A 56,619-nucleotide genomic window follows, 5' to 3' on the forward strand; every position below is an offset into this window, starting at 1 on the left:
CGGGGTCGCGAGTTCGAGTCTCGTTTCCCGCTCCAATTTCACAAAAACGCCGATCAGTGATGATCGGCGTTTTTGTTTGTGCGCGTTTTGTGGCGGCAATAAAAAAGGACCTTTTCACAGGTCCTTTTTTATTTTGAGCCCGGTCATCGGTGACTGGGCTCAGGCAGGGCTTTACAGCTTCGGCAATTGCCCGACACGCCCCATCATTTCCGTGACGATCTGCAGATCCAGCAGGAACTGATCGACGGTCTTGAATTCGCCATCGGTGTGGCCGGTGTATTTGGCTTCCGGTCGCGCCAGGCCGAATTGCACACCGTTCGGCAATTCGTGAACCGAAGTCGCGCCAGCGGAAGTACCGAATTCCGACTTCATGCCGAGGTTTTCGCTGGCCACCGCGAGCAGCGCCTTGACCCACTCACCTTCGGGATTGCGATACATCGGTTCGGCCACTGAGTAGTCGAACGCTACAGCGACATGAGTCTTCTTGCTCCAGGCGTCCAGTTTCTCAGCGATCTCAGCCTTGAGCTTTTCCGGGGATTTACCCTTCGGCACCCGCAGGTTCACCGCCAGTTTGAAGGCTTTGTCGTCCTCGCCGACATAGGTCAGCGAGGTGGTCAGTGGTCCCATGAACGAATCGGAGAAGCCCACGCCAAGTTTTTTGCCCAGATAATCCAGGCCCCAGTTGTCATCGGCATAACGTGCGGCATCGGTGAACTGGTTGTGCTTGAGCGCGACTTTGCCGTCCAGGCTGTTGATGAAGCTCAGCATCCGCGCGACCGGGTTGACGCCGGACTCTGGTTCGGAGGAGTGCGCAGAAACCCCCGTCACGGTCAGTTTGACGTTTTTGCCATCAACCTTTGCCGCGACTTCGAAGTCGCCGCCGTTGGCTTTGGCGTAGGCGTCGCCGGCTTTTTGCAGACTGGCGGCGAGCTTGGCAGGCTTGTCGGTTACCAGCGTGGCCACCGACGCGGACGGAATCTGGTTGGTCGCCTTGCCGCCGGTCATCGAAACGATTTCCGCGCCGTTGCCTTCGCCTTTGCGTTTGGCAAAGTTGGCCATGACGGTGCCGTAACCTTTTTCGGCGATCACTACCGGATAACCGCCGTCCAGCGCCATATTGTAGTTCGGCGTCGGGTTGCGCTCGAAGTAATAGGGAATGGCGTCGCCGCTGGTTTCTTCGGTGGTGTCGACCAGCAGCTTGAAGTTACGCGCCAGTGGCAGTTTCTCGTCCTTGATCACTTTCATGGCGTACAGCGCCACGACGATCGCATTCTTGTCATCCTCTGTGCCACGACCGTACATGCGATCGCCAATCAGCGTGACTTTGAACGGGTCGAGTTTGGTGCCATCTTTCAGCACCCAGTTTTCCGGCGTCACCGGCACCACATCGGCGTGGGCATGAATGCCAACGACTTCGTCGCCTTTGCCATCCAGAGAGATTTCGTAGACACGGTTATCGATGTTGCGGAATTTCAAACCGAAGGATTCGGCGAGTTTCTGGATCTCGCCGGCAATCTTGATGAATTCCGGGTTGTCGTGTTGCTCCACGCCGTCCTTGCGGAAGGTCGGGATCTCGACGAGTTGGCGCAGGGTTTCCAGCGCGGCCTTGCCATATTTCACGCGGGTATAAATGCCCAGCAGACGGTGAATTTCATTCTGCTGTTCGGCGTTCAGGGTCTTGTTGTCGAGGAAGGCGCTGATGGACGGGTTGAGATTATCCGTCTTGGCCAGGTCGCTTTTCGCCAGGCTGCCAAGGAAGCTGCGGAAGTCCGTCAGGTTCTTGCCGTCGAAGGATTTCAGGATCGCTGCGCTTTGCTCGGCAGTGATGTTGGCTTGTGCGGCGCTGGTAAACGCGGTGAGGCTGGCCATGACCAGAGTGGCAGCGGCCAGTTTTTTCAGGGAAAAGACCATGTAACAGGCATTCCTTTGCTAGAGATTGGGAAAATATGTCTGACGCTTGCGGCAGAAACATTTTGCAACCTACCACCATGAGCAGGTGAAGAGGGAGTCACAAACTTGATCTGTCGCACAGAAATGCAAAAGAGACGCACAAATGAAAAAGTCCCGGCGGGTGATGGCCGGGACTTTTTTGTGTGGGTTACATCGACAGCATCAGGCGGCCGGCAAATAGAATGAGGATGACGCCCATGCTGCGCTCGAACCAGTGTCCAAGGCGCATGAACAGCAGGCGTACTTTGTTGCTGGAGAAAAACAGCGCGACGATCACAAACCACAGCGCGTTGACGAAGCACATCCACAATCCGTAGAACGCCTGGATCTGCAGCGGTGTGCTGGCGCTGATGATCGTGGTGAAGATCGCCAGGAAGAACAGCGTGGCTTTGGGGTTGGTCGCGTTGGTCAGAAAACCGGTGCTGAATGCCTTGAACAGTGACTGTTCAACCAGCGGCTCATCGGCGGTTTTTTCACCTTCGACGCTGCTCTTCGGTTTGCTGCGGATCAGGCTGACGCCCAGATAGAGGATGTAAGCCCCACCGACCACTTTGGCCACAGTCAGCAGCCACGGCGTGGTGTGCATCAGGGCGCCGACGCCGAGCAGGGTATACAGCACATGCACGGAAATCCCCGCGCCGATGCCCAGCGCGGTGCAGATGCCGACGAGGCGACCGAAGCGCACGCTTTGACGGATGGTCACGGCGAAGTCCGGACCGGGCGCAACCACGGCGAGAAAGTGGATGGTGGCCAATGCGAGAAACTCGCCCAGGTAATTGGAAAACATGTCAGCTCCAGAAAGTCAGAGGGGAGGCATTGCCGCGATAGCCGACAAAGAACGACAGGCTCAAACGCGGATCCGCTACGCCCGGGGTTACCGAGTGCATGCGCCGCGAATTGAACATGATGAAATCGCCGGGCTGCGGTCGTACTTCGAGGGTGGGCGGCCCCAGTAGCGACGGCTCGATGCCGTAGCTGTCGCCACGCATTTCGTCGAATTGGTCCGGAGTGATGTCGTCTTCCCACATCTGCAGCGCGCCGCCTTCGGTGGGCATGTTCAGGTAGACGTTGCAGGCAAATTGCGCCTCGAGGCTGCGCGCCTGAAAACTGTCCGGGGCGTCCTTGGCGAAGATGTCGTGATGGGCAAGAAAGCACACGCCGGGTTTGACCACGCGCGACAAGCCGACATACATCTTGCGCCCGTAGAGGTTTTCCAGATGCGCGCCGGCGGGCCAGGACTCATCGAGCATGCAGCGCAGGGTGTCGATCGGCGAGGAGTAGGGCGCGCAGCGCTGGCGCAGTTCGGCGATGTTGCGGGTGGCGCGTTCGAAGTAATCCTCGATCAGCAGCGGCTGGTTTTCCGCCTCGTAAAAGGCCATGCCGATGCGGCCGATGCTCGGCGCGTTGATGTAGCCCTCAAAGCCCGGGGCGAGGATCTTGTCGCCGATTTCGATCGCCAGCGGCTCGGGCAGAAAGCGTTTGACGCGGATGGCGAGGACTTCTTCGTTGGCCAGTTTTTTTATGCACGTCTCATCGAGACGCTCGACGTCTAGCATCATTTGTTTTAGGTCCATCTATCGATAGTCAACGGAACCGGCGAATGCGGTTCCCCGGCGTCGGACGCTGCGCGATGGCAATGTCCGAAATGCTCAATCCACGCTGTAGTGGACGGAAAGCGTGCCCTTCTTCTGCGAAAGGGACGCGATCGTGACTGTGCCTAGATCCTTCAGGCTACGTACGTGGGTGCCACCGCAGCCATAGGCTGGCAGCTCACCGAAACTGATTTCCCGCGCGCCTTCGCGCAGCGAGGTCAGGCGCGGCAGATCATGTTCGATCCACTGCTCGATACCGGTTTGCACGGTTGGCGCATCGATTTCTTCAGCGCTATCGCCCGGCTTGAATTGCACCCGGCCTTCGTCCGGCCAGTGGTGCGCCTTGATCGGCATCCAGCCCATGGCCTGAATGAAATGACCGATCAGGTGCCCGGCCGAGTGCATGCGCGTATTGAAGCGGCGGCGCTCTTCATCGATACGGATGACGGTCATGCCCAGCGGCAGCGGGCGGTCGACGAAATGCACAATGCGCTCCGGTTCCTGCACCACGCGCGACACCCGGCTTTCACCGATCCAGCCGGTATCGCAAGGCTGACCGCCGCCCTGGGGGTGAAACAGGGTGGCGCGCAGCACTACGGCGAATTCGTTCTCGTGGGGTGTGCAGTCGAGGACTTCGACATTCGCCTTGAGGTCGTCACTGTGAAAAAACAGGCGAAGCGTCATATTCCATGCCCTGATCGAAGTTCTGTTTTTATTATATGAATCGTGCAATAACGTGATAATCCATTCGAACATCAAAGGACTTGTGCGTCGTGAGCATCAATCTTCCGCTGCCGCTGCTGGGTGAAATGGCGATTTTCGTCAAGGTTGTCGAGACCGGCAGCTTCTCCGAAGCGGCGCGGCAGATGGGTTCCTCACCCTCGGCGGTCAGTCGCAGTATTTCCCGATTGGAAAAGGCGTTGGCCACGCGCTTGCTGCAACGCACCACGCGCAAACTGCGCTTGAGCGATGGTGGTGAGGAGGTGTTCAAGCGTTGCCAGGAAATGGTCAGCGCGGCCAGGTCGGTGATGGAAATAAGCGGTCAGTTCACCCACGAAGCTGAAGGCTTGGTGCGGGTCAGCGTGCCGAAGGCGGTGGGGCGTTTTGTGATTCATCCGCACATGCCGGAGTTTCTGCGCCGCTATCCCAAGGTTGATGTGGAGTTGTTGCTGGAAGATCGTCAGGTCGATCTGATCGATGATCATGTCGATCTGGCGATTCGCATCACTGATCGTCCACCGGCCGGTCTGGTCGGGCGGCAGTTGCTGACCATCGATCATTTGCTTTGCGCCACGCCGCAATACCTGGCCGAACATGGCACGCCGACGCATCCTCATGATTTGCTCAATCACAGTTGTATTTATCTTGGCGAAACACCGAGCGATGCGCGCTGGAAATTCAAGAAGGGCAGCAAGGCGGTGACGGTCGGCGTGCGTGGGCGCTATGCCGCCAATCACACGGGTGTGCGCTTGGGGGCGGTGTTGCAGCACATCGGGATTGGCAGTCTGCCGTATTTCACGGCGCGTTATGCGTTGGAGCAGAAATTGATTGTGCAGGTGCTGCCGGACTGGACGTTTCTTGCCTCTTATCATGGTGGGTTGTGGTTGCTGCATTCGCCGACGCGTTATCTGCCACCGAAGTTGCGGGTGTTTATTGATTATCTGGTGGAGTGTTTGCAGAAGGAGCCGACGTTGGGTAGGCCCGGGAAATCTGCCGGTGGGAGCAATGCGGCTGTGGCGTATGAGCTGCCGGAGAGTGAGGGGTTGCTTTGAGGTTTTTTTGGTGGGACTTGGCGGCCTTTGGGCCGACCAGGCTCTGGTGGTTTGGGTGAATATCCGTTTCTGCGGTAACGGCTGCTTAGGGTTTCGCCCTTACGGCGACTTACTTTTTTACAAGCGCCTAAAAAAGTAAGCAAAAAACGCTAGCTCCTACGTTCGGCCCTCGCAGGCTCGGGTTCCTTCGCTGCGGGATCGATCCGGGCGCAGCGGCTACGGTTTGCTTCGCTGCACCTACACTCGCTGTGTACGACTGCGTCGTACGGTCGCTGCGCTCCCACGCCCGGATCAATCCCTCCGCTCAGCCTTCCGACGGCTTCGCTGCACCTACACTCGCTGTGTACGACTGCGTCGTACGGTCGCTGCGCTCCCACGCCCGGATCAATCCCTCCGCTCAGCCTTCCGACGTCGCCTGTGAATCAAGATCAAAAGCGGTACTCGAGCTTGCGCTCATTGTTTTGAGTGGTGAGGGGCGGGTGGTGTCTGGCTGTTTTTGTGGTGAATTCTCCCCTCACCCCAGCCCTCTCCCCGAGGAGAGGGAGCTGATTTGTGTGCTTTTCAAATCCTGAGTTCAACTCGGACTTTCACATCGACGTAACTCGCCCAAACACCTCGGTCAGTCCCCTCTCCCTCTGGGAGAGGGCTAGGGTGAGGGGGCTTTTGATCTTGAAAAAAAGGCCCGCATGGAATCACCAGTGCGGGCCTTTCATTATCGTTTGAAAAATCAGTGCTTGCTGTCCTGCGCCGACATGGCCAGCAGTTGTTTTTCCTGGTTCCAGTCGAACGGTTCGTCGTTCTGTTCGGCTTCGTAGCGGCGTTCTTCGAGGGCCTGGTAGAGGTCGATTTCTTCGTCGGAGAGGTAGTGCAGGCAGTCGCCGGCGAAGAACCACAGCAGGTCGCGTGGGATCAGGTGGGCGATTTGCGGGTAGCGGGTGATGACTTGGGTGAGGATGTCCTGGCCCAGGTATTGGCTTTCGATAGGGTCGATAGGCAGGGAGGCCAGCAGTTCGTCGAAGCGCTCGAGGAACAGGGCATGGCTTTCTTCGGGCACTTGTTCGGCCTCACCTACGGCGACCAGGATACTGCGCAGGTGGTCGAGCAACACGAGATGATCGGCAACGACGTTGGACACGAGATAAGTCCTCAAGAGCAAAACGGGCGCGGGAGTATAAAGCCCTCGCGCCGTTTTTTCACATAAACCGGGATCAGCGGACTTTGCCCTCTGCCTGGGTCAGTTCTTCTTTGGCGAAATCGTCGACGTCGATCACCTTGCGGCGGGCCGCTTCGGCGTCGCGCAGGCTTTGCGCTTCGACGGCTTGCAGCACGCCGGCTTCCAGCGCGGCATCGATGGCGTGTTCGCCGGCTGCCGGTTTGACCTGGCCGCTCTTCAGTGCGGTGTGCAGTTTCTTGTGGAGCGGTTGCGCGGCATTGAGCAGGTCGCTGGCGTGTTGCAGCGCGCCCACGGCATCGTCCGCCGATTGCGGGCGGTAGCAGCCGGCGAGCAGTTCTTCGAGAGCCGGATCGCCTTTGGCGCGACCGATGACCGCAGCGACTTCGGCACCAAGTTTGTCCGATGGGCCTTTGTGCCGGCGACCGAACGGGAAGACGATGACCCGCAGCAGGCAGCCGAAGACTTTGTTCGGAAAGTTGCTCAGCAGTTCATCCAGTGCGCGCTCCGACTGGCCGAGGCTTTCTTCCATGGCCCAGCGGAACAGCGGCTCCATGTACGCCGGCGAATCCATGTCGTGATAACGCTTGAGCGCCGCAGAGGCCAGATACAGGTTGCTCAGCACGTCGCCGAGGCGCGCCGACAGGCGTTCGCGGCGTTTCAGTTCGCCGCCCAGGAGCATCATGCTGAAGTCGGCGAGCATGGCAAATGCGGCGGCCTGGCGGTTGAGCGCGCGGAAGTAGCCTTGGCTGATCCTGTCACCCGGCGCATGTTCGAAATGGCCAAGGCCGAGGTTTAGCACCAGTGTGCTGGCCGCATTGCTGACGGCGAAACCGATGTGCTTGAGCAGCAGGCCATCGAATTCCTTGAGTGCCTGGTCTTTATCCTGGCGACCGGCCAAGGCCATTTCCTTGAGTACGAACGGATGGCAACGGATCGCGCCCTGACCGAAGATCATCAGGTTGCGCGACAGGATGTTCGCGCCTTCGACGGTGATGAAGATCGGCGCGCCGTTCCAGCTGCGGCCGAGGTAGTTGTTCGGCCCCATGATGATGGCTTTGCCGCCGTGCACATCCATGGCGTGGCTGATGCATTCGCGGCCGCGTTCGGTGAGGTGGTATTTGAGGATCGCCGACAGCACCGATGGTTTTTCACCCAGGTCCACCGCGTTGGCGGTGAGCATGCGGGCGGCGTCCATCATCCACGCGTTACCGCCGATGCGCGCCATGGCTTCCTGGATGCCCTCGAAAGCGGACAGCGGTACATTGAATTGCTCGCGAATCTGCGCGTATTGGCCAGTGACCAGACTGGTGAACTTGGCCGCACCGGTACCGACGGCTGGCAGCGAGATCGAACGCCCGACGGACAGGCAGTTCATCAGCATCATCCAGCCCTTGCCGAGCATTTCCTGACCACCGATGAGGTAGTCCAGAGGAATGAACACGTCCTTGCCGGAGTTCGGGCCGTTCATGAACGCGGCGCCCAGCGGCAGGTGCCGACGACCGATTTCCACACCTGCGGTATCGGTCGGGATCAGCGCCAGGCTGATGCCGAGGTCTTCTTCTTCACCGAGCAGGTGATCCGGGTCATAAGCCTTGAATGCCAGGCCAAGCAGGGTTGCTACCGGGCCGAGGGTGATGTAGCGCTTTTCCCAGTTCAGGCGCAGGCCGATGACTTCCTGTCCTTCCCACTGGCCTTTGCAGATGATCCCGGTGTCGGGCATCGCGCCGGCGTCGGAACCGGCCAGCGGGCCGGTGAGGGCGAAGCACGGAATATCGTCGCCACGGGCCAGGCGCGGCAGGTAGTGATTACGTTGTTCGTCGGTGCCGTAATGCAGCAGCAATTCGGCCGGGCCGAGGGAGTTCGGGACCATCACGGTAGAGGCGAGGTCACCGCTGCGCGTCGCCAGTTTCATTGCCACTTGTGAGTGAGCGTAGGCCGAGAAGCCTTTGCCGCCGTATTCCTTGGGAATGATCAGGGCGAAAAAGCCATGTTCCTTGATGTGCGTCCAGGCCTCGGGCGGCAGGTCCATGGACTGGCCGATCTGCCAGTCGCTGACCATTGCGCAGAGTTCTTCGGTCGGGCCGTCGATGAAGGCTTGTTCTTCTTCGCTCAGTTGCACTTTTGGATAGGACAGCAGTTTGTCCCAGTCCGGACGGCCGCTGAACAGCTCGCCGTCCCACCATACGGTGCCAGCATCGATCGCGTCGCGTTCGGTCTGCGACATGGGCGGCAGGGTTTTCTGGAACCAGTTGAACAGCGGCGCGGTGAAGTGCTTGCGGCGCAGGTCAGGCAGCAACAATGGCGCGGCGACCACCGCCAACAGGACCCAGAAGACAAACAGCAGCCAGCCCGGCGCGTGACTGAAAATCCCCATGGCGACGAGATAGGCCGCAACGATGCCCAACGCGGGCAGCGGGGCGATGCGTCGATGGGCGAGATACGCCACGCCGACGATCAAAACCAGTATCCACAACAACAGCATATTCAGTCCTCCGTGAACCAAGGCAAATCGACCCTCCAGAGCTTAGACGGCATCTGCAAACAAGGGTGGTCAGAGCATGGTGATTGAAATCGTGGGAAACCCCGGATGGTTTTCGTAGGTTCGGTGGGCAACACGTGTGGGAAATCGTTCGTTGCTGCGCAGCTTTGCTTTCAGGTTTGGCCGAAACGTCGTTATCTCTGTGCTCAGGCTGTCGCTAGACTCGTGGCTTACCCAGGAGATTGCCGTCATGCACGAGTATCTGAGCCCCGGCCGCTTCATCGATAGTGACCACCCGGCGGTGGTGGAGTTCGCCGAGCAGCATCGCGGCGCCAGTAACCATCCGCGTGAGCAGGCGATCAGTCTGTATTACGCCGTGCGTGAGGCGGTGCGCTACAACCCCTACACCTTCAGCCGTGATCCGCAAACCTTGCGCGGCAGTTACGCACTGGCGGCGGGGGAGAGTTATTGCGTGCCGAAAGCTACGCTGCTCGCCGGTTGTGCCCGGCATTGCGGGATCCCGGCGCGCATCGGTCTGGCCGATGTGCGCAATCATTTGTCGACGCCGCGTCTGCTCGAGTTGCTGAAAAGCGACGTGTTCGCCATGCATGGCTACACCGAGCTGTTTCTCGACGGCCGCTGGGTCAAGGCGACGCCGGCGTTCAACCAGCAACTGTGCGAGCTGTTCAACGTCGCAGCGCTGGAATTCGACGGGGTCAACGACAGCGTTTTCCACCCGTTCAACCGTGATGGCGCGCAGTTGATGGAATATCTGCTCGATCACGGCCAGTTCACCGATGTGCCGGAAACGTTCTTCTTCGAGCACCTGCAAAAGTGCTATCCGCATCTGTTCAGTGAGCAACTGCCGGTGCTGTTGGGCGACATGCAGACTGATTTGAGTCGCACCTGATCCGGCGTATGCTGGCCGTCCACTCAATTGCAAAGAGGCGGTCATGCTGAAGATCTGGGGACGGAAAAATTCATCGAACGTCAGAAAGCCTTTGTGGGCTGCCGAAGAGTTGGGCCTGGCTTACGAGGCCATCGATGCCGGCGGCGCGTTCGGTGTGGTCGATACGCCCGAGTACCGCGCGATGAACCCCAATGGCCGGGTGCCGGTGATCGAGGATGACGGTTTCGTGCTGTGGGAATCCAACGCCATCGTTCGCTATCTGCTGGCCAAACACGCCCCGGACAGCGCCTGGTATCCGGCGGATGCGCGAGCCCGCGCCACGGCGGACAAATGGATGGACTGGACCACTTCCAGTTTCGCCGGGCCGTTTCGCACGGTGTTCTGGGGTGTGCTGCGCACGCCTGCCGAGAAGCAGGACTGGAAGGCGATCAACGCCGCGATCAAGGAATGCGATGAACTGTTGAACATGGCCGACCACGCCTTGATCAGCCAGCCTTATCTCTCCGGCAATGACATCGGCATGGGCGACATCCCGTTGGGCAGCTTCATCTATGCCTGGTTCGAAATGCCCATCGAGCGCGCCCCGCAACCGCATCTGCAAGCCTGGTATGAACGTTTGAAGCAGCGTGTGGCCTATCAGAAAGCGGTCATGACCGCGTTGACTTGATAATTACTATCGACACACTTGACTGTACTTGTTCGGCGGCGGCAAGCACCATTGCGAACTTGCGCCGCGGTTGTTTCCCTCGCCGCCCGCCCTTATTTACTTCTTTCCTTCCTTCTTGGTGCGTAAATCCGATATGAGTTCCGCTCTGTCCATCCGGCAGCTAACCAAAACCTACGGCAACGGGTTCCAGGCCTTGAGTGGTATCGATCTGGACGTCGCCGAAGGTGATTTTTACGCCTTGCTCGGCCCCAACGGCGCCGGCAAATCCACAACCATCGGCATCCTCTCGACCCTGGTCAACAAGACCAGCGGCACCGTGAATATTTTCGGCCATGACCTGGACAAGAACCCGGCGGCGCTCAAGCGCTCGATCGGCGTGGTGCCGCAGGAATTCAACTTCAACCAGTTCGAAAAGACCTTCGACATCGTCGTGACCCAGGCCGGCTACTACGGCATTCCGGCGAAAGTCGCCAAGGAACGCGCCGAGCAGTACCTGACCCAGCTGGGGCTGTGGGACAAGCGTGATGTGCCATCGCGTTCGCTGTCCGGCGGCATGAAACGGCGTCTGATGATCGCCCGTGCACTGGTGCACGAACCGCGTCTGCTGATCCTCGATGAGCCGACTGCGGGCGTCGATATCGAACTGCGCCGTTCGATGTGGACCTTCCTCACCGAGCTGAATCAGAAGGGCATCACCATCATTCTGACCACGCATTATCTGGAAGAGGCCGAGCAGCTGTGCCGCAATATCGGCATCATCGACCACGGCACCATCGTCGAAAACACCAGCATGAAACAGTTGCTGGGCCAGTTGCACGTGGAAACCTTTTTGCTCGACCTGAAACACGACTTGCACGTTGCGCCGCAATTGCTCGGCTACCCGGCCCGATTGCTCGACGGCCACACCCTGGAAGTGCAGGTCGATAAATCCATGGGCATCACGGCGTTGTTCACCCAGTTGGCGCAGCAGAACATCGAAGTGCTGAGCCTGCGTAACAAAACCAATCGCCTCGAGGAGTTGTTCGTGTCCCTGGTGGAGAAAAATCTGTCGAAGGTGGCGGTATGAGTTCCGAGTTCGGTCCCAACCTCGTCGCCCTGCAAACCATCGTCTACCGCGAGGTCAAACGCTTCATGCGGATCTGGCCGCAGACGTTGCTGCCGCCGGCGATCACCATGGTTCTGTACTTCGTGATTTTCGGCAACCTGATCGGCCGACAGATCGGCGACATGGGTGGCTTCACCTACATGGAGTACATCGTGCCGGGTTTGATCATGATGTCAGTGATCACCAACTCCTACGGCAACGTGGTCTCAAGTTTCTTCGGCAGCAAGTTCCAGCGCTCGATCGAAGAGCTGATGGTCTCGCCGGTGTCACCGCACACGATCCTGATCGGCTTCACCATTGGTGGGGTATTGCGCGGTCTGGCGGTGGGTCTGATCGTGACGATCCTGTCGCTGTTCTTCACCCATCTGCAGGTGCATCACCTCGGCGTGACCATCCTTGTGGTGGTACTGACCGCGACGATCTTTTCGCTGCTGGGCTTTATCAACGCGGTGTTTGCGCGCAACTTCGATGATATTTCGATCATTCCGACCTTTGTGCTGACCCCGCTGACTTACCTTGGCGGCGTGTTCTACTCGATCACTTTGCTGCCACCGTTCTGGCAGACCGTGTCGCTGGCCAACCCGGTGCTGCACATGGTCAACGCCTTCCGCTACGGCATCCTTGGCGTCTCGGATATCCGCATCGGCATCGCCATTACCTTCATGCTGGTGGCGACCGTGGTGCTGTATCTCGGCTGTGCGCGGTTGCTGGTGAGCGGGCGCGGGATGCGTACCTGATCCCGACCGCGTCGCTTTCTTCGCGAGCAGGCTCGCTCCCACATTGGAATGATGTTCTCTGTGGGAGCGAGCCTGCTCGCGAATGGGCCAGACCAGACAAAACAAAAAACGGCCTCCCATCGCGGAGGCCGTTTTGCATTCATTTCTGCCGACTTTGCTTGCGCCGCCGCCATTGCCGCGCCACCCACCAGCGCCAGTACAGCATCACCAGAAAGTACGCGAGAACGCCCAGCACCAGGCCGACAACCACCGAGCCCAATAAAAACGGCTGCCACAATGTCGACAGCTCACCGCTGATCCATTCCCAGGTCAACTCGTCCGGCAGATGCCGCGCCGGCACATCCATCAGGAACGCCCCGGCCTGGTAGGTGCAGAAAAACACCGCCGGCATGGTGATCGGATTGGTCAGCCAGACCAGGCTCACCGCGATTGGCATATTGCCGCGCACCATCACCGCCAATGCCGCCGCTACTAGCATCTGTGCCGGGATCGGCAGGAACGCCGCAAACAGGCCGACCGCCATCGCCCGGGCGACCGAGTGGCGGTTGAGATGCCAGAGGTTAGGGTCATGCAGCAACGTGCCGAGAAAGCGTAAGGATTTGTGTTCCCTGATGCTCGTCGGGTCGGGCATGTAACGTTTGAATAAGCGCCGGGGCATAGGGCTTCTCGGTCGGTTAAGGCGGCAAGTATGTCTGGATTCTACGAACCGCCCATTCAGACTTTGTGACAATTGTTGACGACGGTGGTGCCGCAGACCGGCTATGCCTAGTGGGGGGACTCTCAAGGACGGGCATATGCGCACAGGGATGATGGCGCTGGCAGTCGGTCTGCTGGCCCCGGTTTTTTTGCCGGCCTTGCCGCCGGTCGGTTGGTTGCTGGTGCTGCCAATGGTGGCGCTGATGTTGCTGCCGTTTCGCAGCTTTCCACTGGCATTTTTGCTGTTTGGCTTTACCTGGGCCTGCGTTGGCGCGCAGTGGGCGCTAAATGACCGCTTGCCACCGAGCCTGGACGGCGAAACCCGTTGGCTTGAAGGGCGCGTGGTCGGCTTACCGCAGCACAGCGATGGCGTGGTGCGTTTCGAGCTGGCTGATGCGCGCTCACGCCACGAAAAACTGCCATCGCTGCTGCGCCTGGCCTGGTACGCCGGGCCGCCGGTCAACAGCGGCGAACGCTGGCGCCTGGCGGTGAAGTTGAAGCGCCCGGGTGGCCTGCTCAACCCGCACGCCTTCGACTACGAGGCCTGGCTGCTCGCGCAACGGATCGGCGCAACCGGCACGATCAAGGATGGCCAGCGCCTGGCTGAGGCCCGGCATGCATGGCGCGACGGCGTTCGCCAACGCCTGCTGGCGGTGGATGCGCAAGGACGCGAGGGCGCGCTGGCAGCGCTGGTGCTCGGTGATGGCTCTGGGCTCAGTCGCGAGGATTGGCAGGTACTGCAAGACACCGGCACCGTGCATCTGCTGGTGATCTCCGGCCAGCACATCGGTTTGCTCGCCGCAGTGATGTATCTGCTGGTTGCCGGGCTGGCGCGTTTCGGAATCTGGCCGGTGCGCTGGCCATGGTTGCCGTGGGCGTGTGGCCTGGCATTCGCGGCGGCGTTGGGTTACGGCTTGCTCGCCGGGTTCGATGTGCCGGTGCAGCGCGCCTGCGTGATGGTGACGCTGGTGCTGCTGTGGCGGCTGCGTTTTCGCCATCTCGGCGCGTGGTGGCCGTTATTGCTGGCGTTCAATGGCGTGCTGTTGTTCGATCCGCTGGCCAGTTTGCGTCCGGGTTTCTGGCTGTCCTTCGCGGCGGTGGCAGTGTTGATCTTCACCTTCGGCGGTCGGCTGGGGGCCTGGCGGTGGTGGCAGACCTGGACCCGCGCGCAGTGGCTGATCGCGATCGGCTTGTGTCCGGTGTTGCTGGCGTTGAGCTTGCCCATCAGCGTCAGCGGGCCTGTAGCCAATCTGCTGGCCGTTCCGTGGGTCAGCCTCGTGGTGCTGCCGCCGGCATTGCTCGGCACGCTATTGCTGCCCGTGCCTTATGTTGGCGAAGGACTGTTGTGGCTGGCCGGTGGTTTGATCGACTGGCTGTTTATCGGGCTGGCGCTGATTGCCGGGCAATGGCCGGCGTGGATACCGGCCGCCATTCCATGGTGGGCTTTGGTCCTGGGCAGCCTTGGCGCCATTTTATTGCTGTTGCCCCGTGGCGTGCCAATGCGTCCGTTGGGCTGGCCGCTGCTGTTGCTCTTGGCACTGCCGCCTCAAGAGCGAATAGAGGAAGGGCGAGCCGATGTCTGGCAAATCGACGTCGGCCAAGGCTTGGCGATTTTTGTGCGCACGCGACATCACGCATTGCTCTATGACGCCGGCCCGCGTTTCGGCGAGTTCGATCTCGGCGAGCGAGTGGTATTGCCAGCGTTACGTAAACTCAATGTGCAAGCGCTCGACTTGATGCTGCTCAGCCACGCTGACGCCGATCACGCTGGCGGCGCCCGGGCGGTCATGCGTGGATTGAACGTGCACCGCGTGGTCAGCGGCGATCCGCCAAACCTGCCGCCGGAGCTGAACGCCGAAGCCTGCGCAAGTGGCGAACAATGGCAGTGGGACGGCGTGCGGTTCCAGCTCTGGCAATGGTCGGCGGCAGATGACAGCAACCAGCGTTCCTGTGTGTTGCAGATCGAAGCCAACGGCGAACGCCTGCTGCTCACTGGCGATATCGACACTCATGCCGAGCGCGTCCTGCTCGACAGCGCCTTGGCCGTGCCGACGCAGTGGCTGCAATCGCCCCATCACGGCAGTCGCAGTTCATCGTCGATGGCCCTGCTCAAAACCTTGCAGCCCGAAGCGGTGCTGATCTCCCGTGGCCACGGCAACTCCTTCGGTCATCCGCATCCCACCGTGCTGGCGCGCTATCGCAAACAGGGCCTGCGCATCTACGACAGCGCCGAACAAGGTGCCATTCATTTGCAACTGGGCAGCTTCAAGCCGCCGTGGACGATGCGGCAACAGCGGCGTTTCTGGCGCGATCCGCCGGTCCCGGGCCGTTGATCGGTGCCAGCATGGGTGCCACCTCACGGTCGTCGGGGCGGCGGGTCTTAATCGCGGATCGGTATGGTAAAGTGGCGCACTTTTTCGAGGGGACTGTCACTGTGTGGGAATTGGTCAAATCCGGCGGCTGGATGATGTTGCCGATCATTCTGAGTTCCATCGCGGCCATGGCGATCGTCGCCGAGCGCCTGTGGACACTGCGCGCCAGTCGCGTCACCCCCGAGCATCTGCTGGGTCAGGTCTGGGTCTGGATCAAGGACAAGCAGCTCAACAAGGAAAAACTCAAGGAGTTGCGCGCCAACTCGCCGCTGGGGGAAATCCTCGCCGCAGGCCTGGCCAATTCCAAGCATGGTCGCGAGATCATGAAAGAGTGCATCGAAGAGGCTGCTGCGCGGGTCATTCATGAACTCGAACGCTACATCAACGCCCTCGGCACCATCGCCGCCATGGCGCCGCTGCTCGGCCTGCTCGGCACCGTGTTGGGCATGATCGACATTTTCAGTGCCTTCACCGGCTCTGGCATGACCACCAATGCCTCGGTACTGGCCGGCGGTATTTCCAAAGCGCTGATCACGACCGCAGCGGGCCTGATGGTCGGTATTCCGGCGGTGTTCTTCCACCGCTTCCTGCAACGTCGTATCGACGAGCTGGTGGTCGGCATGGAGCAGGAAGCGATCAAACTGGTGGAAGTGGTGCAGGGCGACCGTGATGTCGATCTGGCCGAGGGCAAAGCGTGAAATTCCGTCGCAAGCCCCGGGAAACCGTGGACATCAACCTCGCGTCGCTGATTGACGTGGTGTTTATCCTGCTGCTGTTTTTCGTGGTGACTACCACTTTCACTCGGGAAACCCAGCTGCGCGTGGATCTGCCGGAAGCGGTCAGCGGTTCGCCCGCCGAAGATCAGCAGGTCAAACAGCTGGACGTCGCGATCAGTGCCGAAGGCGTGTTCTCGGTGAACAACAAGATTCTGCCGAAGAATGATCTGCCGACGCTGATGGAAGCCATGCAGAAAGAATCCAACGGCGACACCAACATGCCGCTGTCGATCAGTGCCGATGGCAAGGCCCAGCATCAATCGGTGATCACCGCCATGGACGCGGCCGGCAAGCTCGGTTTCAGCCATCTGCGCATGACCACGGTCGAGGCGGCGCCGAAATCCTGATGAGCCTGTCCGATCGCCTGCTCGCCGCGTGGTATCAGGGGCATCCGGCCCTGACGCTGCTGCGGCCACTGGAAATGCTGTATCGCCGCGTGGTGATCAACAAGCGTCAGCGCTTTCTCGACGGTGAAGGTGAGATCTACCAATCGCCCGTGCCGCTGATCGTGGTCGGCAATATCACCGTCGGTGGCACCGGCAAGACGCCGATGATTCTCTGGCTGATTGAGCATTGCCGACGCCGTGGACTGCGCGTTGGCGTGGTCAGTCGCGGTTATGGCGCCAAACCGCCGCACCTGCCGTGGCGGGTCGAGGCCGAGCACAGCGCCGAGGTTGCCGGTGACGAGCCGCTGCTGATCGTCCAGCGCACCGGCGTGCCGCTGATGATCGATCCTGATCGCAGCGCCGCCGTCAAAGCTTTGATTGCCAGTGAGCCGCTGGACCTGATTCTGTCTGACGACGGCATGCAGCATTATCGCCTCGCGCGGGATCTGGAACTGGTGCTGATCGATGCCGCGCGCGGACTGGGCAATCAGCGCTGTCTGCCGGCCGGGCCGTTGCGTGAGCCGGTCGAGCGCCTGCAAAGTGTCGATGGCGTGCTGTTCAACGGTGCCCTTGATGATCGCGACGATGGTTTCGCCTTCCGCCTGCAACCCACGGCCCTGGTCAATCTGCGCAGCGGCGAACGTCAGTCACTGGAGCATTTCCCGCCCGGGCAAGCGCTGCACGCGGTGGCCGGTATCGGCAATCCACAACGTTTCTTCAATACCCTTGAAGCGCTAGACTGGCGCCCAGTCCCGCACGCGTTCGCCGATCACGCCGAGTACAGCGTGCAGGCGTTGAATTTCACCCCGTCATTGCCCTTGGTGATGACCGAAAAGGACGCGGTGAAGTGCCGTGCCTTTGCTGCTGCCGACTGGTGGTATCTGGCGGTCGATGCCGTGCCGTCGCCAGCCTTCGTGGCCTGGTTCGACACTCAGCTGATGCGCCTGCTGCCGGATCGTCTGCTGCCTTAACTCTTTTATTTCTGGGAATGTTCATGGACACCAAATTGCTCGACATCCTCGCTTGCCCCGTGTGCAAAGGTCCGCTCAAGCTCAGTGCCGACAAGACCGAGCTGATCAGCAAGGGCGCTGGTCTGGCGTACCCGATCCGCGACGGCATCCCGGTGATGCTGGAAAGCGAAGCGCGCACCCTGACCACCGACGAGCGCCTGGATAAATGACCACAGCCTTCACCGTTGTCATCCCATCGCGGTTCGCCTCGACCCGTCTGCCGGGCAAGCCGTTGCTGGATATTGCCGGCAAGCCGATGATCCAGCATGTCTGGGAACAGGCGAGCAAAAGCAGCGCGACCCGCGTCGTGGTTGCCACCGATGACGCGCGCATTGTCGAGGCGTGCAAAAGCTTTGGCGCCGAAGTGGTGCTGACCCGTGAAGATCACAATTCCGGCACCGATCGTCTGGCCGAGGTCGCAGCGAAACTCGGTCTTGCGCCTGATGCGATCGTGGTCAACGTCCAGGGCGATGAGCCGTTGATTCCGCCGAGCGTGATCGACCAGGTCGCCGCCAACCTTGCTGCCCATACCCAAGCGCGCATGGCCACGCTGGCCGAGCCGATCGAAGACGTGGAAACCCTGTTCAACCCGAACGTTGTGAAGGTTTCCAGCGATATCAACGGTCTGGCCCTGACGTTCAGTCGTGCAACCTTGCCATGGGCACGCGATGCATTTGCCAAGAGCCGCGAGCAGCTGCCGGAAGGCGTGCCCTATCGCCGCCACATCGGTATTTATGCCTATCGCGCCGGGTTCCTCCACGACTTCGTGAGCTGGGGGCCGTGCTGGCTGGAAAACACCGAATCCCTCGAGCAACTGCGTGCCTTGTGGCATGGCGTGCGCATTCATGTCGCTGACGCGCTGATCGCGCCGCCGACCGGTGTCGACACCGTCGAAGACCTTGAGCGGGTTCGTCACCTGCTGGGGGCCTGATGCGCGTTCTGTTTGTGTGCCTGGGCAACATCTGCCGTTCGCCCACCGCCGAAGGCGTGTTGCGCCACAAGTTGCGTGAAGCCGGGCTGGCAAATGTGGTCGAAGTAGCCTCCGCCGGCACCGGTGACTGGCACGTCGGTAACCCGCCGGACAAGCGCAGCCAGGCGGCGGCGAAACTGCGCGGTTATGACCTGTCGACGCAACGCGCGCAGCAGGTCAGCCGGGCCGATTTCGCCAGCTACGACCTGATTCTCGCCATGGACAACAGCAATCTGCGCAACCTCAAGGCTTTGCAGCCATCCACCGGCAGGGCCGAGCTGGATCTGTTCCTGCGTCGTTATGCCGGGCTGGTCGATGAAGTGCCGGACCCGTATTACGACGGTGATCAGGGTTTCGAGCAGGTGCTGGATCTGATCGAAGCGGCCTGCGACCAGTTGCTGGTCGAAGTGAAGGGCCGTTTATGAGTTTGCAGGTGCAACCGCAAGTATCGTTGCAGGCCTTCAATACGTTCGGCGTCGATGTGCGCGCGCAGCTGTTTGCCGAAGCCCACAACGATGACGATGTCCGCGAAGCGCTGGCCTATGCCGCGTCCCATGACGTGCCGTTGCTGGTGATCGGCGGCGGTAGCAACTTGCTGCTGACGGCGGATATTCCGGCGTTGGTGCTGCGCATGGTCACGCGCGGCATCCGCGTGCTCAGCGATGATGGCAGTCGCGTGGTGGTCGAGGCGGAAGCGGGCGAACCGTGGCATCCATTCGTGCAGCACACGCTGGCCCAAGGTTTGGCCGGGCTGGAAAACCTCAGCCTGATTCCTGGCACCGTTGGCGCCGCGCCGATGCAGAACATCGGCGCCTATGGCGTCGAGATCAAGGACGTGTTTGCTGGCCTGACCGCGCTGGACCGCGAGAGCGGCGAGCTGCGTGATTTCAGTCTGGAAGACTGCAATTTCGGCTACCGCGACAGCCTGTTCAAGCAGCAGCCGGGACGTTGGCTGATTCTGCGGGTGCGCTTCAAGCTTGATCGCGCCGCGCACCTGCATCTGGAATACGGCCCGGTGCGTCAGCGCTTGAGCGAGCAGGGCATCGAGCAGCCAACGCCCACCGATGTCAGCCGCGCCATCTGCAGCATCCGCAGCGAAAAACTGCCGGACCCGGCGGTGCTCGGCAACGCCGGCAGCTTCTTCAAAAACCCGCTGGTGCCCGCCGCTGTGGTCACGCAGATCAAAACGCAGCACCCGGATCTGGTGGCTTACCCGCAAGCCGATGGGCAGATGAAACTGGCCGCTGGCTGGCTGATCGAACGCGCCGGCTGGAAAGGCTTCCGCGATGGCGATGCCGGCGTGCACAAGTTGCAGGCGCTGGTGCTGGTCAACTACGGCACGGCCACCGGCCTGCAACTGCTCGACCTGGCGCAACGTATCCAGAAAGACATCGCCGAGCGCTTCCATGTCGAACTGGAAATGGAGCCCAATCGGTATTGAGGCTACGCTTGCCTGACGCCATCCAAAGCCCTGCACTGATGAAAAAAGTGCAGGGCTTTTTTGTTAATGCTGGGTTAACTTAGCGACCTAACGATACCTACCATTTGCTCCACCCAAAGGCCCGGTGCAGACGTTCCCGTCGGCGCAAGAGAGCCTGATTAGCCTGAGTCGATCTGCGCGAACCCACCGCTGATTTTCCGGCGGCAGATTGCTCGACCCCATAACCACTAAAAAATATGCGGGCGTGCCCATGATTACCCTGAAACTCAACGGTCAAGACCACTCCCTCGATGTCACCGAAGACATGCCGCTGTTGTGGGCGATTCGTGACGTCGCCGGATACAACGGCACCAAATTCGGTTGCGGCATGGGCCTGTGCGGCGCCTGCACCATCCATATCGACGGCTTGCCGGCACGCAGTTGCATCACGCCGATCGGCTCGGTGATCGGTCAGAACGTGACCACCATCGATAATCTCCACGCCGACCCGGTAGGCAAGGTCGTGCAGCAGGCCTGGCTCGACAGCGCTGTGGCTCAATGCGGTTATTGCCAGGGCGGGCAGATCATGTCGGCCACCGCTCTGCTGAAAACCAATCCGAACCCGAGCGACGAGCAGATCGAAGAAGCCATGGTGGGCAACATCTGCCGCTGCGGCACCTACAACCGGATCAAAACCGCGATCCGCCAGGCCTCCACTCAACTGAAGGAGGTGAAGGCATGAGCCGCGTCCCGAATGATTTCGCCCTGAGCAACCTCAGCCGCCGTGGTTTTCTCAAAGGCGTCGGCGCCACCAGTGCGCTGGTCCTCGCCGCGAGCTGGGGCTGGCAGGATGCGCTGGCCGATGACGCTGCGAAGAAGTTTGGCGCCGATGGCATGCCCAATGGCTGGATCGACGATCCCAAGGTTTACGTGAGCATTGCTGCCGATGGCAGCGTCACCGTGGTGTGCAACCGTTCGGAAATGGGCCAGGGCGTGCGCACCAGCCTGAGTATGGTGGTTGCCGATGAGCTTGAGGCCGATTGGGCGCAGGTCAAAGTGCAGCAGGCGCCGGGTGACGAAGTGCGCTTCGGCAACCAGGACACCGATGGTTCGCGCAGCATGCGTCACTGGTACGAGCCGATGCGTCGTTGCGGCGCCGCCGCGCGGACCATGCTCGAACAGGCGGCCGCTGCGCAGTGGAAAGTGCCGGTTGGCGAATGCCATGCGCAACTGCACAAGGTCATTCACAAACCGTCCGGCCGTGAATTGGGTTACGGCGAACTCGCCGCTGCGGCCAGTGCGCTGGCAGTACCGGCGCGTGACAGCCTGCGTCTCAAGCAGCCGTCGGAATTTCGCTACATCGGCAAGGAAGGCACCAAGGCCATCGACGGTGCCGATATCGTCAATGGCCGCGCAGTGTACGGCGCCGATGTGCATTTCGATGCCATGCTCTACGCCACCATCGCTCGCCCGGCGGTTTATGGAGGCAAGGTCAAAAGCCTCGATGACAGCGCCGCACTGAAAGTCCCTGGCGTGCTAAAAGTCATGCAGATCGAAGGCCGGCCATTGCCGTCGGAGTTCCAGCCACTAGGCGGCGTCGCGGTTGTGGCCAGCAATACCTGGGCGGCGATCAAGGGCCGCGAGGCGCTGAAGATCGAGTGGGATGACGGCCCGAATGCCAGTTATGACTCGATTGCCTATCGCAAAGAGCTTGAAGCCGCGTCGCTGAAGGCCGGCAAAGTGGTGCGCAACACCGGTGATATCGACAAAGCCTTGAGCGGTGCCGCCAGCACCCTCGAAGCCTCGTACTACCTGCCGCATCTGGCGCAGGCGCCGATGGAACCGATGGTTGCCATTGCCCGTTACAAGGACGGCGTGTGCGAAGCCTGGGCGCCGAGTCAGGCACCGCAGGTCACCCGCGAGCGCATCGCCGAGCGCCTGGGCGTACCGTTCGAAAAGGTCACCTTCAACGTAACGCTGCTGGGCGGTGGTTTCGGGCGCAAGTCGAAGCCGGACTTTGTCGTTGAAGCGGCGATCCTCGCCAAGGAATTTCCGGGCAAGGCTGTACGGGTGCAGTGGACGCGCGAAGACGACATCCACAATTCGTATTTCCACACCGTGTCGGCGGAATATCTGAAGGCCGGCATCGACAAGAACGGCATGCCGTCCGGTTGGCTGCATCGCACCGTGGCGCCGAGCATCACCGCGTTGTTTGCGCCGGACATGAACCATGAGGCGGCGTTCGAGCTGGGCATGGGCTTTACCAACATGGCCTATGCGATTCCCAACGTGCGCCTGGAAAACCCCGAAGCCAAGGTACACACGCGGGTCGGCTGGTACCGCTCGGTGTCGAACATTCCCCACGGCTTTGCGATTCAGAGCTTCGTCGACGAACTGGCGCACAAGGCCGGGGAAGATCCGCTCAAGTACCAGATCAAATTGCTCGGCCCGGACCGGCAGATCGATCCACGCACCTTGAGCGAAGAGTGGAACTACGGCGAATCGCCCGAGCGTTATCCGATCGACACCGGGCGCATGCGCACCGTGCTGGAAACCGCCGCCAAGGCAGCCGGATGGGGACGCAAACTGCCCAAGGGTCGTGGCCTCGGTCTGGCAGTGCATTACAGCTTCGTCACCTATGTGGCGGCAGTGATCGAAGTCGAGGTCAAGGACGACGGTTCGCTGATCGTGCACAAGGCCGACATCGCCGTGGACTGCGGGCCGCAGATCAACCCTGAGCGCATCCGTTCGCAGTTCGAAGGCGCGTGCGTCATGGGCCTGGGCAACGCTGTGCTCGGTGAGATCAGCTTCAAGGACGGCAAAGTCCAGCAGGACAACTTCCATATGTACGAGGTCGCGCGCATGTCGCTGGCGCCCAAGGAAGTTGCGGTGCATCTGGTCACGCCGCCGGGTGACGTGCCGCTGGGTGGCGTTGGTGAACCGGGCGTGCCGCCGATTGCTCCGGCGCTGTGCAATGCGATCTTCGCCGCCACCGGCAAGCGCATCCGCAATCTGCCGGTGCGGTATCAGTTGCAAGGCTGGCAGAAGGCGGAGGCGTAAATGGACAGCGTCGATCTCAACGTCCTGCGCAGCGTCCTCGAGTGGCGCCGTGCCGGGCAGCGGGTGGTGCTGTTCAGCGTGGTGCAGACCTGGGGCACCGCGCCGCGCTCGCCCGGCGCCATGCTCGCCTTGCGCGAGGACGGCGTGGTGATCGGTTCGGTGTCAGGCGGCTGTGTCGAAGATGACCTGATCGCGCGGCTGCACGACGGCCGCATTGCCACCGATGGTCCGCCAGTGCAGATGATTACCTACGGCGTGACCCGCGAAGAGGCCGCGCGTTTCGGCCTGCCTTGCGGCGGCACCCTGCGCCTGACCGAAGAGCGCGTCGGTGACCCGGCGTGGGTCGCCGAGCTGCTGCAGCGTTGCGAAAACCATGAAATCGTCGCCCGAGAACTGAACATCGAAACCGGCGAGGTGCGGCTGGCTCCGGCGAGCAAGTCCGATTCGCTGGTGTTCGACGGCAAGACTCTGCGAGCGATTTACGGCCCGCGCTGGCGCTTGTTGCTGATCGGTGCCGGGCAGCTGTCGCGCTACGTCGCCGACATGGCGCGGCTGCTGGATTTCGAAGTGCTGATCTGCGATCCGCGCACCGAGTTCGTTTACGGCTGGGAAGAGCAGCATGGCCGTTTCGTCCCCGGCATGCCGGATGAAGCTGTGCTGAACATCCAGACCGACGAGCGCACGGCGATTGTCGCCTTGACTCACGATCCACGCCTGGATGACATGGCTTTGCTCACCGCGCTCGACTCGCCGGCGTTTTACGTCGGCGCGCTCGGTTCGCGGGTCAACAGCCAGAAGCGCCGGGAAAACCTCGCTCAGCTAGGCTTGTCGCAAGCGTCGATTGATCGCTTGCACGGGCCGATCGGCCTGCACATCGGTAGTCATTCGCCGGCAGAGATCGCTTTGTCCTTGCTGGCGGAAATTGTCGCGATCAAGAACGGTGTGGAGTTGAAGCAGAAAAAAACGCTGGAGGGTGCATGAGCCAATCCATCGCAGTGATCGTGCTGGCGGCGGGCGAGGGCAAACGCTTTCGCCAGATCGCCGGCCCCGACAAAGACAAATTGCTCGCTGACTGCACCGGGCGTGACGGCGCGGTGCGTTCGGTCATCGAGCAGGTGCTGGTGAACCTGCCGGCCAGTCTCGACAAGCGCGTACTGGTCACCACCGAAGCGCGACCACAGGCGATGCGCATGGCCCAGGCATATGGCTGCGACGTGGTGTCAATCGAGTCGACCGGCATGGGCGACAGCATCGCTGCAGGTGTTGCCGCTTGCCCTGACGCTGATGGCTGGTTGATTGTGCTCGGCGATATGCCGTTTATCTTGCCATCGAGTATTGAGCGAGTGGTCGCGGCGATGGCTGATGATGCGGTGAGCGTGCCGGTGCGGGGTGGCGAGTTTGGCCATCCGGTGGGGTTTGGCCGTTCGTTTGCCGCGCAGTTGCAGGCGCTGACCGGCGATCGTGGCGCACGGCCGTTGTTTGCGCAGGGTAGGGTGGTGGAAGTAGCGGTGGAAGATCCGGGGGTGTTGTGGGATATCGATGTGCCTGAATCTCTGGTATTTCCTCGGCCCTGAGCCGTGTTGAAATTCCTTGTGGGAGCGAGCCTGCTCGCGAATGCGCTGGTTCAGCTACATGAATATTGTCTGACCTAGCGCTTTCGCGAGCAGGCTCGCTCCCACAAAGGTTGTGGATGATGCTGGTATTTCAGGCAATAAAAAGCCCCGCCAGGCTTTCACCGGGCGGGGCTTTTTAATGGCTTCAGGAATTACACGAGTGGTTTAGGCTCGTGCTCTTTTTCCTGGGCTTCTTCGCGCTGTTCAACCGCGTCCTGAACGGAGCGTGGTGCTTCAGCGATCACCGCTTCAACCGATGCTTCTTCCGCGACCGGGGCAGGGGCTGCCTCGACCACTTCAGCCGCAGCGGCTGGTTCGGCAGCCACTGGCGCTGCAGCGGCAGCCAGTTCGGCTTCCTTCTGCAGACGCTCGGCTTCACGCTTGCGACGACGCACTTCACGCGGGTCGTTTGGCGCACGGCCGTTTGGCGTCAGGGCGCTGACCGGAGCCGGAGCTTCAACCACCGGGGCTGGCGCTTCGACTGCGGCTGGTGCTTCTTCAGCCTGAGCTTTTGCAACTGGTGCTTCGACAGCTGGTGCTTCAACCACTGGCTCTGGAGCCGGTTCGGCCGCTACAACTACTGGTTCGGAAACCATGGCCTGCGGTACTTCGGCTTCAGTGACTGGCGCTGGAGCTTCGGTCACAGCTGGCTCGGCAACCCAGTTGAACGCAGTCTGCTCTTCGCGAACTTCACGCACGGTTTTGGTCACGTTTTCGCTGACGGTTTCGGTCGCTGGTTCGGATTCAGCAACTGGCGCTTCAACGACAGCTTCCGGTTCGGCAGGCGCTTCAACCTGAGGCTGAGCTTCGCGGACCGGGGCGACTTCGATTTCCGGTGCAGCAGTCACTTCCACTGGAGTGGTGGCTTCGACAACCGGCGCTTCGACTGGAGCGGTTTCCAGTGTGGCGGCAGTGGCGCGTTCAGCCTGCTCGTGAGCTTCGGCTTCTGCCGGAGCGCTGATGGTGCTGCTGGCTACGGCGGCGGTGACGGCCAGGCCAGCGGCCAGATCGGCAGTGCTTGGCTCGCCAGCGTTTTCAGCGGACTCGGATTCTTCCGAACCTTCGATCACGTTGCCGTTGGCATCACGTTGACGCTCGCGACGGTTGCTGCGACGACGCTGGCCACGGGAGCGACGACGTGGACGATCGCCTTCGGCGTTGTCCTGACCGTCTTCCGGCAGTTGCTCTTCGTTGTTGCTGTTCACTTCTTCTTCAGCAACGGCAGCAGCGGCCTGCTCGGCACGCGGTTGACGCTCTTCACGCGGCGGACGCGGGGCGCGTTCTTCGCGTGGCTGACGGGCCGGACGCTCTTCAGCGGTCACGGCAGCAACAGCTGCGGCTGCGGCTGGCGCGGCGTCCAGCGGCTCGCGCAGTTCACGCACGCGTTCTTCACGCTCGCCACGCGGCTTGCGATCTTCACGCGGTGCACGCGGTGCACGTTCTTCACGCGGGGCACGTGGTGCGCGCTCTTCGCGGGCTACCGGCGCTTCGCTGCGGGTTTCACGCGGCTCACGGGCTTCACGTGGCTGACGCTCTTCGCGCGGCTCGCGTGGTGCGCGCTCTTCACGTGGAGCACGTTCTTCGCGCGGCTTGCGTTCTTCATCGCGGCGACCGTTGCGGTTGCGGCTCTGCTGACGACCGTTGCGACGCTCTTCGTTGCGGGCAGGACGCTCGGTGGCAGCCGGTTTCGCAACGGCAACCGGTGCGGCTGGCTCTTCCTTGGTGGCGAACAGGCTGACCAGCGACTTCACCAGACCCTTGAACAGGCTTGGCTCAGGCGCGGCAGCTGGTGCTGGAGCAGGTGCGGCAGGTGCAACTTCAGTCGGCACCGGTGCGTTGGCACGGGCCGGCGCAGTTTTCACTGCAGCTTCCTGGCGAACCAGAGTGCGGGTCGCAGCGGCTGGCTGGACTTCTTCGACTTCGGCAGCGGCCGCAGCGATTTCGTAGCTGGACTGGTTGGTCGCGGCTTCCGGGCTGTCGTCACGCAGACGCTGAACTTCAAAGTGCGGCGTCTCGAGGTGATCGTTCGGCAGAATGACGATACGGGCACGGGTGCGCAGTTCGATCTTGGTGATCGAGTTGCGTTTTTCGTTGAGCAGGAACGCAGCGACCGGGATCGGCACTTGCGCGCGAACTTCGGCGGTGCGGTCTTTCAGTGCTTCTTCTTCGATCAGGCGCAGGATGGCCAGCGACAGCGATTCAACGTCACGGATGATGCCGGTGCCGTTGCAACGCGGGCAGACGATGCCGCTGCTTTCGCCCAGCGATGGACGCAGGCGCTGACGGGACATTTCCAGTAGGCCGAAACGCGAGATACGACCGATCTGCACGCGGGCGCGGTCAGCTTCCAGGCATTCACGGACTTTCTCTTCCACGGCGCGCTGGTTCTTCGCCGGGGTCATATCGATGAAGTCGATGACGATCAGGCCGCCGATGTCGCGCAGGCGCAACTGACGGGCGATTTCTTCGGCGGCTTCAAGGTTGGTCTGCAGCGCTGTTTCTTCGATGTCGCTGCCTTTGGTGGCGCGCGCCGAGTTGATGTCGATGGACACCAGGGCTTCGGTCGGATCGATCACAATGGAGCCGCCGGAAGGCAGTTCGACGACGCGCTGGAATGCGGTCTCGATCTGGCTTTCGATCTGGAAACGGTTGAACAGTGGCACGCTGTCTTCGTACAGCTTGATCTTGCTGGCGTACTGCGGCATCACCTGGCGGATGAAGGTCAGGGCTTCGTCCTGGGCTTCAACGCTGTCGATCAGCACTTCGCCGATGTCCTGGCGCAGGTAATCGCGGATGGCGCGGATGATCACGTTGCTTTCCTGGTAAATCAGGAATGGCGCGGAGCGATCCAGCGAGGCTTCTTTGATGGCGGTCCACAGTTGCAGCAGGTAATCGAGGTCCCACTGCATTTCTTCGCTGCTGCGGCCCAGGCCGGCAGTGCGCACGATCAGACCCATGTCGGCCGGAGCAACCAGACCGTTCAGCGCTTCACGCAGTTCGTTGCGTTCTTCGCCTTCGATGCGACGGGAGATGCCGCCGGCACGCGGGTTGTTCGGCATCAGTACGAGGTAACGACCGGCCAGGCTGATGAAGGTGGTCAGGGCGGCGCCCTTGTTCCCACGTTCTTCTTTCTCGACCTGAACGATGACTTCCTGGCCTTCGCTCAGGACGTCCTTGATGTTGACGCGGCCTTCGGGGGCTTTCTTGAAGTATTCGCGGGAGATTTCTTTGAGGGGCAGGAAGCCGTGGCGCTCGGAGCCGAAATCGACAAAGGCAGCCTCAAGGCTTGGTTCGATGCGAGTGATACGGCCTTTATAGATGTTGGCCTTTTTCTGCTCGCGTGCACCGGATTCGATGTCCAGGTCGTAGAGGCGTTGGCCATCTACCAGTGCAACACGCAACTCTTCGGGTTGAGTTGCGTTAATCAGCATTCTTTTCATGTAGTACCGTCGGTTTCCGGGCTGCCGGAAACGGCGTTCGGCACACACGACTTCTCACGGTCGGTGTCAGGTGCGTCGGGAGTGGTTGGCCATTCCCGTGTCCAGCGATGTGCGGCCAATTGGGCCGATACCGCGACGTACGCGTCCTGCTTGCTGTGGCTACTTAAGCACTCAGTCAGGAGGAGGAATCAACCAGCGGCTGTGGACGAGATGAAGCGTCTTGATCAAAGCTTGTTGCTACACAGTCCGGCGGTTGTGCATCTCCACCCTACACGTATCCCTGATAATTCGGGTGCTGCCGCGCGCAGAATCCGCAGCGGGTTGGCATTTACCGTGAGCTCCGAAAGGGGAGGTCACGCATCATGGCTAATTCAGGCGATGTTTCCGAAGCAATCGCTCGGGGTCATTCGCAGTCGACTGCACTTTGTGAACTGGCCTCGAATGTCGCCTGCCTGGCGAGTCAGAACTCTGCCCGGCGGTGTAATTCAGGCCTCATGTCACCTGCGCTCGTTACAACCGCAAACTCCACCGTTACGTAGCGAAAGCCCCGTAGGACGGCCTCGCGCCCTGGTGAATTGCGTTGGTCAGGGCCGGTCTTTGACCGTGGTTCCGCTGTCCAGGCCGCTTTTGGCGGCGTTCGCGACTATAGCAGCAATGATTAAGTGCTTCAATTCCATAAAAATTGTTATCATCCGCGGCATGACAACTACTGCCCCTTCGACTCCAGGCGTTCAACTGCTTGAAGTCTCGCCGGAGTATGCCGGCCAACGAATCGACAACTTTCTCCTCGCCCGGCTCAAAGGCGTGCCCAAGACCTTGATTTACCGCATTTTGCGCAAAGGCGAAGTGCGCGTGAACAAAGGTCGGATCAAGCCCGAATACAAGCTGCAGGCCGGCGATATCGTGCGCGTGCCGCCGGTTCGCGTGCCTGAGCGCGACGAACCGGTGCCGCTGGCCCAGGGGCTGTTGCAGCGCCTGGAAGCCTCGATCGTCTTCGAAGACAAAGCCCTGATCGTGATCAACAAGCCCGCCGGCATTGCGGTGCATGGCGGCAGCGGGCTGAATTTCGGCGTGATCGAAGCCTTTCGTCAGTTGCGTCCCGACGCCAAGGAACTGGAGCTGGTTCACCGTCTCGACCGTGACACCTCCGGCCTGCTGATGATCGCCAAAAAACGCAGCATGTTGCGCCACCTGCACGAGCAGTTGCGCGGCGATGGCGTCGACAAGCGCTACATGGCGCTGGTCCGTGGCAACTGGGCAACCTCGATCAAGCAGGTTCGCGCTCCGCTGCTCAAGAGCAATCTGCGTTCCGGCGAGCGCATGGTCGAAGTCAATGACGAGGGCAAAGAAGCCCTGACGCTGTTCAAGGTGCTGCGCCGCTTCGGTGATTTTGCCACCATGGTCGAAGCTAAACCGGTTACCGGTCGTACCCACCAGATTCGCGTGCACACCTTGCATGCTGGCCATTGCATTGCCGGTGACAGTAAGTATGGCGACGAGGATTTCACCAAGGAAATCCGCGATCTGGGCGGTAAGCGTCTGTTCCTGCACGCTTACATGCTGACGGTGCCGCTGCCCGACGGCGGCAAGCTGAATCTGCAAGCGCCCGTCGATGAAATGTGGGCCAAGACCGTGGAGCGATTGAGTGCGCCCATCTGATTACAAGCTGCTGATTTTCGACTGGGACGGCACCCTCGCCGATTCCATCCATCGGATCGTCGAGGCCATGCACTCGGCGTCCGGGCGTTCCGGTTTCGAGCTGCGCGATGACTTCGCTGTCAAAGGCATCATCGGTCTCGGCTTGCCGGAGGCGATTCGCACGCTGTACCCCGAAATCAGCGACGCAGAAATGCTCGCGTTTCGCGAATATTACGCCGATCACTACATCGCTGCCGAAGCCGTGCCGTCGCCGCTGTTCGAGGGCGTGGTCGAGTCGATGGCATCGTTTCGCGAGCAGGGTTATCACCTGGCGGTAGCGACGGGCAAGAACCGTCGCGGACTGGATCGGGTGCTCAAGGCCAATGGCTGGGAAGATTATTTCGATATCACCCGCGCCGCCGATGAAACTGCCAGCAAGCCACACCCTCTGATGCTTGAGCAGATCGTCAGGCACTGCGGCGTACGTCCGGAGCAGGCGTTGATGGTCGGCGATTCGTCGTTCGACCTGCTGATGGCACGCAACGCGGGGATGGATTCGGTGGCGGTCAGTTACGGCGCGCAATCGATCGAGTCCCTGCAACAGTTCGAGCCGCGCCTGTCGATCGACCGTTTTTCTGAATTGCACGCCTGGCTGGGTCAGCGGGCTTAATACGTTTTTGCTGGGGTAGATGGCATGACCGACGAATGGAAAGCACCGGCCAAGGCAAGTGCCGACGACGGTGACGCGAAAAGCTGGAAGCTGTTGGAAAAGACTTTGCTGGCCGGCGTGCAGGAACAACGCCGTTCGCGGCGCTGGGGGATTTTCTTCAAGCTGCTGACGTTTGTTTATCTGTTTGTTGCGCTGCTGCTGTTCACGCCGCTGATGGACATGGAAAAAACCGCCACCCGCGGCCCGAACTACACGGCGTTGATCGAGATCGACGGCGTAATCGCCGACAAGGAGCCGGCCAGCGCCGACAATATCGTTGGCAGCCTGCGTGCGGCGTTCGAAGACAAGAAGGTCAAGGGCGTGGTCCTGCGCATCAATAGCCCGGGTGGCAGTCCGGTGCAGTCTGGCTATGTCTATGACGAGATCAAGCGTCTGCGTGGGTTGCATCCGGAGATCAAGCTCTACGCAGTGATTTCCGATCTTGGTGCTTCGGGCGCCTATTACATCGCCAGCGCGGCGGATCAGATCTATGCCGACAAGGCTAGTCTGGTCGGCTCGATCGGCGTGACGGCGGCGGGTTACGGTTTCGTTGGCACCATGGAAAAACTCGGGGTTGAGCGCCGCACCTATACCTCGGGCGAGCACAAGGCATTCCTGGATCCGTTCCAGCCGCAAAAGCCTGAAGAAACCGCATTCTGGCAAAGCGTGCTGGACACCACGCACAAGCAGTTCATCAACAGCGTCAAGCAGGGCCGTGGCGATCGTCTGAAGGACAAAGAGCATCCGGAGCTGTTTTCCGGGCTGGTCTGGTCGGGTGAGCAGGCGCTGCCGCTAGGCCTGATCGATGGCTTGGGCAATGCCAGTTCGGTGGCGCGTGATGTGATTGGCGAGAAGGAGCTGGTGGACTTCACCGTGCAGGAATCGCCGTTCGATCGCTTCTCGAAAAAGCTCGGCGCCAGCGTGGCCGAGCAGTTGGCGATGTGGATGGGTTTCCACGGGCCTTCGTTGCGGTAAATCTTTTCAAGGTCAGAAGATCGCAGGTCAACGGCAGCTCTTGCACAATCGGTGTAGGAGCTGCCGAAGGCTGCGATCTTTTGCTTTCAAGGGATTTGCACACCCTCGACCAACAACATATCGATCAGGCGAATCAGCGGCAGGCCGATCAGGCTGGTGGCATCCGGGCCTTCGGTCGATTGAAACAGGCTCACGCCCAGTCCCTCGGCCTTGAAGCTGCCGGCGCAGTCGTACGGCTGCTCGATGCGCAGATAGCGCTCGATGCTTGCCTGATCCAGCTGGCGCATGTGCACGGTAAACGGCACGCAGTCGACCTGGCATTGCCCGGTCTGGCTGTTGAGCAGCGCCAGGCCGGTCAGGAAGGTCACGCTCGCGCCGCTCGCCGCCATCAATTGCTCGCGAGCCTTCTCGAAGGTGTGCGGCTTGCCGATGATCTGTTCTCCGAGGACGGCAACCTGATCCGAGCCAATGATCAGATGAGCAGGGTGGCTGTCCGCCAGGGCGCGGGCTTTTTCCTCAGCGAGGCGTTTGACCAGATCGATCGCGGATTCGCCCGGGCGGTGGCTTTCGTCGATGTCCGGCGAGCTGCAGACGAACGGCAGGTGCAGGCGGGCGAGCAATTCGCGGCGATAAGTCGAGCTTGAAGCGAGTAATAAAGGCAGCATGGACGTCTCCTGAGGCAGGTGCGGATTCTAGCGGAGGCGCGCAAGTGACGGACAGGGCACAATTTCCTTTGACATGGTTGGGTGCATCCCTATAATGCTGCGCCTATGTTGAATGACCCGATTCCACCTCACGTTGACCCGCGCAAATTGGCTGACCGTGGCACCACCCTTCAAGGTGAACTGCTGCTGGCCGATTTGAAGAGACTCTGCGACCCGCTTTCCGACGATGTCGGTACGGTGCAGGCCAAATTCGTTTTTGAACGAGATGAACGTAAGTCTGTGGTCATCCACAGCTTTATCGACACCGAAGTCAAAATGGTTTGCCAGCGTTGTCTTGAGCTGGTCACCCTGCCGATCCACAGCGAATGCAGTTACGCGGTGGTGAAGGAGGGTGCGAATACCCAGTCGTTGCCGAAAGGTTATGACGTGCTGGAACTGGGCGAAGATCCATTGGATCTGCAGTCACTGATCGAGGAGGAGCTTCTGCTCGCCTTGCCCATTGTGCCTGCTCATCATCCGGAAGAATGCCAGCAGCCGGCGGGAGCAGATGAGCCCGAACCGAGCGAGGACGAGGTAACGCGGTCCAACCCGTTCAGTGTATTGGCGCAGTTAAAGCGTGACCCAAACGTTTAGGAGTTAATCAATTATGGCTGTTCAGCAGAACAAAAAATCCCGCTCTGCCCGTGACATGCGCCGTTCGCACGACGCTCTCGAGGCTAGCACCCTGTCTGTAGAAAAAACCACTGGTGAAGTTCACCTGCGTCACCACGTATCGCCAGAAGGCGTTTACCGTGGCCGTAAAGTGATCGACAAGGGCGCTGACGAGTAATCACTTGTCTGCTCAAGTCATCGCGATTGACGCAATGGGCGGGGACTTCGGTCCCCGCAGCATTGTTCAGGCCAGTCTCGCTTGCCTGTCTGCTACACCCTCGCTGCACCTGACCCTCGTCGGTCAACCCTCCCTTCTTGAAGAACTGATCCACGGCCAGTCGGCTGCCGATCGCGCGCGCCTGACGATTGTCGCGGCGAGCGAAGTCATCACCATGGACGAAAAACCCGCCCAAGCCCTGCGTGGCAAGCCGGATTCGTCGATGCGTGTCGCCCTTGAACTGCTGCGCGATGGCAAGGTGCAGGCCTGTGTCAGTGCCGGCAATACCGGTGCGTTGATGGCCTTGTCGCGTTTCGTGCTGAAGACATTGCCCGGCATTGATCGTCCGGCCATGGTCGCGGCCATTCCGACGCAGACCGGTTATTGCCAGTTGCTCGATCTGGGCGCCAACGTCGATTGCAGTGCCGAGCATCTGTTGCAGTTCGCGGTCATGGGTTCGGTGGCCGCGCAGACTTTGGGCATTGCCCGTCCACGTGTTGCGTTGCTGAACATCGGCACCGAAGACATCAAGGGCAATCAGCAGGTCAAACTGGCCGCCACGTTGTTGCAGGCTGCGCGCGGGATCAACTACATCGGTTTTATCGAGGGCGACGGCTTGTATCGCGGCGAGGCCGATGTGGTGGTGTGTGACGGCTTCGTCGGCAACATCCTGCTCAAGTCCAGCGAAGGTCTGGCGACGATGATTGCTGCGCGGATCGAGGCTTTGTTCAAGAAAAACTTCGCTTCGCGCGCTGTCGGCGTTCTCGCGCTGCCGTTGATGAAGCGTCTGCAGGCCGACCTGGCCCCGGCGCGGCATAATGGCGCAAGCTTTCTCGGCTTGCAGGGCATCGTCGTGAAAAGCCACGGATCGGCCGGGGTACAGGGCTTTCAGAGTGCCATTCAACGGGCGCTGATCGAGATTCAAGAGAACCTCCCCGAGCGTCTCCACGGTCGTCTGGAGGAGCTGTTGTCTTAGGCGTTTTCGTCGGACAATGCTTAAATGTGACCGCCCGGTTCAAAGGGCCATCCAAACTGTCAGTTTCTGGCGTCCCCAACAGGGCGTTATTTTCCGACGACAAGATCATTAGGGGCTTGTTACATGTCTGCTTCCCTCGCATTCGTCTTTCCAGGACAGGGTTCGCAGTCCCTCGGCATGCTGGCCGAGCTGGGCGCGCAACATCCGCTGATCCTCGAAACCTTTCAAGAAGCCTCTGCTGCGCTGGGCTACGACCTGTGGGCACTGACCCAACAGGGTCCGGAAGAGCTGCTCAATCAAACCGACAAAACCCAACCAGCCATTCTGACCGCTTCGATCGCCCTGTGGCGTCTGTGGCTGGCCGAAGGCGGCGCGCGTCCGGCGTTTGTCGCCGGCCACAGCCTGGGTGAATACAGCGCGCTGGTTGCCGCCGGCAGCCTGACCCTGGCTGACGCGGTCAAGCTCGTCGAGCGCCGTGGCCAGTTGATGCAGGAAGCGGTGCCGGCCGGGCAAGGCGGCATGGCCGCGATCCTCGGCCTGGAAGATGCCGACGTGCTGGCTGCCTGCGCCGAAGCGGCGCAAGGCGAAGTCGTCAGCGCAGTGAATTTCAACTCGCCGGGCCAAGTGGTGATCGCCGGTGCCAAGGCGGCCGTCGAGCGCGCCATCGAGGGTTGCAAGGCCCGTGGTGCCAAGCGCGCCATGCCATTGCCGGTGAGCGTGCCGTCGCACTGCGAGCTGATGCGTCCGGCTGCCGAGCGTTTCGCCGAATCCATCGCCGCCATCGACTGGCAGGCGCCGCAGATCCCGGTGGTGCAGAACGTCAGCGCACAAGTGCCAGCCGATCTGGAAACCCTCAAGCGCGATCTGCTCGAACAGCTCTACAAGCCAGTGCGCTGGGTTGAATCGGTGCAGACTTTGGCCGCCAAGGGCGCGACCAATCTGGTTGAATGCGGCCCGGGCAAAGTCCTCGCTGGCCTGAACAAACGTTGCGCCGAAGGCGTTTCGACTTCCAATCTCAATACCCCAGACGCCTTCGCTGCCGCTCGCGCAGCGCAGGCCTGAATCAGGAGAAACTTGCATGAGTCTGCAAGGTAAAGTTGCACTGGTTACCGGTGCAAGCCGCGGCATCGGCCAGGCCATCGCGCTGGAACTGGGTCGTCAGGGCGCCATCGTTGTCGGCACCGCGACCTCCGCGTCGGGCGCCGAGCGCATTGCCGCGACCCTGAAGGAAAACGGTATCCAGGGCGCCGGTTTCGAACTCAATGTCACCAGCGACGAATCGGTCAGCGCCGTGCTGGCAGGCATTCAGGAGCAGTTCGGTGCGCCGGTGGCGATTCTGGTCAATAATGCCGGTATCACCCGCGATAACCTGATGATGCGCATGAAAGACGACGAGTGGTACGACGTGATCGATACCAACTTGAACAGTCTGTATCGCCTGTCCAAGGGCGTTTTGCGTGGCATGACCAAGGCGCGCTGGGGTCGAATTATCAGTATTGGCTCGGTAGTGGGTGCCATGGGCAACGCCGGCCAAGTAAACTATGCAGCCGCCAAGGCCGGTCTGGAAGGTTTCAGCCGGGCGATGGCGCGTGAAGTCGGTTCGCGTTCGATTACGGTCAACTCGGTAACCCCAGGGTTCATCGACACCGATATGACCCGCGAGCTGCCTGAAGCACAGCGTGAAGCCTTGCAGACGCAGATTCCGCTGGGTCGTCTGGGGCAAGCTCAAGAGATCGCGTCCGTGGTCGCTTTTCTTGCATCCGACGGTGCGGCATACGTTACCGGGGCTACAATCCCGGTGAACGGTGGGATGTACATGTAAGTAAAATGTGACGGATTGCTTCAAAAAAATGTCATACGAGCTGTCTAAAATCCGTTATAAAGCTGCAATCTATTTATAGGCAGAGGGCCGCAGGGTTTGAGGAGTGAAGCTTTCAGTTGAAAAACTGAAAAGGCTTTCTATACACTTACCCACTGGCCAGCTGCCTGAATTTGTCCATTAGGAGTGAAAACAAGGTATGAGCACCATCGAAGAGCGCGTCAAGAAAATCGTTGCCGAGCAACTGGGTGTTAAAGAAGAAGAAGTGGTCAACACCGCTTCCTTCGTAGAAGACCTGGGTGCCGACTCCCTTGACACCGTTGAGCTGGTGATGGCTCTGGAAGAGGAATTCGAGACCGAAATCCCTGACGAAGAAGCTGAAAAGATCACTACTGTACAAGCTGCAATCGACTACGTTACCAGCCACCAGGCGTAATAGTTTGTAATCGTTGCTTGCTGTCATGGAAAAACCGCACTGCCATCATGGCGTGCGGTTTTTTCTTTAGGCCTGATGCAAAGTCGTCATTTGAAAAAGGAGAGTGCTGTGTCGCGTAGACGCGTCGTAGTCACCGGTATGGGTATGTTGTCGCCACTGGGCACGGATGTGCCGAGCAGTTGGCAGGGCATTCTGGCTGGCCGCAGTGGCATTGGTCTGATCGAACACACCGACCTTTCTGCCTATTCGACCCGCTTCGGCGGTTCGGTCAAGGGCTTCAATGTCGAGGAATACCTGTCGGTCAAGGAAGCGCGCAAGCTCGACCTGTTCATTCAGTACGGCCTCGCCGCAGGCTTTCAAGCCGTGCGCAACGCCGGTCTGGAAGTCACCGATGCCAACCGTGAACGCATTGGCGTGGCCATGGGTTCGGGTATCGGCGGTCTGACCAACATCGAAGAAACCAGCCGCACCCTGCACGAGACCGGTCCGCGACGGATCTCGCCGTTCTTTGTGCCTGGCTCGATCATCAATATGATTTCCGGCTTCCTGTCGATCCATCTCGGCGCACAGGGACCCAACTACGCCATCGCCACCGCGTGCACCACCGGTACGCACTGCATTGGCATGGCCGCGCGCAACATCATGTACGACGAAGCCGACGTGATGATTGCCGGCGGTGCGGAAATGGCTGCCTGCGGTCTGGGCATGGGCGGCTTCGGCGCATCCCGTGCGCTGTCGACCCGCAACGACGAGCCAACCCGCGCCAGCCGTCCGTGGGACAAGGGCCGTGATGGCTTCGTCCTGTCCGACGGCGCCGGTGCTCTGGTTCTCGAAGAGCTCGAACACGCCAAGGCCCGTGGCGCCACGATCTACGCCGAGCTGATCGGTTTCGGCACCAGTGGCGATGCGTTCCACATGACCTCGCCACCCGCCGACGGCGCCGGTGCCGCGCGCTGCATCACCAATGCCCTGCGCGACGCGAAGATCAATGTCGATCAAGTGCAGTACATCAACGCCCACGGCACCTCGACCCCGGCCGGCGACCTTGCCGAAGCCAATGCGATCAAGTCTGTGTTCGGCGATCACGCCTACAAGCTGGCCGTCAGCTCGACCAAGTCGATGACTGGCCACCTGTTGGGTGCGGCGGGCGCGGTCGAAGCGATTTTCAGCGTGCTGGCGATCAACAGCCAGGTGGCACCGCCGACCATCAACCTTGATGAACCGGACGAAGGCTGCGATCTCGATTTCGTTGCGCACACCGCGCGCAACATGGACATCGATGTCGTGCTGTCCAACTCCTTCGGTTTTGGCGGCACCAACGGCACTCTGGCGTTTCGCCGGTTCGCCGGCTGATGGACAGCTGGGTCGACGGTCAACCGGCTGACGTGCTGTCGCTGAAAGATCGCGGCCTGGCTTACGGCGATGGTCTGTTCGAGACCATTGCCGTGCGCAGTGCTCGGCCGATCCTGCTGGATCGGCACCTGACGCGCCTGGCTGATGGCTGCGCGCGTCTGGCCATTGCGACCGATCTCGAGCTGGTTCGCCATGAGCTGCTCAGCTATGCCGCTGCGATGGGCGAGGGCGTGCTCAAGCTTATCCTCACTCGGGGTGACGGCTTGCGTGGTTATGCGCCCGATCCTGCGGCGCAGGGCCGACGCATCCTGCAAGGCAATCCGCCGGCAGCGTATCCCGCTGCCCATGCCGAGCACGGCATCCGCCTGTTTCCCTGCAACACGCGTTTATCTACGCAGCCTTTGTTGGCCGGGCTCAAACATCTGAATCGACTGGAACAGGTGCTCGCCCGCGCCGAATGGCAGGACAGCGAGCATGCCGAAGGCTTGATGCTCGATCAGGCCGGGCGCGTCGTCGAAGGTGTGTACAGCAATATTTTCCTGGTGCGCGACGGTGGTCTGATTACGCCCGACTTGAAGCGCTGCGGGGTCGCTGGGGTGATGCGCGCGGAAATATTGTTTCAGGCCGAGTCGCTGGCCATCCCCACGCAAATCGCCGATATCAGCCTCGAACAGCTGCAATGGGCTGATGAAGTGTTTGTCTGCAACAGCGTTTATGGCGTCTGGCCGGTACGCGCCTGTGCTGCACTGAGCTGGCCGGTTGGCCCGCTCACCCGTAAACTGCAAACCATTGCCCGCGCGCTACTGGATGCTTGATTCGTGAGACGTAAACTTTTGCTGCTGCTGGAAACCGGACTGGTTCTGGCAGGGCTGCTGTTGGGCGCCAGCGCCTGGAAAATTCATTCGGCGCTGGAACAGCCCCTGAACATTCCGCAGGAACAACTGCTGGATGTGCCGAAAGGCTCTACACCGACCCGTACCTTCCTTGAACTCGAAACCGATGGCGTCATCAAGGACGCGTTCTGGCTGCGCGTCTACTGGCGCTTCAATCTCGCCGGCACACCGATTCACAGCGGCGAATACCGCATGCAGCCGGGCATGACCGTCAACGGTCTGATCGATTCGTGGAAGCGCGGCGACGTGGTTCAGTACAGCCTGACCCTGGTCGAAGGCTGGACTTTCCATCAAGTGCGCGCCGCCCTGGCCAAGGACGACAAGCTCGAGCAGACCCTCACCGGCCTGAGCGACAGCGATGTGATGGCGAAGATCGGCCACAAAGGGTTGTTCCCTGAAGGCCGGTTCTTCCCGGACACCTATCGTTTCGTGCGCGGCATGTCCGATGCCGAGCTGCTGAAAAAGGCCTTTGATCGTCTCGATGAAGTGCTCGCCAAAGAGTGGGCGCAGCGTTCTGCCGATGTGCCTTACAGCGAACCTTATCAAGCGCTGATCATGGCCTCGCTGGTCGAGAAAGAGACCGGTGTTCCGCAGGAGCGTGGGCAGATTGCCGGGGTGTTTGTGCGGCGCATGGCGTTGGGCATGCAGTTGCAGACGGATCCGACGGTGATCTATGGCCTCGGCGATCGCTACACCGGCAAGCTGACCCGCGCGCATCTGAAAGAACCGACACCCTATAACACCTATGTGATTCCCGGTTTGCCACCGACGCCGATTGCGATGGTCGGACGCGAAGCGATTCATGCTGCGCTCAACCCGGTGGAGGGCAGCAGCCTGTATTTCGTCGCCCGTGGCGATGGCAGCCATGTGTTCTCCGATGATCTGGATGCGCACAACAACGCAGTGCGTGAATACCAGCTCAAGCGCCGCGCCGATTACCGTTCCAGCCCGGCACCAGTAACCGCGCCGGCCACCGATGAGGCGATTCCGGCGGCCTCGCCGAACACCGCGCCCGAGGCGCTGCCGCAAGTGCCGCCGCAAGAACCTGCGCCAGCCCCGGAACCGGACGCCGCTGCACCGCAGAACGCGCAATGACTTTGATGAAGGACTGCCTGTGACTGGCTTGTTTATTACCCTGGAAGGCCCGGAAGGCGCGGGCAAGAGCACCAATCGCGAATACCTCGCCGAGCGCCTGCGCGCCGCCGGTATCGAAGTGCTGCTCACCCGTGAGCCCGGCGGTACACCGCTGGCCGAACGGATTCGTGATGTCCTGCTGACCCCGGCCGACGAAGTGATGCACCCGGACGCCGAGCTGTTGCTGATGTTCGCCGCGCGCGCCCAGCATCTGGCCGAGGTGATTCGCCCGGCGCTGGCCCGTGGCGCTGTGGTGCTGTGTGATCGTTTCACCGACTCGACATACGCCTATCAGGGCGGCGGTCGTGGTTTGTCACTGGAGCGCATTGCTACGCTGGAAACTTTCGTGCAGGGCGACTTGCGGCCCGATCTGACCTTGATTTTCGACCTGCCCGTTGAAATCGGCCTGGCCCGCGCCAGTGCCCGTGGTCGCCTGGACCGTTTCGAACTCGAAGGCCGGGCGTTTTTCGAGAACGTGCGCAATGCGTTCCTGAAACGCGCCGAAGCCGACCCGTCGCGCTACGTGCGCATCGATGCCGGTCAGCCATTAGCCAAGGTCCAGCAATCGCTGGACACCTTGCTACCGAATTTGCTGGAGCTGGCCCGTGGCTGAGGCCTATCCATGGCAGGACAGCCTCTGGCAGCAACTGGCCGGCCGCAGTCAGCATGCTCACGCGTACCTGCTCCACGGTCCGGCCGGGATCGGCAAGCGTGCGCTGGCCGAGCGCTTGATGGCCAGCCTGCTGTGTCAGCGCCCTACGCCTGAGGCGTGCGGCGAGTGCAAATCCTGCTTGCTGCTCAAGGCCGGCAGTCATCCGGACAATTACATCCTGGAGCCGGAAGAGGCGGACAAGGCGATCAAGGTCGATCAGGTTCGTGATCTGGTCAGTTTCATCGTGCAGACCGCGCAGCTCGGCGGGCGCAAAGTGGTGTTGATCGAGCCGGTCGAGTCGATGAACATCAACGCTGCCAACGCCTTGCTCAAAAGCCTTGAAGAGCCGTCCGGCGATACCGTGCTGCTATTGGTCAGCCATCAGCCGAGCCGTTTGTTGCCAACCATCAAGAGCCGTTGCGTGCAGCAGGCCTGCCCGCTGCCGGGCGAGGCGATGAGCCTGCAATGGCTGGCCCAGGCGCTGCCGGATTGCGCGGAGGAAGAGCGCGTCGAACTGCTGACCCTCGCCGCCGGGTCGCCACTGATGGCGGTCATCCTGCAATCGCAAGGTGTGCGTGAACAACGTGCACAAGTGGTCGAAGGCGTGAAGAAGTTGCTCAAGGGCCAGCAATCGCCGACGCAACTGGCGGAAGAGTGGAAAAGCATTCCGATGCTGCGTCTGTTCGACTGGTTCTGCGACTGGTCGAGCCTGATCTTGCGCTATCAACTGACTCAGGACGAAGCCGGCCTCGGCCTGGCCGATATGCGCAAGGTCGTGCAGTACCTGGCCCAGAAAAGCCCGCAGGGTAAAGTGCTGGATATTCAAGACTGGATTCTCGCCCAGCGACAGAAAGTGCTGAGCAAGGCCAACCTCAATCCGGCCCTGTTGCTGGAAGCATTGTTGGTGCAATGGGTGGGATTGCCTGGTCAAAGATAAGAATGTGTACCTAGACTCTGAAGATCAGCAGTGGAGGTGAACATGATTGAACCTGTCAGCCCGGGGCCGCGTAACGGCATCTTGTCCCTGACCATCAAGGACAAGTCGGTGCTCTACGCCGCCTACATGCCGTTCATCAAGAATGGCGGACTGTTCATCCCGACCAACAAAAGCTACCGGTTGGGCGACGAGGTGTTCATGCTGTTGCACCTGATGGATGAAGCGGAAAAAATTCCGGTCGCCGGCAAAGTCGCCTGGATCACCCCCAAAGGCGCACAAGGCAATCGCGCCGCCGGTGTCGGTGTGCAATTCAACGACGGCGACGACACCGCGCGCAGTCGCATCGAAACTCATCTGGCCGGAGCGCTGAAATCCGACCGTCCCACTCATACGATGTAAGTTGCAGTCCTTTTTATGCTCGTAGATTCCCATTGTCACCTTGACCGTCTCGACCTCGCCGCCCATGAAGGCTCGCTGGATGCCGCACTCGCTGCGGCCCGTGAGCGCGGGGTCGGACACTTTTTGTGCATTGGCGTCAGCGCCGACAACGCCGCCGACGTCAAAGCCCTCGCCGAGCGTTATGCCGATGTCGATTGCTCGGTCGGCGTGCATCCACTGGATGTGCAGCCGGGCGCCGCACCGGCGCTGGACTGGCTGCTGCACGAACTCGATCACCCGAAAGTGGTGGCGATCGGCGAAACCGGTCTCGACTATCACTACGAGCCGGAAGCTGCCGAGTTGCAGCAGGAGTCGTTTCGCCTGCATCTGCAAGCGGCGCAGCACACCGGCAAGCCGGTGATCATCCACACTCGCGGCGCCCGTGCCGACACCCTCGAACTGCTGCGCGAAGCGGCGCTGCCCCAGGCTGGCGTGTTGCATTGCTTCACCGAAGACTGGGACATGGCCAAAGCAGCGCTGGACATGGGTTATTACATTTCCCTGTCGGGCATCGTCACGTTCCGCAATGCCGACGCTCTGCGCGATGTGGCGAGCAAAGTGCCGGCCGATCGCCTGCTGGTGGAAACCGATTCGCCGTATCTGGCGCCGATTCCGTATCGCGGCAAGCCGAACCTGCCGCAGTACGTGCGCGAAGTCGCGGAGTTTCTGGCGATGCTGCGTGGTGAGAACTACGAGCGCTTTGCCGAGCAGACCACGGAAAACTTCAAGCGCTTGTTCCCGCTGGCGAGTGTTAAATCTGCCGTATGACGGCAGGCCAAATCGCAGGCAAAAAAAACCCGGGTTCTGGGGGGTGAATCCGGGTTAAGACCATTAGGAGTAAAACAAAGGCACGCGGTCCGTTGGTACCTTTACCGGCACGACACTTGGGGGAGATGTCGCCCGACAGTTCAAGTATTGATCAGTCTGGCGTGCAGTCCAGTGAGCGGGTCGGGGTTTTTAAACAAATTTGGAATACGTTTGCTTCAGTTGAGTTCTCATTGCACCCGATTCGTTCTCGAAATGAACAAGAAACACAGATTTGGTCGATGAACCGTGCTTTTTTGCGCAAGTTAGGCATAATACGCGGCTTCGAATTTTGACCCTTCAGACCTTTTTCTTATGCATAAAGAACCTCGTAAGGTCCGTGAATTTCGTCGCCGCGAGCAGGAAATTCTCGATACCGCGCTCAAGCTGTTCCTCGACCAGGGTGAAGACAGTGTCACCGTCGAGATGATTGCTGATGCCGTGGGTATCGGCAAAGGCACGATCTACAAGCACTTCAAATCCAAGGCCGAGATCTACTTGCGCCTGATGCTCGATTACGAGCGCGATCTGAACGAGCTGCTGCATTCGGCCGATGTCGACAAGGACAAGGAAGCGCTGTCCCGCGCCTACTTCGAATTCCGCATGCGCGACCCGCAGCGCTATCGCCTGTTCGACCGTCTCGAAGAGAAAGTGGTCAAGGGCAATCAGGTGCCGGAGATGGTCGAGGAACTGCACAAGATCCGTGCCTCGAACTTCGAACGCCTGACCCTGCTGATCAAGGGTCGCATCAGCGAAGGCAAGCTCGAAGACGTGCCGCCGTACTTCCACTACTGCGCATCCTGGGCGTTGGTGCACGGCGCGGTGGCGCTGTATCACTCGCCGTTCTGGAGCAACGTGCTGGAAGATCAGGAAGGCTTCTTCCAGTTCCTGATGGACATCGGCGTGCGCATGGGCAACAAGCGCAAGCGCGACCCGGAAACGCCGAGCACATAAGTCATTCAGCGGGCTGATTGCGCCGTGTTTTAGCAACATGGCGCAATAGCACAGGAATATACTCAGGCATAGGGCTTGCTAAAACCTGATTTCTCAGTCAAGTTTTGCTCGCTCGATTTTCTTTCGCCGGAGTGTTTCATGATCGTTGACCGTCAAGGCAGGCGTTTTCGCAATCTGCGCATCAGCCTGACCTCTGCCTGCAACTACGCCTGTACCTACTGCGTGCCCAACGGCAAGCGGTTGGTCGCTGCGCAGGATGAGCTGTCGGCCGAAGCCATGGCGCGCGGCGTCGAATACTTGATCGAAGCGGCCGGCATCGAGCGCCTGCGCATCACTGGCGGCGAGCCACTGGTCAGCCCCAAACTCGAATCGTTCATGACTGCCGTCGGCCAGATGGGCCTCGACGACATCAGCCTGACCACCAATGGTCAACTCCTCGCGAAAAAACTGCCGCTGCTGGTCGATGCCGGTCTGCGCCGGATCAACGTTTCCCTCGATACCCTTGATGCCGCGGCTTTTCGCAGCATCGCCCGTGGCGGCGATCTGGCCAGCGTGCTCGATGGCATGGATCAGGCTGCTGCTGCCGGGATGAAGATCAAGGTCAACATGGTGCCGTTGCGCGGGCAGAACCTCGATCAGGTCATGCCGCTGCTCGACTACTGTCTGGAGCGCGGCTTCGAACTGCGTTTCATCGAGCTGATGCGCATGGGCCATCTGGCCAAGGATTCCAATGCCTTCCTGCAGCAGTTCGTCAGCCTTGAGCAGTTGCTCGGCCTGATCGGCGAACGTTATGAATACGCCCAGACCGACGCACCGGTGGACGCCACGGCCGTTCGCTATGCGATTTCCGGTCGCGGCAATTTCGGGGTGATCGCCAACGAAAGCGTGCCGTTCTGCCGCACCTGCTCGCGCTTGCGCCTGTCATCGACCGGTTGGCTGCATGGCTGCCTGTCGTCGAGCAACCGCCACTATGTCGGCGATCTGCTCGACAAGCCGCGTCATCAGGCGTTGCCGGCGCTGCAACGTTTGCTGGTCAAGGCGTTGGGTGACAAACAGGAGGTGGCGTTCTCTGGCGGTGCTACTGTCATGAAGATTATTGGCGGTTGAAGAACCGCTTTCGCGAGCAGGCTCGCTCCCACAAGTGGAATGCATTTCCCTGTGGGAGCGAGCCTGCTCGCGAATGCCTCTATCACTGAATTTGTCGAGCTGGCGCAAAAGCTGCATCCAACGGCCATTCGCCGGTTTTCCGACACCGGCTTCTGGAGGAATAGGATGCGTAGCCTGGTTTTGCTGCTGGCCGTTTTGGCGCTTGGTGGCTGCATGAATGTCAGCGATATGGCCGAAGGCACTCGCTATCACATGAGCGATGCGGGGCTTCTGGACCATAGCGACAGCCGCCGGGTGAACAATCTCCGCATTCAGCCGGACTCGTTCATCTTTATCGCCCAGGGCGCGTTCGCGCCACCGGGTGGTTCCTATCCACGGCCGAACGTGGTCGCCGAAGAAGCCTTCAAGGGCTTTGTCGAATACTTCCCGATGGTCCGCCGCGCCCGTGCGCCGGAAGGCCTCGACCAGGCCATGGGTGAAGCCCGTGATGCCGGCGCGCATTATCTGCTCTACACACGATTCGCCAAGGCTGACGACCGCATCGGCAACTCCGATGAGTGGCTGGACCAGGAAGCCGTGGATCGCCTCGGTATCGATGGCGGCGTGATTCAGATCATGTTGATCGAGACCAGCACCCAGTATTTGATTGATACTGCGCGGATCAAGAGTCGTGGCGGTTTACTGACGTTCCATGATTCCAAACCCGAAGACCTCATCGGTCCGCCGCTGGCGCAATACGCACGCAGCCTGCTGGGGATCGGCGACCAGTAATCAAGGAGTACGCCATGAGTGACCCGCAAACAGCCAATGACCTGCTGGGGCAGATCCCCAAGACCAAAGGCCTGCCACCGGTGCATTTGTGGAACCCGGATTTCTGCGGCGACATCGACATGCGCATTGCCCGTGACGGCACCTGGTACTACCTGGGTACACCGATCGGGCGCAAGCCGATGGTCAAACTGTTCTCCACCATCATCCGCCGCGACGGCGATGATTATTTCCTGATTACCCCGGTCGAGAAGGTCGGGATCAAGGTCGATGACGCGCCGTTCGTAGCGGTTGCCGTGGAAGTGCAAGGCGAGGGTGATGCGCAGGTTTTGCGCTTTACCACCAATGTCGAGGAAACCACCGAAGCGGGGACTGAGCATCCGCTGCGTGTCGAGATCGATCCTGAGACTCAGGAGCCTGCGCCCTATGTGCATGTGCGCAGCAACCTTGAAGCGCTGATTCACCGCAATGTGTTTTACCAGTTGGTGGAACTGGCGGTGAGCCGCGAGATCGATGGTCAGCGCTGGTTGGGCGTGTGGAGCGGCGGCGAGTTCTTTCGCATCGGCCTGGAACCCTGACACAACATCAAAATGTGGGAGCGAGCCTGCTCGCGAATGCGCTGTATAAGTCGCCAGCAATGTTGACTGACACGACGCTTTCGCGAGCAGGCTCGCTCCCACAATGGTTTGCGCAAGCTGAAAAAATCCGATTGACTGTTATTCGTATGATGATTAGCGTAGGTACCCATCGCGATTCGCCTTGAGGTGTACATGTCCAGCAGCTTTCATGCGTCGACCGTTGACTGGCTGGGCAGTTGGATTGCTGCCGGTCAGGTCAAGCCGGGGCAGACCATCAAGGTCGAGGCGGATCTGGGCGAGCAGCTTGGTGTCAGCCGTACGGTGATTCGCGAAGCAATCAAAACCCTCGTCGCCAAAGGCATGCTCGAAGTCGGTCCGAAAGTCGGCACGCGGGTGTTGCCGGTACGGCGCTGGAATCTGTTCGATCCGCAGGTGGTGGGTTGGCTATCGCGCAATGGGTTGCCGGAAAACTTCGTAGATGACCTGCTGGATTTGCGCCGCACCATTGAGCCGATGGCGGTGCGCTGGGCCTGTGAGCGGGCGACACCGGAGCAGATCGAAGCGGTACAACTGGCTTTCAATGCGCTGGAACGTGCAGTCGACAGCGGCGTTGATTACAACCGTGCCGACCAGGCCTTCCACGAATGCATTCTGGCCGCCAGCCATAATCAGTTCATCGAACAAATGGTCCCGGCCCTCGGTGCGTTGCTGGCGGTGTCGTTCGAAGTCTCCGCCGCCGACCCCGATGAACTGCGCCGCACCTTGCCGATCCATAAAGACATGGCCGATGCCATCGCCGCGCGCGATTCGACCCGTGGCGTGTGGGCGTGCATGACCTTGATCGACAATGCCGATCTGGCGATAAAACGCTTTTACCCGAAAGTCATGGCGGACCGCAAAGCCAGCTAAGACCGAAAATTCCCTGTGGGAGCGAGCCTGCTCGCGAATGCGTCAGGTCAGATGCATCATCATTGACTGACACGCCGCTTTCGCGAGCAGGCTCGCTCCCACATTGGAAACAACAAGAACATGAAGGATTCCAGATGACCTGCACCGCCCTGACCCAACACCGCGCGCAACTCGGCGAAGGCCCGTTCTGGGATGCGCCGACCCAGGCGTTGTACTGGGTCGATATCGCCGGTAAACAAGCGTTGCGCCTGATCGGCCAGAACGTGCAGATCTGGCAGATGCCCGAGCACATCTCCGCCTTCATTCCCTGCGCCAGCGGCGATGCGCTGGTGACATTGACCAGTGGTGTCTACCGCCTCGATCTCGATTCGCCTGGCCTCGAGCCACGTTTGACGCTGTTCTGTGTCGCCGACCCGCAACCGGGCAACCGGCCCAACGAAGCCCGTTGCGATGCCTTGGGCCGGTTGTGGTTGGGCACCATGCAGAACAACATCGGCGAGCACGGTGAGGATCTGCCGCTGGTGCGCCGTTCCGGAGGCCTGTTCCGTATCGATCCCGATCAGCGCGTGACACCGCTGCTGCTCGGTCTGGGCATTCCCAATACCTTGTTGTGGAGTGACGACGGCACCACGCTGTTGTTTGGTGAAAGCCTCGACAGCACGCTCAATCGATATTTCATCCGCACTGACGGCAGTCTCGATGCTCCGCAGGTGTTTTACTCGTCTGATCAACACGGTGGTCCCGATGGCTCGGCGATGGACGCCGAAGGCTACGTGTGGAATGCACGCTGGGACGGCAGTTGCCTGCTGCGCCTGACGCCGGACGGGCAGGTGGATCGCAAAATCGATCTGCCGGTCAGTCGCCCGACCAGTTGCGTGTTCGGTGGCGAAGACTTGAAAACCTTATTCATCACCAGCGCCAAGAGTCCGCTGAACCATCCATTGGATGGCGCGGTGCTGAGCATGCGCGTCGACGTTGCAGGAAAACTCTGTACGCGTTTTGCTGGTTAAATCCCATAATATGGGATGCAAAATTATATATTGAGATTATTTGGCGGTCGGGTTTATAGTCGGCTCCAGCAGTAACACGCACTCACACTTAAAAAGAACAAAACAGGTGAAGTGATGCAGCGAATTCTTGTCGCCCGCGCAAGCGGGATCCGCCTTTCGTCACGGCTCAATGCCGTTGACGACGCATGCCTGTCTGTTTTTCCCAGCCGTCAGAACCGGACATCCACCGATGGCCGGTTTTTTTGCGCCTGCGTGCAGGAGGCCTGAGCCATGGCTGAAGCGCTGACATTGCCGCAAGTGTCGGCCCCGCCGAAAGGCGAGCGTCTGAAAAACAAGGTCGTGCTGTTGACCGGGGCCGCTCAGGGCATCGGCGAAGCGATTGTCGCCGCCTTCGCCGCGCAGCAAGCCAGATTACTCATCAGCGACATCCAGGCCGACAAGGTCGAGCAGGTCGCCGCTCACTGGCGCGATCAGGGCCATGACGTGCAGGCGCTCAAGGTCGACGTATCGAATCAGCAGGATCTGCATGCCCTGGCCCGACGCGCCGTGGAATTGCATGGCCGCATCGATGTGCTGGTCAACTGCGCCGGGGTCAATGTGTTCCGCGATCCTTTGCAGATGACCGAAGAGGACTGGCGCCGCTGCTTCGCCATCGATCTGGACGGCGCCTGGTATGGCTGCAAAGCCGTGCTGCCGCAGATGATCGAGCAGGGCGTGGGCAGCATCATCAACATCGCCTCGACCCATTCCAGCCACATCATTCCCGGCTGCTTCCCGTACCCGGTGGCCAAGCACGGCTTGCTCGGCCTGACCCGCGCGCTCGGCATCGAATACGCGGCCAAAGGCATTCGCGTCAACGCCATCGCGCCGGGCTACATCGAAACGCAGCTGAACGTCGACTACTGGAACGGCTTTGCCGATCCGCACGCCGAGCGGCAGCGCGCCTTTGACCTGCACCCGCCCAAGCGCATCGGCCAGCCGATCGAAGTGGCGATGACGGCGGTGTTTCTGGCCAGCGATGAGGCACCGTTTATCAATGCTTCGTGCATCACCATCGATGGCGGCCGCTCGGTGATGTACCACGACTGAATAAAACGGATTTCCAGCGCTGAACTACGCTTGAAATCCAATCATCATACGATATGACTATTTTCAAACAGCTTCACTGAGAACACGCTTCAACGCTTTTCAAACCTTGCTCAAAAAAAATAACAAGGAGTCATCTGATGAAACGTCGTTTCGGGATTCGTACCCTGTGCAGCACTGCCCTGGCGGTCACTGCGTTCAGCCTGAGCAGTGCGCTGCTCGCCGCCGACGCGGTGAAGATCGGTTTTCTGGTCAAGCAGGCCGAAGAACCGTGGTTCCAGACCGAATGGGCTTTTGCCGAAAAAGCCGCCAAGGACAAAGGCTTTGAACTGATCAAGATCGCGGTACCGGATGGCGAGAAGACCCTTTCGGCCATCGACAGCCTGGCCGCCAACGGCGCCAAGGGTTTTGTGATCTGCCCGCCGGACGTGTCCCTCGGCCCGGCCATCATGGCCAAAGCCAAGATCAATGACCTGAAAGTGATTGCCGTCGACGACCGTTTTGTCGACGCCAACGGCAAATTCATGGAAGACGTGCCGTACCTGGGCATGGCCGCGTTTGAAGTCGGCCAGAAGCAGGGCGCCGCGATGGCCGCCGAAGCGAAAAAGCGTAACTGGGAATGGAAAGACACCTACGCGGTGGTCAACACCTACAACGAACTCGACACCGGCAAGAAGCGCACCGACGGTTCGGTCGATGCCCTGAAGAAGGCCGGCATGCCCGAGGATCACATCCTCTTCGCCGCGCTGAAAACCCTCGACGTACCGGGCAGCATGGACGCCACCAACTCGGCGCTGGTGAAACTGCCGAGCGCGGCGAAAAACCTGATCATCGGCGGCATGAACGACAACACCGTGCTCGGCGGCGTGCGCGCCACCGAAGCGGCCGGTTTTGCCGCGAGCAACGTGATCGGCATCGGCATCAACGGCACCGACGCCATCGGCGAGTTGAAAAAGCCTAACAGCGGCTTCTTCGGGTCGATGCTGCCAAGTCCGCACATCGAAGGCTACAAGACCGCCGAGATGATGTACGAGTGGATCACCGCCGGCAAAGAGCCGCCGAAGTACACCGCCATGGATGACGTCACCCTGATCACCCGCGAAAACTTCAAGCAAGAGCTGGAAAAAATCGGCTTGTGGAACTGAGGCAGCGACGGCCCGGGCAGCCGGGCCGTTTTTCGGTGTGAAGAGGTGGCTTTATGCACGCGCAAGTACAGACACAAGAACAACACGGCGCCAGCGGCAGCCTGCGCTTCAACGGGATCGGCAAGACCTTTCCCGGCGTGAAAGCGCTCGACGGTATCAGCTTCGTCGCCCACCCCGGCCAGGTTCATGCCTTGATGGGCGAGAACGGCGCGGGCAAATCGACCCTGCTGAAAATCCTCGGTGGCGCTTACATCCCAAGCAGCGGCGAGCTGCAGATCGGCGAGCAGGCGATGGCGTTCAAGTCCACCGCTGACAGCATCGGCAGCGGCGTCGCGGTGATTCACCAGGAACTGCATCTGGTCCCGGAAATGACCGTGGCCGAAAACCTGTTTCTTGGCCATCTGCCGGCCAGTTTCGGCCTGATCAATCGCAGTGAGCTGCGCCAGAAAGCCTTGAATTGCCTGAAGGGGCTGGCGGACGAAATCGATCCGCAAACCAAGGTCGGACGCTTGTCGCTGGGTCAGCGGCAACTGGTGGAAATCGCCAAAGCGCTGTCGCGCGGCGCTCACGTCATCGCTTTCGACGAACCGACCAGCAGCCTCTCGGCGCGCGAGATCGATCGCTTGATGGCGATCATCGGGCGCCTGCGCGACGAAGGCAAAGTGGTGCTCTACGTTTCCCATCGCATGGAAGAAGTCTTCCGCATTTGCGACGCCGTCACTGTGTTCAAGGACGGCCGCTACGTACGTACATTCGACGACATGAGCCAGTTGACCCACGATCAACTGGTGACCTGCATGGTCGGTCGCGACATTCAGGACATCTACGATTACCGTCATCGCCCGCGTGGCGCCGTGGCGTTGAAGGTCGATGGTTTGCTCGGCCCGGGCCTGCGTGAGCCGATCAGTTTCGAAGCGCACAAGGGCGAAATCCTTGGCCTGTTCGGGCTGGTCGGGGCAGGGCGCACCGAGCTGTTTCGCCTGCTCAGCGGCCTGGAGCGCAACACCGCCGGCCGCCTCGAATTGCGCGGCCATGAGCTGAAACTGCGCTCGCCGCGTGATGCGATTGCCGCCGGCATTCTGCTCTGCCCGGAAGATCGCAAGAAGGAAGGGATCATCCCCCTGGCCAGCGTTGCCGAGAACATCAACATCAGTGCCCGCGGTGCGCATTCCGGGCTTGGCTGCCTGATCCGCGGCTTGTGGGAAAAGGGCAACGCTGACAAGCAGATCAAGGCCCTGAAAGTGAAAACCCCGCACGCTGGCCAGCAGATCAAGTTCCTTTCCGGCGGCAACCAGCAGAAAGCCATTCTCGGCCGCTGGCTGTCGATGCCGATGAAAGTCCTGCTGCTCGACGAACCGACCCGTGGCATCGACATCGGCGCCAAGGCCGAGATCTACCAGATCATTCATAACCTCGCCGCCGACGGTATTTCGGTGATCGTGGTGTCCAGCGATCTGATGGAAGTGATGGGCATTTCCGACCGCATCCTGGTGCTGTGCGAAGGCGCCCTGCGCGGCGAAGTCAGCCGCGACCAGGCCAATGAATCCAACCTGCTGCAACTGGCTTTGCCACGCCACCGCGCTGACGGCGTGGCGAACTGAGAGGTGACTATGATGACTACGCAAAACGAAACCCTGCCGACCGAGCGCAAACCGCTGGACATGCGGCGCTTCCTCGATGACTGGGTCATGCTGCTGGCGGCGATCGGCATCTTTGTCGCCTGCACACTGCTGATCGACAACTTCCTCTCGCCGCTGAACATGCGTGGCCTGGGTCTGGCGATTTCCACCACCGGCATCGCCGCGTGCACCATGCTTTATTGCCTGGCATCCGGACACTTCGACCTCTCGGTCGGCTCAGTGATCGCCTGTGCAGGCGTGGTCGCGGCAGTGGTAATGCGTGACACCAACAGTGTATTTCTCGGGGTCAGCGCGGCGTTGGCGATGGGCCTGATCGTCGGGCTGATCAACGGCATCGTGATTGCCAAGTTGCGCGTCAATGCCTTGATCACGACGCTGGCGACCATGCAGATCGTTCGCGGTCTGGCCTATATCTTTGCCAACGGCAAAGCGGTCGGTGTGTCGCAGGAATCGTTCTTCGTCTTCGGTAACGGCCAGCTGTTCGGTGTGCCGGTGCCGATCCTGATCACCATTGTCTGCTTCCTGTTTTTCGGCTGGCTGCTGAACTACACCACCTACGGGCGCAACACCATGGCCATCGGTGGCAACCAGGAAGCGGCGCTGCTGGCGGGCGTCAACGTCGACCGCACCAAGATCATCATCTTCGCCGTGCACGGTGTGATCGGCGCGCTGGCGGGTGTGATTCTGGCCTCGCGGATGACTTCCGGGCAGCCAATGATTGGTCAGGGTTTTGAATTGACAGTGATTTCCGCGTGCGTATTGGGCGGGGTTTCGCTGAGTGGCGGCATCGGCATGATTCGCCACGTGATTGCCGGGGTGTTGATTCTGGCGATCATCGAGAATGCGATGAACCTGAAGAACATCGATACGTTTTATCAGTATGTGATTCGTGGTTCGATTCTGTTGCTGGCCGTGGTCATTGACCGCTTGAAACAACGGTAACGTCAAAAGCTACCCCTCACCCCAGCCCTCTCCCAAAGGGAGTGGGGGCCGACCGAGGTGTCTTGCGTTCTACATCGACCTGAAATATCGGGTCGATTGTGGATTCGCTAAAGCAACATCATTTCGGCGCATTTCCTGAGCACTCCCCAATCAGTCTACATCGACCTGAAATATCGGGTCGATTGTGGATTCGCTAAAGCAACATCATTTCGGCGCATTTCCTGAGCACTCCCCAATCAGTTCCCTCTCCCAAAGGGAGTGGGGGCCGACCGAGGTGTCTTGCGTTCTACATCGACCTGAAAGATCGGGTCGATTGTGGATTCGCTAAAGCAACATCAGTTCGGGGCATTTCTTGAGCACTCCCCAATCAGTTCCCTCTCCCAAAGGGAGAGGGGACCGACCGAGGTGTCTTGCGTTCTACATCGACCTGAAATATCGGGTCGATTGTGGATTCGCTAAAGCAACATCATTTCGGCGCATTTCCTGAGCACTCCCCAATCAGTCTACATCGACCTGAAATATCGGGTCGATTGTGGATTCGCTAAAGCAACATCATTTCGGCGCATTTCCTGAGCACTCCCCAATCAGTTCCCTCTCCCAAAGGGAGTGGGGGCCGACCGAGGTGTCTTGCGTTGTACATCGACCTGAAAGATCGGGTCGATTGTGGATTCGCTAAAGCAACATCAGTTCGGCGCATTTCCTGAGCACTCCCCAATCAGTTCCCTCTCCCTCCGGGAGAGGGCTAGGGTGAGGGGCTCTTGATTTTGCTCTCTCCACCGGTCACCTCCCTCAAATTTTTGTTGCCCGCCACGCCCCGTTTCGGTTATCAATTTGTACATGATTAGACAGGTACGATTCGACAAGAAACAACGGGTGGTCGACGAGCTCGTCCGACGCATCGAAAGCGGCCTCATGGAGGACGGCTTTCTGTTGCCCGGCGAACATCAGTTGGCTCAAGAATTCCAGGTCAGCCGTGGCACCTTGCGTGAGGCGCTGGCCGAACTGAAGCGGCGTAATTACATCGCCACGCAGAGCGGTGTCGGTTCCATCGTCACTTTCGACGGTGTCGCGCTGGATCAGCGCAGCGGCTGGGCGCAGGCGTTGGCCGACAGCGGGGCGCTGATCAATACCGAAGTGTTGCGCCTCGAGGCGGTGACTCGCCCAGATCTGCTGGTGCGTTTCGGCACCGATCAATTCATCACCCTCGACCGTCGCCGGCGCGCCACCGACGGTACGCTGGTGTCTCTGGAACGATCCTTGATGCCGGCCAATGGCGGCCTGGAAAGCCTGCCTCGCGTCGGCCTGATCGACAATTCCCTAACCATCACCCTGGCCGCCTACGGCTATATCGGTGAGCGCGGCGATCAGTGGATCGGCGCCGAGCCGCTGAATGCCGAAGACGCTGAGCTGCTTGGTCGACCGGTCGGCACGGTGTTTCTCAAAGCCCTGCGCACCACCTACGACCGGCAGAACCGTTTCATGGAACAGGTCGAAAGCCTGCTTGACCCGGTGCACTTTCGTCTGCACCTGCAATTCGGAGAATCGAAATGACCGCGCTCAACCGTGCGCTTGGCGCTTTCTATGGTCTGGCTCTGGGTGATGCGTTGGGCATGCCGACGCAGTCGCTTGATCGTGAAACGATCAAGGCGCGCTTCGGCCAGATCACTGATTTGCAGGACGCAGGTCCCTTGCAACCGATCGCCGCGAACATGCCCAAAGGCTCGATCACCGATGACACCGAGCAGGCGATCCTGGTCGGCGAATTATTGGTCGAAGGTCACGGCCGTATCGAGCCGGCGGTTCTCGCCCAGCGCTTGATCGAATGGGAAGCCGAGATGCAGGCCAAAGGCTCGCAGGACTTGCTCGGCCCCTCGACCAAACGCGCTATTGAAATGATCCTCGCCGGGCATTCCCCGGAAGAAGCCGGGCGCTACGGCACCACCAATGGCGCGGCGATGCGCATCACCCCGGTGGGCATTGCCGCGAACGTGGCCGATCCGCAGCGCTTCATTGCGGCGGTCGTGCAGGCTTGCCAGGTGACGCATAACACCACGCTGGGGATTTCCAGTGCAGCAGCGGTGGCGGCGGTGGTCTCGGCCGGGATCAACGGCGTCGATCTGGGCGAGGCGCTGAATCTTGGCCAGCAGATTGCCCAGCAAGCCGAAGCCCACGGGCATTGGGTCGCCGGTGGGCGCATGGCCTCGCGCATCAGTTGGGCGCGCAGTATCAGCGTCGACAGTGACAAAGCACTGCTCGCCGATCTGCTCTACGACGTGATCGGTACATCGGTGGCGTCGCAGGAGTCGGTGGTGGTCTCATTCGCCCTGGCCCAGCAAGTGGCCATCGGCGAGATGACGGCATTCGAAGCGCTGTGCATGGCCGCCAGTCTCGGCGGCGACACGGATACCATCGCGGCGATTCTCGGCGCCATGCTCGGCGCTTGCCTGGGTCTTGAGTGCTGGCCGCAGCCGATGATCGAAACGGTGAAAGTCGTTAATCAACTTGAGCTGGAACCGTTAGTGCAGGGGTTGTTGGCCTTGCGTTGACTGGCTGGCCTCTTCGCGAGCAGGCTCGCTCCCACAATTGGAATGCATTTGCTTGTGGGAGCGAGCCTGCTCGCGAAAGGGGCGGCGCATTTCTAAAGAATTCACACAGCAATGGATCGCACAGACAGGCCTCGGAAGGCCGGTTGTCTTGTCGTTTTGCATCATTGCCACAACCACAAAAAAGGCAAACAGGAGCATCTTCATGAGTTCATCAACCGCCGGGCAAAGCGTCGGGCAGCTGGAAACCCGGGGCATCGAGCCGGTGCCGGAAGCCGAGTGCAACGGTCATCCGTTGCAGCTGTTCTGGGTCTGGTTCGCCGCGAATATTTCCATCCTCGGCCTGCCGCTGGGCGCTACGCTGGTGGCGTTTCGCGGGCTGGCGATCTGGCAGGCGATCATCGTCGCCATCCTCGGCGCCGCCGGTTCGTTTGCCGTGGTCGGGATCATTTCGATTGCCGGGCGTCGTGGCCGCGCGCCGAGTCTGACGCTGTCGCGGGCAATCTTCGGCGTACGCGGCAACATTGGCCCGACGCTGGTTTCGCTGATGTCGCGTCTGGGTTGGGAAACCGTCAATACCACCACTGCGGCGTTTGTCCTGCTGTCGCTGTGTTCGATCCTGTTCGGCTCGCCGGTCGAGGCGAAAAGTGCGCCGGTCCTGACGCTGATCTTTATCGCCATCTTCGTCCTGCTGACCTTGTCAGTGTCCGGCCTCGGCCACGCGACCCTGCTGGTGATCCAGAAGTGGGCGACGTACGTGTTCGGCGCGCTGAACATCCTCGTCGGTGGCTTCCTCTGCGCGACCATCGACTGGAGTGCGGTGTTCAACGCCACGCCAGCACCGCTGAGCGCAATGATCATCGGCATCGGCACCATGGCCGCCGGCACCGGCATCGGCTGGGCCAACGCTGGCGCTGACATGTCGCGCTATCAGCATCGCAGCGTCAAGGCTGTGCGCCTGGTGGCGTCGGCGGCGTTCGGCGCAGGGATTCCGCTGGTGCTGCTGATCACCCTCGGCGGCTTGTTGTCGGTGGGCAACAATGATCTGGCGTCGGCGACTGACCCGATCGTGGCGATCCGGGACATGTTGCCGACGTGGATGGCCGTGCCGTACTTGATCACCGCGTTCGGCGGCCTGCTGCTGTCGAACAACCTGTCGGTATATTCCGCCGGCCTGACCACGCTGACACTGGGCCTGAAGGTCAAACGGGTCTACGCGGTAGTGGTGGATATCGTCGCGATCTTCGTCGGCTCGATCTACTTCATGCTGATCGCCGACAGTTTCTACGGCCCGTTCATTACCTTCATTTCCCTGCTGGCAGTGCCGATCACTGCGTGGGTCGGGATCTTCGTGGTCGATCTGATTCACCGTCACTACTACAGCCCCAAAGACCTGCTCGACGTCAGTCCGAGCAGCGCCTACTGGTATCGCGGCGGCATTGAGTGGCGCGCGTTTGGTGCCTGGGCGATCGCCATCGTCCTTGGTTTCAGCTTCACCACCATCGGCACCA

At 60.5% G+C, this 56,619-nt stretch carries 55 protein-coding genes and 1 tRNA gene (2 of these 56 only partly in view); 47 read left to right on the top strand and 9 right to left on the bottom strand.

The annotated features are described in order from the left end of the window. Positions 1–35: transfer RNA gene (locus tag ASG55_RS16130), tRNA-Gly, on the top strand; it begins 41 nt to the left of the window's first position. A gap of 136 nt (positions 36–171) precedes the next feature. Here ASG55_RS16130 and ASG55_RS16135 read toward each other — a convergent pair. From ASG55_RS16135 to ASG55_RS16150, 4 genes are all read right to left on the bottom strand, one after another. After that, positions 172–1,911, bottom strand: a complete 1,740-nt coding sequence (locus ASG55_RS16135; protein WP_056788178.1) for a dipeptidase — start codon at positions 1,909–1,911, stop codon at positions 172–174. Between the two features lie 187 nt (positions 1,912–2,098). Beyond that, positions 2,099–2,737 (bottom strand): LysE family translocator, encoded by a 639-nt coding sequence (locus tag ASG55_RS16140; protein WP_056788181.1) that lies wholly within the window; start codon positions 2,735–2,737, stop codon positions 2,099–2,101. A gap of 1 nt (position 2,738) precedes the next feature. Next, complete coding sequence (locus ASG55_RS16145; RefSeq protein WP_056788184.1) at positions 2,739–3,509, bottom strand: 2OG-Fe(II) oxygenase; 771 nt, start codon at positions 3,507–3,509, stop codon at positions 2,739–2,741. Between the two features lie 90 nt (positions 3,510–3,599). Then, positions 3,600–4,226 (bottom strand): hypothetical protein, encoded by a 627-nt coding sequence (locus ASG55_RS16150; protein ID WP_056788187.1) that lies wholly within the window; start codon positions 4,224–4,226, stop codon positions 3,600–3,602. 89 nt (positions 4,227–4,315) lie between these two features. Here ASG55_RS16150 and ASG55_RS16155 point away from each other — a divergent pair, with 89 nt between their 5' ends. Beyond that, positions 4,316–5,314, top strand: coding sequence for a LysR family transcriptional regulator (locus ASG55_RS16155; RefSeq protein ID WP_024013940.1), 999 nt, complete (start codon positions 4,316–4,318; stop codon positions 5,312–5,314). Between the two features lie 727 nt (positions 5,315–6,041). Here ASG55_RS16155 and ASG55_RS16160 read toward each other — a convergent pair. Beyond that, the gene (locus ASG55_RS16160) at positions 6,042–6,449 is read right to left on the bottom strand and encodes a PA2817 family protein (RefSeq protein ID WP_007967565.1); all 408 of its coding nucleotides are present in this window, start codon (positions 6,447–6,449) and stop codon (positions 6,042–6,044) included. A 73-nt stretch (positions 6,450–6,522) separates the two neighbouring features. Continuing rightward, positions 6,523–8,970 (bottom strand): acyl-CoA dehydrogenase, encoded by a 2,448-nt coding sequence (locus ASG55_RS16165; RefSeq protein WP_056788190.1) that lies wholly within the window; start codon positions 8,968–8,970, stop codon positions 6,523–6,525. Positions 8,971–9,217: 247 nt separating this feature from the next. Here ASG55_RS16165 and ASG55_RS16170 point away from each other — a divergent pair, with 247 nt between their 5' ends. The 4 genes from ASG55_RS16170 (at position 9,218) to ASG55_RS16185 (ending at position 12,386) form a co-directional block, all read left to right on the top strand. Then, complete coding sequence (locus ASG55_RS16170) at positions 9,218–9,877, top strand: transglutaminase-like domain-containing protein (RefSeq protein WP_056788192.1); 660 nt, start codon at positions 9,218–9,220, stop codon at positions 9,875–9,877. Positions 9,878–9,920: 43 nt separating this feature from the next. Further along, positions 9,921–10,544: a glutathione S-transferase family protein gene (locus ASG55_RS16175; protein ID WP_056788196.1), complete on the top strand. Its 624-nt coding sequence runs from the start codon at positions 9,921–9,923 to the stop codon at positions 10,542–10,544. A 133-nt stretch (positions 10,545–10,677) separates the two neighbouring features. Beyond that, positions 10,678–11,610: an ABC transporter ATP-binding protein gene (locus ASG55_RS16180; RefSeq protein WP_056788200.1), complete on the top strand. Its 933-nt coding sequence runs from the start codon at positions 10,678–10,680 to the stop codon at positions 11,608–11,610. Then, positions 11,607–12,386, top strand: a complete 780-nt coding sequence (locus ASG55_RS16185) for an ABC transporter permease (RefSeq protein WP_056788203.1) — start codon at positions 11,607–11,609, stop codon at positions 12,384–12,386. Before ASG55_RS16180 ends, ASG55_RS16185 begins: the two co-directional genes overlap by 4 nt. 139 nt (positions 12,387–12,525) lie before the next feature. Here the strand turns inward: ASG55_RS16185 and ASG55_RS16190 are convergent, their stop codons facing one another. Continuing rightward, complete coding sequence (locus ASG55_RS16190) at positions 12,526–13,044, bottom strand: DUF2062 domain-containing protein (RefSeq protein WP_039760200.1); 519 nt, start codon at positions 13,042–13,044, stop codon at positions 12,526–12,528. 136 nt (positions 13,045–13,180) lie between these two features. Here ASG55_RS16190 and ASG55_RS16195 point away from each other — a divergent pair, with 136 nt between their 5' ends. From ASG55_RS16195 to ASG55_RS16250, 12 genes are all read left to right on the top strand, one after another. Continuing rightward, positions 13,181–15,415 carry a DNA internalization-related competence protein ComEC/Rec2 gene (locus ASG55_RS16195; protein ID WP_056788205.1) on the top strand — a complete coding sequence of 745 codons (2,235 nt, stop codon included), beginning with the start codon at positions 13,181–13,183 and terminating at the stop codon, positions 15,413–15,415. Between the two features lie 101 nt (positions 15,416–15,516). Further along, a complete protein-coding gene (locus ASG55_RS16200; RefSeq protein WP_016771007.1) occupies positions 15,517–16,152 on the top strand; it encodes a MotA/TolQ/ExbB proton channel family protein in 636 nt (211 codons plus the stop codon). Further along, entirely contained in the window at positions 16,149–16,577 is a 429-nt protein-coding gene (locus tag ASG55_RS16205) for an ExbD/TolR family protein (protein WP_041479458.1), read from the top strand. Before ASG55_RS16200 ends, ASG55_RS16205 begins: the two co-directional genes overlap by 4 nt. Further along, entirely contained in the window at positions 16,577–17,587 is a 1,011-nt protein-coding gene (gene lpxK, locus ASG55_RS16210; RefSeq protein WP_056788209.1) for a tetraacyldisaccharide 4'-kinase, read from the top strand. The genes ASG55_RS16205 and lpxK overlap by 1 nt, the downstream gene beginning before the upstream one ends. A gap of 23 nt (positions 17,588–17,610) precedes the next feature. After that, the gene (locus ASG55_RS16215) at positions 17,611–17,796 is read left to right on the top strand and encodes a Trm112 family protein (protein WP_003179363.1); all 186 of its coding nucleotides are present in this window, start codon (positions 17,611–17,613) and stop codon (positions 17,794–17,796) included. Then, complete coding sequence (kdsB, locus tag ASG55_RS16220; RefSeq protein ID WP_056788212.1) at positions 17,793–18,557, top strand: 3-deoxy-manno-octulosonate cytidylyltransferase; 765 nt, start codon at positions 17,793–17,795, stop codon at positions 18,555–18,557. Before ASG55_RS16215 ends, kdsB begins: the two co-directional genes overlap by 4 nt. Continuing rightward, a complete protein-coding gene (locus ASG55_RS16225) occupies positions 18,557–19,021 on the top strand; it encodes a low molecular weight protein-tyrosine-phosphatase (protein ID WP_056788214.1) in 465 nt (154 codons plus the stop codon). The genes kdsB and ASG55_RS16225 overlap by 1 nt, the downstream gene beginning before the upstream one ends. Beyond that, positions 19,018–20,037, top strand: coding sequence for a UDP-N-acetylmuramate dehydrogenase (murB, locus tag ASG55_RS16230; protein ID WP_056788218.1), 1,020 nt, complete (start codon positions 19,018–19,020; stop codon positions 20,035–20,037). Before ASG55_RS16225 ends, murB begins: the two co-directional genes overlap by 4 nt. A 250-nt stretch (positions 20,038–20,287) precedes the next feature. Then, positions 20,288–20,758, top strand: a complete 471-nt coding sequence (locus ASG55_RS16235) for a (2Fe-2S)-binding protein (RefSeq protein WP_041479453.1) — start codon at positions 20,288–20,290, stop codon at positions 20,756–20,758. Continuing rightward, entirely contained in the window at positions 20,755–23,076 is a 2,322-nt protein-coding gene (locus ASG55_RS16240) for a xanthine dehydrogenase family protein molybdopterin-binding subunit (RefSeq protein WP_056788220.1), read from the top strand. Before ASG55_RS16235 ends, ASG55_RS16240 begins: the two co-directional genes overlap by 4 nt. Continuing rightward, positions 23,077–24,057 carry an XdhC family protein gene (locus ASG55_RS16245; protein ID WP_056788224.1) on the top strand — a complete coding sequence of 327 codons (981 nt, stop codon included), beginning with the start codon at positions 23,077–23,079 and terminating at the stop codon, positions 24,055–24,057. Further along, positions 24,054–24,650, top strand: coding sequence for a nucleotidyltransferase family protein (locus tag ASG55_RS16250; protein ID WP_056788227.1), 597 nt, complete (start codon positions 24,054–24,056; stop codon positions 24,648–24,650). Before ASG55_RS16245 ends, ASG55_RS16250 begins: the two co-directional genes overlap by 4 nt. A gap of 191 nt (positions 24,651–24,841) precedes the next feature. On the opposite strand, the gene rne is transcribed toward ASG55_RS16250, so the two are convergent. Then, positions 24,842–28,129, bottom strand: coding sequence for a ribonuclease E (gene rne / locus ASG55_RS16255; protein WP_056788230.1), 3,288 nt, complete (start codon positions 28,127–28,129; stop codon positions 24,842–24,844). Between the two features lie 699 nt (positions 28,130–28,828). On the opposite strand from rne, the gene rluC reads away from it, so the two are divergent. The 3 genes from rluC to sppA are packed head-to-tail and all read left to right on the top strand — an operon-like array spanning position 28,829 to position 31,451. Beyond that, positions 28,829–29,788 carry a 23S rRNA pseudouridine(955/2504/2580) synthase RluC gene (gene rluC / locus ASG55_RS16260; RefSeq protein WP_016770994.1) on the top strand — a complete coding sequence of 320 codons (960 nt, stop codon included), beginning with the start codon at positions 28,829–28,831 and terminating at the stop codon, positions 29,786–29,788. Beyond that, entirely contained in the window at positions 29,775–30,437 is a 663-nt protein-coding gene (locus tag ASG55_RS16265; RefSeq protein WP_056788232.1) for an HAD-IA family hydrolase, read from the top strand. Before rluC ends, ASG55_RS16265 begins: the two co-directional genes overlap by 14 nt. A gap of 24 nt (positions 30,438–30,461) precedes the next feature. Further along, the gene (gene sppA / locus ASG55_RS16270) at positions 30,462–31,451 is read left to right on the top strand and encodes a signal peptide peptidase SppA (protein WP_056788236.1); all 990 of its coding nucleotides are present in this window, start codon (positions 30,462–30,464) and stop codon (positions 31,449–31,451) included. 86 nt (positions 31,452–31,537) lie between these two features. Here sppA and ASG55_RS16275 read toward each other — a convergent pair whose 3' ends face one another. Next, positions 31,538–32,116: a Maf family protein gene (locus ASG55_RS16275; protein ID WP_056788239.1), complete on the bottom strand. Its 579-nt coding sequence runs from the start codon at positions 32,114–32,116 to the stop codon at positions 31,538–31,540. 105 nt (positions 32,117–32,221) lie between these two features. On the opposite strand from ASG55_RS16275, the gene ASG55_RS16280 reads away from it, so the two are divergent. The 26 genes from ASG55_RS16280 to ASG55_RS16405 all read left to right on the top strand — a co-directional run. Further along, on the top strand, positions 32,222–32,749 hold the full coding sequence (locus ASG55_RS16280; RefSeq protein WP_003204262.1) for a YceD family protein: 528 nt from the start codon (positions 32,222–32,224) through the stop codon (positions 32,747–32,749). Positions 32,750–32,762: 13 nt separating this feature from the next. Further along, entirely contained in the window at positions 32,763–32,945 is a 183-nt protein-coding gene (gene rpmF, locus ASG55_RS16285; RefSeq protein WP_003179396.1) for a 50S ribosomal protein L32, read from the top strand. A 4-nt stretch (positions 32,946–32,949) separates the two neighbouring features. Beyond that, positions 32,950–33,960: a phosphate acyltransferase PlsX gene (plsX, locus tag ASG55_RS16290; protein ID WP_082530305.1), complete on the top strand. Its 1,011-nt coding sequence runs from the start codon at positions 32,950–32,952 to the stop codon at positions 33,958–33,960. Positions 33,961–34,083: 123 nt separating this feature from the next. Further along, positions 34,084–35,022 (top strand): ACP S-malonyltransferase, encoded by a 939-nt coding sequence (gene fabD, locus ASG55_RS16295; RefSeq protein WP_056788244.1) that lies wholly within the window; start codon positions 34,084–34,086, stop codon positions 35,020–35,022. 16 nt (positions 35,023–35,038) lie between these two features. Further along, on the top strand, positions 35,039–35,782 hold the full coding sequence (gene fabG / locus ASG55_RS16300; RefSeq protein WP_016770989.1) for a 3-oxoacyl-ACP reductase FabG: 744 nt from the start codon (positions 35,039–35,041) through the stop codon (positions 35,780–35,782). Positions 35,783–35,978: 196 nt separating this feature from the next. After that, positions 35,979–36,215 (top strand): acyl carrier protein, encoded by a 237-nt coding sequence (acpP, locus tag ASG55_RS16305; RefSeq protein WP_003175607.1) that lies wholly within the window; start codon positions 35,979–35,981, stop codon positions 36,213–36,215. 108 nt (positions 36,216–36,323) lie between these two features. Further along, positions 36,324–37,568 (top strand): beta-ketoacyl-ACP synthase II, encoded by a 1,245-nt coding sequence (fabF, locus tag ASG55_RS16310; protein ID WP_038860467.1) that lies wholly within the window; start codon positions 36,324–36,326, stop codon positions 37,566–37,568. Next, the gene (gene pabC / locus ASG55_RS16315) at positions 37,568–38,383 is read left to right on the top strand and encodes an aminodeoxychorismate lyase (protein WP_056788247.1); all 816 of its coding nucleotides are present in this window, start codon (positions 37,568–37,570) and stop codon (positions 38,381–38,383) included. The genes fabF and pabC overlap by 1 nt, the downstream gene beginning before the upstream one ends. Before the next feature lie 3 nt (positions 38,384–38,386). After that, positions 38,387–39,556, top strand: coding sequence for an endolytic transglycosylase MltG (gene mltG / locus ASG55_RS16320; protein ID WP_056788250.1), 1,170 nt, complete (start codon positions 38,387–38,389; stop codon positions 39,554–39,556). 19 nt (positions 39,557–39,575) lie between these two features. Next, entirely contained in the window at positions 39,576–40,208 is a 633-nt protein-coding gene (gene tmk, locus ASG55_RS16325; RefSeq protein WP_056788253.1) for a dTMP kinase, read from the top strand. Then, a complete protein-coding gene (locus tag ASG55_RS16330; protein WP_056788257.1) occupies positions 40,201–41,184 on the top strand; it encodes a DNA polymerase III subunit delta' in 984 nt (327 codons plus the stop codon). Before tmk ends, ASG55_RS16330 begins: the two co-directional genes overlap by 8 nt. Before the next feature lie 42 nt (positions 41,185–41,226). Beyond that, positions 41,227–41,583, top strand: coding sequence for a PilZ domain-containing protein (locus ASG55_RS16335; RefSeq protein WP_016770983.1), 357 nt, complete (start codon positions 41,227–41,229; stop codon positions 41,581–41,583). Between the two features lie 15 nt (positions 41,584–41,598). Beyond that, complete coding sequence (locus ASG55_RS16340; RefSeq protein ID WP_056788260.1) at positions 41,599–42,390, top strand: TatD family hydrolase; 792 nt, start codon at positions 41,599–41,601, stop codon at positions 42,388–42,390. A gap of 351 nt (positions 42,391–42,741) precedes the next feature. Continuing rightward, positions 42,742–43,380, top strand: a complete 639-nt coding sequence (locus ASG55_RS16345; protein ID WP_016770981.1) for a TetR/AcrR family transcriptional regulator — start codon at positions 42,742–42,744, stop codon at positions 43,378–43,380. A gap of 138 nt (positions 43,381–43,518) precedes the next feature. After that, positions 43,519–44,487 (top strand): GTP 3',8-cyclase MoaA, encoded by a 969-nt coding sequence (locus tag ASG55_RS16350; RefSeq protein ID WP_056788262.1) that lies wholly within the window; start codon positions 43,519–43,521, stop codon positions 44,485–44,487. Between the two features lie 165 nt (positions 44,488–44,652). Then, positions 44,653–45,258, top strand: coding sequence for a DUF4823 domain-containing protein (locus ASG55_RS16355; RefSeq protein ID WP_016770979.1), 606 nt, complete (start codon positions 44,653–44,655; stop codon positions 45,256–45,258). 14 nt (positions 45,259–45,272) lie between these two features. Beyond that, positions 45,273–45,833, top strand: a complete 561-nt coding sequence (locus ASG55_RS16360) for a DUF1285 domain-containing protein (protein WP_056788265.1) — start codon at positions 45,273–45,275, stop codon at positions 45,831–45,833. Positions 45,834–46,025: 192 nt separating this feature from the next. After that, a complete protein-coding gene (locus ASG55_RS16365; protein ID WP_041479437.1) occupies positions 46,026–46,742 on the top strand; it encodes a FadR/GntR family transcriptional regulator in 717 nt (238 codons plus the stop codon). Between the two features lie 134 nt (positions 46,743–46,876). Further along, the gene (locus ASG55_RS16370) at positions 46,877–47,752 is read left to right on the top strand and encodes an SMP-30/gluconolactonase/LRE family protein (protein WP_056788268.1); all 876 of its coding nucleotides are present in this window, start codon (positions 46,877–46,879) and stop codon (positions 47,750–47,752) included. A gap of 270 nt (positions 47,753–48,022) precedes the next feature. Next, positions 48,023–48,841 carry an SDR family oxidoreductase gene (locus ASG55_RS16375; protein WP_056788270.1) on the top strand — a complete coding sequence of 273 codons (819 nt, stop codon included), beginning with the start codon at positions 48,023–48,025 and terminating at the stop codon, positions 48,839–48,841. A gap of 137 nt (positions 48,842–48,978) precedes the next feature. Beyond that, on the top strand, positions 48,979–49,983 hold the full coding sequence (locus ASG55_RS16380) for a substrate-binding domain-containing protein (protein ID WP_056788271.1): 1,005 nt from the start codon (positions 48,979–48,981) through the stop codon (positions 49,981–49,983). Between the two features lie 53 nt (positions 49,984–50,036). Then, the gene (gene araG / locus ASG55_RS16385) at positions 50,037–51,584 is read left to right on the top strand and encodes an L-arabinose ABC transporter ATP-binding protein AraG (RefSeq protein WP_041479431.1); all 1,548 of its coding nucleotides are present in this window, start codon (positions 50,037–50,039) and stop codon (positions 51,582–51,584) included. Positions 51,585–51,596: 12 nt separating this feature from the next. Next, the gene (gene araH, locus ASG55_RS16390; RefSeq protein WP_056788625.1) at positions 51,597–52,565 is read left to right on the top strand and encodes an L-arabinose ABC transporter permease AraH; all 969 of its coding nucleotides are present in this window, start codon (positions 51,597–51,599) and stop codon (positions 52,563–52,565) included. Positions 52,566–53,402: 837 nt separating this feature from the next. Then, positions 53,403–54,116, top strand: coding sequence for a GntR family transcriptional regulator (locus ASG55_RS16395; protein ID WP_016770970.1), 714 nt, complete (start codon positions 53,403–53,405; stop codon positions 54,114–54,116). Beyond that, positions 54,113–55,111 (top strand): ADP-ribosylglycohydrolase family protein, encoded by a 999-nt coding sequence (locus ASG55_RS16400; RefSeq protein ID WP_056788274.1) that lies wholly within the window; start codon positions 54,113–54,115, stop codon positions 55,109–55,111. Before ASG55_RS16395 ends, ASG55_RS16400 begins: the two co-directional genes overlap by 4 nt. A 202-nt stretch (positions 55,112–55,313) precedes the next feature. Continuing rightward, positions 55,314–56,619, top strand: the 5' portion of a protein-coding gene (locus ASG55_RS16405) for a purine-cytosine permease family protein (protein WP_056788276.1). 161 nt of this gene lie beyond the right edge of the window; the window shows 1,306 of its 1,467 coding nt (coding positions 1–1,306); the start codon lies at positions 55,314–55,316; its stop codon lies off the right edge, out of view.

It is taken from the genome of Pseudomonas sp. Leaf434 (genome assembly GCF_001425545.1).
In the GTDB taxonomy this organism is placed as follows: Bacteria; Pseudomonadota; Gammaproteobacteria; order Pseudomonadales; family Pseudomonadaceae; genus Aquipseudomonas; species Aquipseudomonas siliginis.

What these genes read in the sequence shown, in the direction of transcription:
- ASG55_RS16395 (WP_016770970.1), top strand. Translation starts at nt 53,403, where the DNA reads ATGATTAGACAGGTACGATTCGACAAGAAACAACGGGTGGTCGACGAG.
- ASG55_RS16215 (WP_003179363.1), top strand. Translation starts at nt 17,611, where the DNA reads ATGGACACCAAATTGCTCGACATCCTCGCTTGCCCCGTGTGCAAAGGT.
- ASG55_RS16170 (WP_056788192.1), top strand. Translation starts at nt 9,218, where the DNA reads ATGCACGAGTATCTGAGCCCCGGCCGCTTCATCGATAGTGACCACCCG.
- pabC (WP_056788247.1), top strand. Translation starts at nt 37,568, where the DNA reads ATGGACAGCTGGGTCGACGGTCAACCGGCTGACGTGCTGTCGCTGAAA.
- ASG55_RS16335 (WP_016770983.1), top strand. Translation starts at nt 41,227, where the DNA reads ATGATTGAACCTGTCAGCCCGGGGCCGCGTAACGGCATCTTGTCCCTG.
- ASG55_RS16360 (WP_056788265.1), top strand. Translation starts at nt 45,273, where the DNA reads ATGAGTGACCCGCAAACAGCCAATGACCTGCTGGGGCAGATCCCCAAG.
- sppA (WP_056788236.1), top strand. Translation starts at nt 30,462, where the DNA reads ATGACCGACGAATGGAAAGCACCGGCCAAGGCAAGTGCCGACGACGGT.
- acpP (WP_003175607.1), top strand. Translation starts at nt 35,979, where the DNA reads ATGAGCACCATCGAAGAGCGCGTCAAGAAAATCGTTGCCGAGCAACTG.
- fabD (WP_056788244.1), top strand. Translation starts at nt 34,084, where the DNA reads ATGTCTGCTTCCCTCGCATTCGTCTTTCCAGGACAGGGTTCGCAGTCC.
- murB (WP_056788218.1), top strand. Translation starts at nt 19,018, where the DNA reads ATGAGTTTGCAGGTGCAACCGCAAGTATCGTTGCAGGCCTTCAATACG.
- rne (WP_056788230.1), bottom strand. Translation starts at nt 28,129, where the DNA reads ATGAAAAGAATGCTGATTAACGCAACTCAACCCGAAGAGTTGCGTGTT.
- ASG55_RS16190 (WP_039760200.1), bottom strand. Translation starts at nt 13,044, where the DNA reads ATGCCCCGGCGCTTATTCAAACGTTACATGCCCGACCCGACGAGCATC.
- rluC (WP_016770994.1), top strand. Translation starts at nt 28,829, where the DNA reads ATGACAACTACTGCCCCTTCGACTCCAGGCGTTCAACTGCTTGAAGTC.
- ASG55_RS16195 (WP_056788205.1), top strand. Translation starts at nt 13,181, where the DNA reads ATGCGCACAGGGATGATGGCGCTGGCAGTCGGTCTGCTGGCCCCGGTT.
- ASG55_RS16350 (WP_056788262.1), top strand. Translation starts at nt 43,519, where the DNA reads ATGATCGTTGACCGTCAAGGCAGGCGTTTTCGCAATCTGCGCATCAGC.
- ASG55_RS16400 (WP_056788274.1), top strand. Translation starts at nt 54,113, where the DNA reads ATGACCGCGCTCAACCGTGCGCTTGGCGCTTTCTATGGTCTGGCTCTG.
- ASG55_RS16185 (WP_056788203.1), top strand. Translation starts at nt 11,607, where the DNA reads ATGAGTTCCGAGTTCGGTCCCAACCTCGTCGCCCTGCAAACCATCGTC.
- ASG55_RS16280 (WP_003204262.1), top strand. Translation starts at nt 32,222, where the DNA reads ATGTTGAATGACCCGATTCCACCTCACGTTGACCCGCGCAAATTGGCT.
- ASG55_RS16135 (WP_056788178.1), bottom strand. Translation starts at nt 1,911, where the DNA reads ATGGTCTTTTCCCTGAAAAAACTGGCCGCTGCCACTCTGGTCATGGCC.
- ASG55_RS16370 (WP_056788268.1), top strand. Translation starts at nt 46,877, where the DNA reads ATGACCTGCACCGCCCTGACCCAACACCGCGCGCAACTCGGCGAAGGC.
- rpmF (WP_003179396.1), top strand. Translation starts at nt 32,763, where the DNA reads ATGGCTGTTCAGCAGAACAAAAAATCCCGCTCTGCCCGTGACATGCGC.
- araH (WP_056788625.1), top strand. Translation starts at nt 51,597, where the DNA reads ATGACTACGCAAAACGAAACCCTGCCGACCGAGCGCAAACCGCTGGAC.
- ASG55_RS16175 (WP_056788196.1), top strand. Translation starts at nt 9,921, where the DNA reads ATGCTGAAGATCTGGGGACGGAAAAATTCATCGAACGTCAGAAAGCCT.
- ASG55_RS16245 (WP_056788224.1), top strand. Translation starts at nt 23,077, where the DNA reads ATGGACAGCGTCGATCTCAACGTCCTGCGCAGCGTCCTCGAGTGGCGC.
- ASG55_RS16355 (WP_016770979.1), top strand. Translation starts at nt 44,653, where the DNA reads ATGCGTAGCCTGGTTTTGCTGCTGGCCGTTTTGGCGCTTGGTGGCTGC.
- kdsB (WP_056788212.1), top strand. Translation starts at nt 17,793, where the DNA reads ATGACCACAGCCTTCACCGTTGTCATCCCATCGCGGTTCGCCTCGACC.
- ASG55_RS16340 (WP_056788260.1), top strand. Translation starts at nt 41,599, where the DNA reads ATGCTCGTAGATTCCCATTGTCACCTTGACCGTCTCGACCTCGCCGCC.
- ASG55_RS16225 (WP_056788214.1), top strand. Translation starts at nt 18,557, where the DNA reads ATGCGCGTTCTGTTTGTGTGCCTGGGCAACATCTGCCGTTCGCCCACC.
- araG (WP_041479431.1), top strand. Translation starts at nt 50,037, where the DNA reads ATGCACGCGCAAGTACAGACACAAGAACAACACGGCGCCAGCGGCAGC.
- ASG55_RS16145 (WP_056788184.1), bottom strand. Translation starts at nt 3,509, where the DNA reads ATGATGCTAGACGTCGAGCGTCTCGATGAGACGTGCATAAAAAAACTG.
- ASG55_RS16165 (WP_056788190.1), bottom strand. Translation starts at nt 8,970, where the DNA reads ATGCTGTTGTTGTGGATACTGGTTTTGATCGTCGGCGTGGCGTATCTC.
- ASG55_RS16345 (WP_016770981.1), top strand. Translation starts at nt 42,742, where the DNA reads ATGCATAAAGAACCTCGTAAGGTCCGTGAATTTCGTCGCCGCGAGCAG.
- lpxK (WP_056788209.1), top strand. Translation starts at nt 16,577, where the DNA reads ATGAGCCTGTCCGATCGCCTGCTCGCCGCGTGGTATCAGGGGCATCCG.
- fabG (WP_016770989.1), top strand. Translation starts at nt 35,039, where the DNA reads ATGAGTCTGCAAGGTAAAGTTGCACTGGTTACCGGTGCAAGCCGCGGC.
- ASG55_RS16180 (WP_056788200.1), top strand. Translation starts at nt 10,678, where the DNA reads ATGAGTTCCGCTCTGTCCATCCGGCAGCTAACCAAAACCTACGGCAAC.
- ASG55_RS16375 (WP_056788270.1), top strand. Translation starts at nt 48,023, where the DNA reads ATGGCTGAAGCGCTGACATTGCCGCAAGTGTCGGCCCCGCCGAAAGGC.
- ASG55_RS16150 (WP_056788187.1), bottom strand. Translation starts at nt 4,226, where the DNA reads ATGACGCTTCGCCTGTTTTTTCACAGTGACGACCTCAAGGCGAATGTC.
- ASG55_RS16250 (WP_056788227.1), top strand. Translation starts at nt 24,054, where the DNA reads ATGAGCCAATCCATCGCAGTGATCGTGCTGGCGGCGGGCGAGGGCAAA.
- ASG55_RS16380 (WP_056788271.1), top strand. Translation starts at nt 48,979, where the DNA reads ATGAAACGTCGTTTCGGGATTCGTACCCTGTGCAGCACTGCCCTGGCG.
- ASG55_RS16275 (WP_056788239.1), bottom strand. Translation starts at nt 32,116, where the DNA reads ATGCTGCCTTTATTACTCGCTTCAAGCTCGACTTATCGCCGCGAATTG.
- ASG55_RS16235 (WP_041479453.1), top strand. Translation starts at nt 20,288, where the DNA reads ATGATTACCCTGAAACTCAACGGTCAAGACCACTCCCTCGATGTCACC.
- ASG55_RS16365 (WP_041479437.1), top strand. Translation starts at nt 46,026, where the DNA reads ATGTCCAGCAGCTTTCATGCGTCGACCGTTGACTGGCTGGGCAGTTGG.
- ASG55_RS16240 (WP_056788220.1), top strand. Translation starts at nt 20,755, where the DNA reads ATGAGCCGCGTCCCGAATGATTTCGCCCTGAGCAACCTCAGCCGCCGT.
- ASG55_RS16140 (WP_056788181.1), bottom strand. Translation starts at nt 2,737, where the DNA reads ATGTTTTCCAATTACCTGGGCGAGTTTCTCGCATTGGCCACCATCCAC.